Below are 54,179 nucleotides of genomic sequence, written 5' to 3'. Positions count from 1 at the left end.
GGCTGGCCGCGGCGATCTCGGCGGCGATGGCGATGTCCTTGGCCCGCTCGCGCTTGCCGTTGCTCTTGTAGGTCGAGGTGAAGTCGTCGAGGGTCTTGGCCGCCTGGCTGAACTTGCCGTCTTTGAACTCGTCCACGCCGCAGGAGTAGACCCCGGTCTCGACCGCGCTCGCCGCGTCGTCGGAGAGGCCGTCGCCCGCGTTGCCCGGGAGGGTCTTGGCGGTGGATCCGATGCCGCGGAGTTCCTCGGTGGCCTTGCAGGGGTCGGAGCCCTTCAGGTCCGACGAGCGGGCCTCGATGGCGTCGCGGATGGCGGGTTCGACCTTGTCGGCCTGGCCTGAGTCGGGGAACGTCCGCAGCAGCTCGCCGAGCTCGCGGCCGCCGGCCGTGGTCCCGAGGCCCTGGCTCCCGCACTCGTAGAGGGAGGTGGCGAGGCGGTCGTCGGGCCAGGTGGCGAGGGTGCCGACGCGGTCCTTGCCGAGGGCACCGGGGAGGGTGCGGAGGTATCTCAGGGGTTCGAGGGCGTCGCAGTACTTGCGCTCGTCGTACGGGGCGGCGACGGACTTGTAGTACGCGGCGAGGCTGTCCGGGACGCGCCGGGCGGCCTTCGAGCCCGGGTGGTCGTCGCCCAGGTCGCGGTAGATGGCGAGGGCGGAGCGGTAGTCGTCCTTCGCGGCGTCGAAGGTGCGGCCGTCGGCGGCCGTGACGATCTTGTCCGCCTTGTCGAGCTGGTCGAGCAGCATCTCCTCGACGGCTTCGTCGCGCGCGGCGTCGTACGCGATGACGCCGCCGGCGGGGACGGCCAGCAGGACGAGCCCGAGTCCGACGGCGAGCGGCGCGCGGAGCGGCCAGGTCCGGTGGGTGCGGAGGGCGCGGCGGGCGCCGTCGGCGGCCGCGAGGAGGAGGAAGGCCACGAACCCGACGAGTACGCCGCCGGGGACGCCGTCGACCTCGGCGGGGAACGCCACGAAGAGCAGCGCGGCGGTCGCGGCCCAGCAGAGGGCGGCCAGGAGCCAGTGCTTGAGCAGGACGTAGCCGAGGCCGAGGCCGGTGAGGTTGAGGAGGGCGGCGGAGAGGGCGCGGAGGGGGGCGGGCGTGGGGGTGGGCGCGGGGGGGCTTGGGGGTGGGCCGTAGGTGGGTGGGATGGAGGGGGGTGGGGGAGGCAGGGGGGTGGTGGCGTTGGCGTGGGGTTGTGGTTGTGGGGGGATGGGCGGGGCGGGTGGTGCTAGTGGTGCGGCCATGGTGGGGGGTGGGCCGAATTGGGCTGTGTGGGGGGTCTGTGGGGGTGGGGTGGGGGCTGGTTGGGCGGGGGTGGGCGGAGAGCTGGGGGCTGGCCCTGCGGGGCCGGGTGCGGTGGATGGGGCGGGTGCGGGCGCTGCGGGGGCCGGCGCGGTGGTCGGGGTGGGGGCCTGTGGTGGCGTGGTGGGCGTCGGGCCGGGGGCCGGATGCTGTTCCGCGCCCGGGGTCGCGCGATGGGCTTCGCCTCCCCCGCCGGGGGTCGCGTCACTGGGCTCCTGCGCCTGCCCGGAGGGCCCGTACGCGGACGCTTCGGTAGGTCCGGACGCGGACGCTCCGGTAGGCCCGTACGCGGACGCTCCAGCGGGCCTGGCCTCGCCGGAGGACGCCTCGGGCAGCCCGGACGCCCCGGGTACGGCGTCTCTGGGCTCCCCGCGGCCGGGGATCGCGTCTCGGGGCTCCCCGCGGTCGTAGGCGGCGTCTCTGGGCTCTTCGCGGCCGGAGGCGGTGTCGCCTCCGGGCGCCCCGCGGTCGTAGGCCGCGTCTCTGGGCTCCCCGCGGTCGGCGGCCGTGTCGTCGGGCCCCTGCCCAGGCACGTGCTCATCACCAGGTCGCATGTTCGGCTCCCCCCAGCCGTCACCACGCACACGGCGCCTTGATTTGCGCCCAATTCCCCAACGATCGGGGAATGTTGGACACCCGTCAACCGCACACGCAGCCTTCGGCCACGCAGTCTTCGGCGAACCCGGGCCCACTTCCTCAGTCGCGGCGACTCCTCAGTCGCGGCGACCGAGGGCCTTCGCCCGGGAGTGGGACCAGCCGGTCAGGAGAACGCCCCCGGCGACCACGACGACGTAAGCGGCGAGAAGGACCGCGAAGCCGCCGGGAAGCCAGCCGAGGAGGCCGGTGTGGCCGTGGTCGAGGAGCAGCCGGATGAGGCCTTGCGCGGAGAAACACAGCAGGACCGCGCCGAGGATCTGCAGGAAGTCGTATTTCACGGTACGAACGTATCAACGGAATTCGCGTCAATCAGCTGCCACGGGCGCAAGAAAGATTGTTACGTCACACTTTCCAGGTTCTATAGTGAGAGCTGTGCGTGATGAAAAGAAGCCCCGCTGCACGGTCTGCCGTGCCGGAATCAGCACCGCGGGCAAGCGGGGCCGCCCCGCCCTCTACTGCTCCCGCAGCTGCCAGGCGAGGGCCTACCGGCAGCGGAAGCGCCCGCCCGTCCCGGCACCCGAGAGCCCCGCGCCCCCGTCCGGCGCCCGGTCCCGCAGGCGCCGCCAGATCGCCGAGGCGGTGTGGCGCATCGCCGCCGAGCGGGGCCTCGACGCGGCGAGCATGCGGGAGATCGCGGCCGAGGCGGGGGTGTCGCTGAGGGTGGTGCAGTACCACTTCGGCAGCAAGCACCAACTCCTGGTGGCCGCCCTGCACATGCTCCACCGGGAGAACGAACGCCTGGCCAGGACCCGCATCCACTACGACCCCGCGAACCTGCGCGGCGTACTGAGCGCGATGCTGGACGAGTTCCTGCCGCTGGACGCCCAACGGGCCATGGCGTTGCGGGTGTTCTCGGCGTACTACGCGCGCAGCCTCACCGATCACGCGGTGGCGGCGGTCTTCCTGAGCGACGACCATCCCTTGGAGGACCTGGTCGCCGGTTTCATCGCCACGGCTCGGGACAGCGGGCAGACGTCCCCCGGCCTGGACGCGCGACGCGAGGCGGATCTGCTGGTGGCGGCCGCGGTGGGCCTGGGCGGGGACGTACTGCACGGCCGCCGCACCCTGGACGACGTACGCGCCACGCTGGACTATCACCTGTCCAAGATCTTCACCCCGGCCGGCGGCCACCCCCTTCGAGACGGGAGTACCAGTGCGGCCCGCACGACGTGAACGCGAAGAGACCGAAGAATCCCCTTCCGGCGCCATGACCGCCGAGCAGATCGAGGCGGCCCATGTGACCGCGCCGCCCAAGCTCAACGGCCGGGTCACGCTGCGGGAGTACGACTCGCGGTGGCCCACGGTCTTCGCGCGCGAGGCCGCCCGCATCCGTGAGCGCCTCGGCCACGTCGAGCACCGGATCGAGCACGTGGGCTCCACGTCCGTCCCGGACCTGCCGGCCAAGCCGGTCGTCGACCTGCTCCTGACCGTCCCCGACCCGGGCGACGAGGCACGCTACGTACCGGCGTTGGAGAGCCTCGGCTTCACGCTCGTCATCCGGGAGCCCGAGTGGTACGAGCATCGCGTACTGCGCCGGCACGACCTCGACCCGAGCGTCGATTCGGCCAACCTGCACGTGCTGCCCGAGGGCTGCGAGGAAGCCACCCGCATGCTGCGCTTCCGCGACCACCTCCGCACGACCCCCGCCGACCGCAACCTGTACGCGAACACGAAGCGCGCCCTGTCCCGACGGACCTGGGAGTACATGCAGAACTACGCGGACGCCAAGACGGAGGTCGTCACGGCGATCCTGACGAGGGCGATGGCGGAGGGCGGTGGCTCTGCGTCCTAACCGCCCTCGGGCACCTCGGCGTTCGCTTCGGGTGCGGGCAGCGGATTCTCGAAGCTGACGTTCTCGGCGATCTGCTGGACGAGGCTCCGGTACTCCGCACGCCGGTCGACGGCGGTCGTGCCCAGCGTGAGGACCACCAGGCGTTTTCCGTCCGGGTGGGGGAGGTGCGCGAAGACCTGGAGGAGGGGGTCCGGGGGGAGGCCGGATGCGGGGTCCGGGGTGCGGACGAGCTCGCTGAACGATGCCGGACCACAGGGCAGTTCGACGTACTCGACATGGGTGTGCCCCTCGGCCCCGGCGACGGCCCGGGCGGCGGTGAGGGCGGGGGAGGCGGTGGCGATGTCCCGCCAGGAAATGGTGAAGAGGGACAGCAGGTGGCCGTTGCCGTCACCGGAGACGTCGTCGCGGTGCAGGCCGATGGAACAGTGATGCGTACCGGTCTCCGCGATCGCGGCCAGCAATTGCTGGCCCCGTGCGAGCTGGACCAGGAAGTGCTGGCGTGCGAGGTCGTCCCCGATGGAGTCCAGGACCGGAGCGAGGGCACTGTGCAACGCTTCCGCTCCGGAAGAGCCGGGGGCGTTCAGCAGCGCGTGGACCGGAATCGTGGTGAAGCCTGCGGGCTCGGCGAACCACATGTCCGCCGCGGGGTTGCGGGCCGACGCATCAAGAAGGAACGCGGGCGTGGTCACAGGGATTTCACCTTCGGATCACGCGGGGCGACGTGAGGGGTGAATCCGGCGCTCCGGCCTCGCTCCACGTCCTCGGCCGTGGCACCCCATTGAGTGGTGAGTGCCTGGTCGGCCCCCGCCAGACGCTGCCTGAGGATCTTGAAGTGGCCAGGCGTCCGGCCGCTCGGGGAAGGGGCGGCCAGGAGGCCGATCATCCGCGGGTCGCCGGCGAACCAGATCGTCTCGATACGGGCTTTCAACTGTGGCTTGGCGCGAGGTGCCATCCTGCGGTGCCACCAGGTCACACGGAGGTGGTTGGAGATGACGAGGGGGAGCAGCTGCTGCCGGTCGGCGGGGTTGGGGAGCTCGAACCATCCGTGCTGTGAACCCTGGACATCGGGGTGGTCGGTCAGGCCGTGCGGAACCCCTTGAAGCACCTGCCACGGGTAGGCACGCAGAATGCGGAGCTTTCGTACGGCGATCGGGAAGTATCCGAATACCTGGACGAACAGTCGCCAACTCCCGTAGATGGAGCAGGGGATCAGGATCCACACCACCCATTCCGCGTCGAGGGAGAGGCGGAGGAGCGCGATCCAGACGCCGACCCATCCGATGAGACCGGCGATGTTCTTGACCATGAGCAGGTACCACGCGCGTCGCGTCGGCGGATGCTGCCATGCCGTGGGGTGGTCGGCGGCGTTCATGGGGCGGCTTCTTCCTGTAGCGGAGTGGTCAAGAGAAGGCGAAACGCGCGAGGGACGGGATTCCCGGCAGATCGAGCAGAAGACGCCCGCCGTCGACCTTGGTCGTCGCCTCGGCCCTGCCGTCGTCATCGTCGAAGAGCCCGTAGCCAGCAGTCGCGAGGCCCAAGGCGCCCGAGGTGACGGCCACGTTCTCGGCCGCCGTCTCACCGGTGACCATCGCGCTGATCAACGGGTTTCCCAGGCGGGCGACGCCCTTGCCGGCCTCGAAGGTCTCCACGCCGTAGGCGGCGACCTTCTGTGTGAGGCTCATGACCCCGGCGCCCGCCCGTACCGATCGAGAGGCGACCTGGCCGCCCTTGACCACGGCGCTGAGCCCGGGCACCACCCCTACGGCGTCGGCTCCGACCGAGACCAGACTGCCGAAGAAGTCGGCGTCGAACTCGCCCTTGGTGAAGCCGTCCGCCAGCGATGCCCTTGTGGTCGGGTCCGACAGCCGGGTCCCGAGCGCCGCCGCGCTCGTGGCGGATGCCGCCAGCATCAGCGCGGCCGCCACCCCGATGCCCAGCGGCCCGGTGGCCAGAATCGCCGCCAGCGCAAGCACCCCCGCGATCGCGCTGAGGATGTCCGGGAGGTTTTCCTTGACCCACTCCCAGGACTTTTCGAGCCAGCCCGGTTCGTGCGGTGCCAGTTTGTCCGTCGCCTCGCGGATCTTCGTCGCCCGGTACTCGGACCGCTTCCCGTGCTCCTCCTGGAGGCTCCGCGCCCGCGCCAGGATCCGGTCCAGTTCCGCCTGGGCGTCCTCCACCTTGCCGTTGGCGAGCTCCAGGGACTTCTTCGCGTCGTCCCGCTTGTCGCCCTTCTTCTCCAGGGCGGGATCGTCCCCCGCCGTGTCGGCGTGGCCCTGGGCCGTCTTCAGCGCCTCCCGGGCGTCCTTGGCCTTGCCGTCCAGCGCCTTCGCCCGGCGCTGGTAGTCGTCCAGGTCGCCCTCCCAGCGCTCCAGCTGCGCGGCGGCCTTCTCGATGGAGCGTGCGGCGTTCTTGAGGTTGAGGGACAGCGGCCCCTCCTTGACGGCCTCGCGGAAGGCCACCGCCGCGTCGCCCTCCCAGTAGCTGCCGTCCATCAGCTTGGTGACGACCTTGCGGGTGTCGCGGAGGACGGTGACGCACGTGTTCAGCTTCCTGCGCAGCTCTTTTACGGTGTCGCAGTCCCCGGGAGCCGGATCGAAACCGAGATCCGGATACGTCGAGGCGTCCGTCACTTCGGCACCTCGACGATGTCGTCGTTCGTCTTCCCCGGCTTGTGCAAGGCCTTCACGAGCGCGTCCTCGACCTCGAGGAAGGCGTCTTTGCTCTGTTCGATGATCTTGCTCAGGTCCTCGGCCTGCTCGCCGATCTGTTCCGCGCCGTACTTCCAGTCCTCCTGGAAGTCCTCGCAGGCCTTGTCCAGCTCGCCCGTGCCGAGGCCGCCGACCGTCGCACCGGACAGCGCGCTGCGCAGGCCCTTCAAGGACTCGACGGAGCCGTCGAGCAGTTTCATGAATCCTTCGAGTTCGACGGCGTCGAGTCTCAGCCTTTCGGCCATTCCTGCCCCCGTGGCGGTTGTGTGGAGTCAGGTGACGCTATCTGCGAGGGGCTTGATTTCGCTAGTGCGAAGTTTGCTTCATTGGGGGTCGAAGCGGGAGGTACCGGGCTCGGGCCTCGGGTGTACGTCGATGGGGGCAGGGGTGGCGGGACTTCCGGCGGATCTTTTTTCGGGGGGTGGTGCCTAGCGTCGGTCCCATGCGAATCGGACTGCTGGGAACCGGAAATGTCGCCCGTGCGCTGGCCAGTGGCTGGCGAGGCGCCGGGCATGACGTCGTACTGGGGTCGCGCTCCCCGCAGGAGCGTGGAGGTGCGCAGGAGCTGCGGGAGTTCACCGTCGTGGGGCTCGGTGAGGCCGCCGGGCACGGGGACGTGGTGGTCAATGCCACGCCCGGTACCGCCTCCATGGGGGTGCTGGGGGACATCGGTGCGGCTGCTCTGCGGGGGAAAGTCATGGTCGATGTCGGGGTGGGGTTCACCGGCGACATGGAGCTCTCCCATCCCAACTACAGCCTCGGCGAGGAGATTCAGGCCGCCTTTCCCGAGACCGCCGTCGTCAAGACGCTCGCCACCGTCGACTCCGCCGTCATGAAGGACCCGGGCAGTCTGGAGGAGCCGGGGACGATCTTCCTCTCCGGTGATGACGCCGACGCCAAGCGGACCACCCGGCGGTTGCTGGGGGACCTGGGATGGGCCGATGCCTCCCAGCTGGACCTGGGAGGCATCGTGACCGCGCGGGGGCAGGAGCACGCCGCGTATCTGTTCCTGGGCGTGGCCGAGTCGATCGGCGCGTACGGCTTCAGCTTCAAGGTCGTACGTCCGCGGGCCGCTTGAGCAGGTGATGGCGGCGTGAGCTTCAGCCCGCCGGCGAGCCGCTGACCTTGCCGACCGGGCTGATCTCCAGCTTGACCGCGCTCTCGCCGTCCGACACCGGGAGCGTGCCCGCGGGCCAGTCGAGCGTGACGTGCTTGGTCTCGTTCGGGGGTGTGACGACGAGGCTGGTGATGCGGACGCCGGAGCCGCCGGAGTTGTTGTACGGGAACGTGATGTTGAAGGCGGCGGACTCGCCGTCCTTCAGGACGCCGGACGGGGGCGCCTCGCCGTTGCGGCTCACGGAGAGGGTGTCGCCCGTGGACGCCGTCAGGTCGACCCCGGCGAAGCCCTTGATGGTGCAGTCGCGGCCGCCGCCGTTCTTGAAGACGACGGTGACGACACCCTCCGTCTTGTCCGTGGTGTTGTCGGTGGCGTCCACTTCGAGCTCGTCCGTACGGCAGATGCCGACCTTGCCGTTGCTGTTGTCGCCGGTGCCCGCTGCCGTGCCCTGGGCGGAGCCTTCGGACGCCTTGCCGCCGCCGGTCGCCTTGCCCCCGTCGGAGGCCTCGCCGCCGCCCGAGCCGCCCGAGCCGCCGGTGTCGGAGCCGGTGCCGGTGTCCGCGCCGTCGCCGCCCTTGTCCGCCGACGCCGTGGGTGACGAGGTCGTCTCCGCCGACGCGTTGTCGTCGCCGTTGCAGGCGGTGAGCGACAGGGCGGCGACGAGGCCGATGACGGCTGCGACGGCCTTGCGGGTGTGCTTCATGGGGTCCCCCGATGCGGTGCTGATGGGCTGTGGTGACCACAGCTAAGGGGGTGGCTCCGACCGGGGCAAGGAGTGGCCGGCCATCTGGGACGCTGGGATGCTTCCACCTATCTGACCTGCGGAAACGCCCCGCGCCTGGAATGGCGGTGCGGGACGCACACGGCCTCGTTTGATCATGGACATGCGGTTGTTCTAGGGTCCCGGCGTCCATACTCGACGGGGGAACGGCGGTACCAGTGGAGGCCCCGGAGTCCGGCGGAAGTGGATGCTGGAGAACCTGTCCCGGGCCGGCACCGTCATGGCCGCGGGCGGGTACCTCCAGCGCTTCACCACGTGCGAGCGGTACAGCATCGATCCGTCCGACGAGCGGTACCACCCCATGGACGAGCAGTTCGCCGCGACCTGGGGCGTGCAGTTCCGGGGCACGTGCGACGACGGCGGACACGGCTGGATCCGGGTCTTCAAGACCAGCGACGGGCTCCTCATCCTGAACTGCAACCCGAACTTCCGGCCGCAGGGAGATGCGGTCGCCCTGCCTGCGTCGGTCGACGGCTGCGTGCTGACGGACGAGTTCGTACGGAACTGACGGCTCGTGCGGCACCGGCGGTTCGTGCGGAACTGACCGTTCTTGCAGCACCGGGGACTTCGTGCGGCACCGGCGAGTTCGTGCGGCCCCCAGCGCCGGCGACTTCGTTCGGCACCGGCGAGTTCGTGCGGAACGAGAGCCGTCGCCCGGTGATCCCCCGCAGGTGTGGTCACCGCCTCTACACTGAGGCGCGGTGGACTCCCGCGCAGTGAGGGGTGGTTGACGGTGCGTAAGACGTGGCTGGTCGCGGGCGTCGGCATCGGTGGGGCGATGAGCTTCATCGCGCTGCTCGTCGTGGGGACGTACATGGCGGCCGGAAGCATGGCCGGCGGCGGCAGTCAGGGCAGCGTGGGCCTCGCGAAGGGCGCCGTGCCCGCCACCTACCAACCGCTCGTCCAGAAGTGGGGCAACCTGTGCAAGGCGATCAACCCCGCCCTGCTCGCCGCGCAGCTCTACCAGGAGAGCGGCTTCAACCCGAAGGCGCAGAGCCCCGCCGCCGCCCAGGGGATAGCGCAATTCATCCCGGGGACCTGGGCCACGCACGGGCTCGACGGTGACGGTGACGGCGACCGTGACGTGTGGGACCCGAAGGACGCCATCCCGTCCGCCGCCTCGTACGACTGCAAACTCGCCAGTTATGTGAAGGACGCTCCCGGAAACCCGACCAAGAACATGCTCGCCGCGTACAACGCGGGGGCGTACGCCGTCATCAAATACGGTGGCGTACCCCCTTACCGCGAGACCCAGAATTACGTGAAGATCATCACGGATCTGGAGAAGAGCTTCGCCCGGCCCACCAGCAGGGTGCAGCCTTCGCAGCAGGCGGCAGGCGCCATCTACTACGCGCAGAAGAAGCTCGGCACGCTCTATTTGTGGGGCGGAAACGGAACCGCCGACCAGAACGGCCGCTTCGACTGCTCCGGTCTTACGCTCGCCGCCTATCGCAGCGTCGGCATCGATCTCCCGCGCGTCGCGAACGACCAGTACAACGCGGGTCCCCATCCGAAGCGGGACGAACTGCTCCCGGGCGACCTGGTGTTCTTCTCGGACGACCTCACCAATTCACGTGCCATCCGGCACGTCGGGATCTATGTGGGCGGGGGCTACATGATCAACGCGCCGCGACCCGGCGCGGTGATCCGTTTCGACCCGATCGACACCCCTGACTACTTCGGCGCGACCCGCGTCACCGAGGACGGCGCGAACGCCGTCCCCGACAAGCTGTCAGCCGCCTGAAAGGCCCCGGACCGGGGCCATGCGGAAGCCCTGGACCGGGCCGTGCGGAAGCCCCCGACCGGGGCCATGGGGAAGGTGTGACCGGAGCGTGATGTGGCTTGAACTCTCCGTCAGTACACTTCTCTGAGCTGCGGCGATGAGTCTCTCTTCGGTAACGTCTGCGTGATCATTCGGTGGAGAGCGGAACGTGGGGAAGGGGACCATGCGTTCCCTTGACTGGAAGTGCCGCAGTGCACGACCGACCCGGTGGCGAGCGGCATTGACCACGCAGCAAGCAGCACTGAACACGGGGGTTGATGGAAGGGCGCACGGCAAGGTGCGTCCGAGGCGAGGAGACAAGGGGCCGCAGCACCATGGCTGGACTCGACACCACAGGGTCGAACCCCGACGTCAGCCTGCTCTACGACATCAACGGCCTGGCCGAGGATTCACCGGACTGGCTGGCGAAATCGATCGCGTTCGTCGGTGAGTACGGACTTCTGCTCGCACTTGTTCTGCTGGTCGTCTGGTGCTGGTGGGGGCAGCGGAAGCGGGGCGCGCTCGATGACGCCGCCTCTTCCGTCGCCGCCGTCGTCTGGGCGCCCTTGGCGGCCTCGATCGCCGTCCTGGTGAATGTGCCGATCCGGGGATTCGTCGAACGCCGCAGACCATTCAAGGATCACGACGGACTTGAGCTGCTCGTGCACGGAAAGACCGACTTCTCCTTCGTGAGCGATCACGCGACGCTCGCCATGGCTCTCGGCGTCGGCCTTTTCGTGGCCAACCGGAAGTTCGGTCTCTTCGGTATCGCTCTCGCCTTGCTCGAAGGCTTCTGCCGGGTCTTTATGGGCGTGCACTATCCGACGGACGTCGTGGGCGGATTCGCGCTCGGAACGGCCGTCGCGCTGCTGCTGTCCCCGCTGGCGATGGCCGTGCTCACCCCTGTGGCGAAGGCTGTGGGGCGGACGCGGCGGGCCGGGTGGCTGGTGTGGTCGAAGCCCGCGGAGGCCGTTGCGGAGCTTCCTCAGCCCTCCGCGTCGGCGTCCGGTCCTGACGAGCGGGGTCTCGCGGCGTAGCGTCCGCTTCCCGGCGGCGCTTAAGGAGCCACCAGCCCGCGCCGCCCGCGGCCACGGTGACGCCCGCCGAGGCGGCGGTCAGGGGGCCCGACGCCGGGTGCTCATCCTCCGTCGCCGCGTGGGCGGCCGGGGCCGCGAGGGCCAGGAGGGCGGCGGTGGCCGCCGCGGTCTTGCCGGTTCTCTTGCCTATTCGCGGGGTCATGTCCCCAGAGCAGCCGGGTCCCGCGCAGTGGGCCACCCGAGGGCGTGTCGCGTGAGCTGTTCGGGTTGCGAAGACCGCCGTCCGGGGTAAGGCGGTGCCTTGGCGGCCAGGGCCACGGCGCCCCGAGCCGCCGGGCCACCGGACCCGGGCCAGGGCCACAGGGACCCGGACGAAGCTCACCGCGCCCCGGCCACGCTGACAGCTCTGCGTCCCAGCTCACAGCGCCTGGGCGAAGTCGAAGACGCGCTTCGGGTCGTACTGCTGCTTGACCTTCTTCAGGCGGCCCGCCGCCGAACCGTAGTAAGCCTCGCGCCAGTTGGTCAGCGTCGGGTCCGCGTAGTTCTGGTAGGCCGCCCCGGAGGCATGGCGGGCCATCGCCCCATGAGCCGTTTTCAGCCATGCCTGGGCCGGCTTCCCGGAGGTGCCCGGGCGCCAGGACGCGATGTACTGCGCCAGCATCCGGCTGCGGCGGTGGACGAAGGCCGTGGCCGTCGGGTCGACCCGGTTGATCGCGCCGCCCAGCGCGGTCAGCGCGATGCTGCCCGCGCTCGCGCCCGTCACGTTCTCCACCTGGCTCAGCAGGGTGCGGACACCGGCCGCCGACAGGGAGCGGTCGAAGAAGTCCGAACTCGCCGCGTACGTCTCACGGTTCAGGGCGCCCTGCGGGCTGCGCCCCGGAGTGGCGCCGGGCAGATGGCACTGGGCGTCCGACGCGAACGACGAGCAGCCCGCGTACACCTCCAGCGACTCCTCGTACGAGCGGCGCTTCAAGGACACGCTGCGCGCCGGGGAGCCGATCTTGTCGGCCAGGCGGTCCACCGCGTTCTGGAGCTCGCCGTACGTCCCCAGGGAGAAGCACGCGACCGAGACCGTGGGCGTGCCGCCCGGCGTGTTCGCCAGGTGCGCCGACGACCAGATCTCGTCGGGCTGGTCGGGGCCCCACTCCTGCCAGGCCCTGATGACCGCGGCGGCCTTCGACCAGGGCCAGCTCATGTAGGCCGAGACGCCCTGCGGGGCCGCGTGCGTCCGGAACCGCAGCTCCGTCACCACGCCGAAGTTTCCGTTGCCCGCGCCGCGCAGCGCCCAGAAGAGTTCCTTGTTCTCGGACTTGCTCGCCGTCAGCTGCTTGCCGTCCGCCGTGACCAGCGTCGCCGACGTGAGGCTGTCGCAGGTCAGGCCGTACGCCCGCGAGACCACTCCGTGGCCGCCGCCGAGCGTCAGGCCGGAGATGCCGACCGTCGGGCAGGAGCCCGCCGGGATCGTGACGCCCTTGGCGGCCAGCGTGCGGTAGACGTCGATCAGCTTCGCGCCCGCGCCGACCGTGGCCGTCGCACCGGACGCCCGCGTCTTGTTCAGCTTCGACACGTCGACGATCAGACGGCCCGTGCCGGACGACCAACCCCCGTAGGAGTGGCCGCCGTTGCGTATGGAGACCGGGACGCGGTGTGCGCGGGCGTACGCCAGGGTGGTGCGGATGTCGTCGGGGCTCGCCACGTAGGCCACCGCCGTCGGCTTCAGGCTGTCGTAGCGCGTGTTGTAGAGCTGACGGGCCGCCGCCCACTTCGCCTCGCCCGGCTTGACCAGGGTGCCGTCCAGGTCCCTGGCGAGGGCCGTGAGGTTCGCGGGGGTGGACGCCGCGGCGCTCGACGTGCGGATGGGGGTGCCGGAGCGCGAGGCACCCGCGCCGCGCGACGCCGTGCCCCCGCCGCCACCGGTGCCGCCGCTCCCGCCGGAGCCGGTGCAGCCCGCCGTCGCGAGGGCCGCCGTGGCGACCGCCGCCGTGCCGATGAACGTACGTCGTTCCATGACGCCCCTCCCGTTGCTTCCCGGAGTACGAGACGGCATACGGGACCCGTGGGTTCCGGTGAGCGGAAAGGGGAGTTGAGCGCGGCGCCGCGCGCTCTAGCGGGGCGCCGTGTGGGACTCCGCGTCCGAGCGGGCCTTGCTGCGCGCTCTGCGGGCCGGTCCGCGCCAGCCGCAGGTGCACCTGGCGGCGCAGAAGCGGCCCTGCTCGACCGTCGTCGTGCGGTGGGGTTCGTCCTGTTGCTGCTCGGCCACGGCTCCACCGTACCCACGCCGGGTGAACGCTCTTCCGCGTGACGGGTCAACGTACCGGTCGTTACACGGAACGACAGGGGGCTACAGCACCTCGCGGGAAGGCTTGGGGGTAGTCGGCGATGGGTCAGCAGCACAGGCGCACGGGCGGTGCGGTCGTCACGGCCGCGGCGGTGGGCCTCATGGCCGTCGCCACGGGCTGTTCGGGCGACGGAGCCGCGGCCGACGACGCGCGCGCCTCCCAGGACGCCGTGGACGCGGTGCGGGCCTCCGCCGACGTCCTGGTCCGCGCGAAGAGCTCCAAGGCCCGTACGTCCATGGAGATGGCCAGCGGCGGGACCCGTGTGACCATCCGCGGGCACGGCTCGTACGACTTCCGGCGGCAGGTCGGGCGGTTCGTGGTGGTGCTGCCGAAGGATCCCGCCGGGGCCGAGGAGCACCGTCCGATCACCGAGCTGATGGCGAGCGGCGCGCTCTACATGAAGAACCGGGGGGCCGGGGTGCCCGCCGACAAGTGGGTGCGGATCGACACGGCGTCGCTCTCGGACGGCAATCTCGTCACGGGCGGGGCCACGGATCCGCTCGCCGCGGCGGAGCTGCTGCGGGGGGCGCGCACGGCGTCGTATGTGGGGGAGACGGCGGTGGCGGGGGTGACGGTGCGGCACTACCGGGGCACCGCGGACCTGCCGCGCGCGGCGAAGGCGGCTTCCGCGGGGCAGCGGCAGGCCCTGGGGGCGGCGGCGAAAGGGTTCAGCAAGGGGCGCGTGCCGTTCGACGCGTACCTCGACGAGGAGGGGCGGCTGCGGAAGGTGCGCCAGCACTTCAGCGTCGCGAACGCCGAGGTGGCGTCGACCACGCTGCTGTTCGACTTCGGTGCGCCGGTGGACGTGCGGCTGCCGGCGAGCGAGGACATCTTCGCGGGGAAGATCGCCGAGAAGTAGGAGTGCGCGGGGGCGCGGCTAGTCGCGCCCGGGGGTGTGGAAATGGTCCGTCCGTGCCATGCGCGGTGTGTAGGCCGCTCCCTACTCTAGGAAGTCGGTACCGGCAGGAAGCAAGGTCAGGAAGAGGTGAGTGATGAACGTGGCTCTGGTGCGCGGTACGACTGTTCAGGACCACGTTGCCCTTGCCGAGATCGAGCTGTGCGGTGAACTCATCATTGCGGCGAGTGCCGCCGGGGAGGAGCGGATGAGTTCCGACCGCATCGACGAGGTCCTGAACGTCTCCACCGAGGTGGAGCGGCTGGGCAACCTCCGGGACTAGCCCGTCCCGGCCCCCCCGAAGTCGGGGGAAAGGGCGCGGCCCGGGCCCTGCGGCGCCCCCCACAAGCCACAAGCCCGCCGTTTCGCGGCGGATGTCTCCCACCCGCCCGTTCGCCCTGCGGGGTCATCGGGTGGGTGGGGAAGCCCGGCGCTATGTGCGGAGCATGCGGGCGATCGCCTTGGTCGCTTCCTCGACCTTCGCGTCGATCTCGTCGCCGCCCTTGACCGCGGCGTCGGCCACGCAGTGCCGCAGGTGCTCCTCCAGGAGCTGGAGGGCGAAGGACTGGAGGGCCTTCGTGCCCGCGGAGACCTGGGTGAGTATGTCGATGCAGTAGACGTCTTCCTCGACCATCCGCTGGAGGCCCCGGATCTGGCCCTCGATGCGCCGCAGCCGCTTGAGGTGCTCGTCCTTCTGCTTGTGGTAGCCGTGGACGCCCTGGTCGTGACCGCCGGCGGTCTCGGAGGGCGCTTCGGTGTTCATGGCCACACCGGCCGGCTCGATGGTCGTCATCGCGTCCTCCTGCTTGGACAGTCACTCTGCTGGGCAGTGATAGGGAAAGCCACGGCCTCACTGGCTTCCTATACCCCTAGAGGGTATAGGATACTCGATTGTTCGGGGGGTGTGCGGATCACTGTGCCTGATGGGCGACACTGGGGTCTGGCCGGTTAGCCGTGGCCGGATGATGCGCCTAGCATCAGCCTGACCGAATCCAAAGCACCCCGAGGACCCCACGTGCGCTTTCGTCTGACCCCCAGGGAGACGAGCTTCTACGACATGTTCGCCGCATCCGCGGACAACATTGTCACGGGCTCGAAGCTCCTGATGGAACTGCTCGGGGCTGACGCCTCCGCCCGAGCCGAGATCGCAGAGCGTATGCGGGCCGCGGAGCACGCTGGAGATGACGCTACCCACGCGATCTTCCACCAGCTGAACTCCTCCTTCATCACGCCTTTCGACCGCGAGGACATCTACAACCTGGCCTCGTGCCTCGACGACATCATGGACTTCATGGAGGAGGCCGTCGACCTGGTCGTCCTTTACCAGGTCGAGGAACTCCCCAAGGGAGTCGAGCAGCAGATCGAGGTCCTGTCGCGAGCCGCCGAGCTCACGGCCGAGGCCATGCCGAACCTGCGGACGATGGACAACCTCACCGAGTACTGGATCGAGGTCAACCGTCTGGAGAACCAGGCCGACCAGATCCACCGCAAGCTTCTCGCCCAGCTCTTCAACGGCAAGTACGACGCCATAGAGGTGCTGAAGCTGAAGCAGATCGTCGACGTGCTCGAAGAGGCGGCCGACGCGTTCGAGCACGTCGCGAACACGGTGGAGACCATCGCGGTCAAGGAGTCCTGAGGCCTCTCCATGGACACCTTTGCTTTGATCGTGACCATTGGCGTCGCGCTCGGATTTACGTATACGAATGGCTTTCACGACTCTGCGAATGCCATCGCCACTTCCGTCTCCACCCGTGCGCTGACGCCTCGCGCGGCACTCGCCATGGCCGCCGTCATGAACCTCGCCGGTGCCTTCATGGGCAGCGGTGTCGCCAAGACGGTCAGCAAGGGCCTGATCGAGACGCCCGAAGGCAACAAGGGAATGTGGATCCTCTTTGCCGCCCTCGTGGGCGCCATCGTGTGGAACCTCATCACCTGGTATTTCGGGCTTCCTTCGTCCTCCTCCCACGCGCTTTTCGGTGGAATGGTCGGAGCCGCGCTCGCCGGCGGGATCGGGGTGATCTGGTCCGGAGTGCTCGACAAGGTCGTCATTCCGATGTTCATCTCGCCCCTCGTCGGACTCGTCGCCGGTTATCTGGTGATGTGCGCGATCATGTGGATGTTCCGGAAGTCCAACCCGCACAAGGCAAAGCGCGGATTCCGTATCGCGCAAACGGTGTCCGCGGCCGGCATGGCCCTCGGACACGGCCTTCAGGACGCGCAGAAGACCATGGGCATCGTGGTGATGGCCCTGGTCATCTCCGATGTCCAGGACGCCGACGCGCCCATTCCGATCTGGGTCAAGATCGCCTGTGCGCTGATGCTCTCCGCCGGTACGTACGCAGGTGGCTGGCGCATCATGCGGACGCTCGGCCGCAAGATCATCGAGCTGGACCCGCCGCAGGGATTCGCCGCCGAGACCACCGGCGCGGGCATCATGTTCACCACCGCTTTCATGTTCCACGCGCCGATCTCGACCACGCACGTGATCACTTCCGCGATCATGGGTGTGGGTGCCACGAAGCGTGTGAACGCGGTGCGCTGGGGTGTCGCCAAGAACATCATTCTCGGCTGGTTCATCACGATGCCCGCGGCCGCCATCGTCGCCGCGGTGAGTTTCTGGATCGTGAATCTGGCGTTCCTCTAGCGAGACGGAGAAGCAAAGGGAAAGGCCCGCCCCCCGGGAGCCAGGGGGCGGGCCTTTCTTGTTGCCCCTGCGGTGGCACCGCCATGCAGCACCGCGGGGAGTCAGGGGGACACCAGGGTCTATCCGAAGCGGCCCGAGATGTAGTCCTCGGTCGCCTGCACGGACGGGTTGGAGAAGATCCGCTCCGTCTCGTCGATCTCGACGAGCTTGCCGGGCTGGCCGACCGCCGCGAGGTTGAAGAAGGCCGTACGGTCCGAGACGCGCGCCGCCTGCTGCATGTTGTGCGTCACGATGACGATCGTGAAGCGCTCCTTGAGCTCGCCGATCAGGTCCTCGATGGCGAGCGTCGAGATCGGGTCCAGGGCCGAGCAGGGCTCGTCCATGAGCAGGACCTGCGGCTCGACCGCGATCGCCCGCGCGATGCACAGACGCTGCTGCTGGCCGCCGGAGAGGCCGGAGCCGGGCTTGTTCAGGCGGTCCTTGACCTCGTTCCAGAGGTTGGCGCCCTTGAGGGACTTCTCGACGATGGCGTTCAGCTCGCTCTTCTTGTACGAGCCGTTGAGCCGCAGGCCCGCCGCCACGTTGTCGAAGATCGACATCGTCGGGAACGGGTTGGGGCGCTGGAAGACCATGCCGATCGTGCGGCGCACGGCGACCGGGTCGACACCGGGACCGTAGAGGTCCTCGTCGTCCAGGAGCACCTTGCCCTCGACGCGGCCACCGGTGGTGACCTCGTGCATGCGGTTGAGGGTGCGCAGGAAGGTGGACTTGCCGCAGCCGGAGGGGCCGATGAAGGCCGTCACGGAGCGGGGCTCCACGGTCATCGAGATGTCCTCGATGGCCTTGTGGGAGCTGTAGTACGCGGTCAGGCCCGATACGTCGATTCGCTTGGCCATGGGGATCACTGCTTTCGAGGGGGTACGAGAGGGTCGCTGATGGCCGCGGTCAGCGGCCCGTCTTGGGGGCCTTCCAGCGGGCTACGCCGCGGGCCGCCAGGTTGAGGATCATGATGAAGCCGATGAGGGCCAGGGCCGCCGCCCAGGCGCGGTCGTAACCGGCCTGGTTGCCCGCCGCGTACTGCTGGTAGATGTACAGCGGCAGCGAGGCCTGCGAGCCTTCGAAGGGGTTCGTGTTGATCATGGGGTTGACCCAGACCAGGAGCAGGACCGGCGCGGTCTCGCCCGCGATACGGGCGACCGCGAGCATGACGCCGGTCGTGATGCCGCCGATCGCGGTGGGCAGGACCACCTTCAGGATGGTCCGCCACTTCGGGATGCCGAGGGCGAGTGACGCCTCCCGCAGCTCGTTCGGGACGAGCTTGAGCATCTCCTCGGTGGAGCGCACGACCACCGGCATCATCAGGATGGCGAGCGCCATGGCGCCGGCCCAGCCGGAGAAGTCGAAGCCCAGGATCAGGATCCAGAAGCTGAGCACGAACAGACCCGCGACGATCGACGGGATGCCGGTCATGACGTCCACGAAGAACGTGACGACCTTGGCGAGCTTCCCGCGCCCGTACTCGACGAGGTAGATCGCGGTGAGCAGGCCGATCGGCACGGCGATCAGGGAGGCAAGGAGCACCTGCTCCAGGGTGCCGATGATCGCGTGGTAGATGCCGCCGCCGGGCTCGTCGTCCGCGACCACGCCCATGGAGTGGGTGAGGAAGTAGCCGTTGAAGACGTTCGTGCCGCGCTCGACGGTCTCGTAGACCAGGGAGGCCAGCGGGACGACGGCGAGCAGGAACATCACCCACACCATCGAGGTGGCGAGGCGGTCCTTGGCCTGGCGTCCGCCCTCGACGGTGACCGCGAGGGCGTACGAGGCGCCGACGTAGAGGATGGCCGCGATCAGGCCCCACTGGATGCGGCTGTCGAGGCCGGCGCCCACGCCGATGCCGATGGCGACGGCGGCGGAGCCGAGCGCGACGACGGCCGGGGTCCAGCGCGGGAGGCGGGCGCCCCGCAGGCTCGTGGGCTTGACGATGGTGGCGCTCATGCGTTGGCCCCCGAGTACTCCTTGCGGCGCGCGATGATCAAGCGGGCCGCGCCGTTGACCAGCAGCGTGATGATGAAGAGGACCAGACCGGAGGCGATGAGCGCGTCACGGCCGTACTCGGTCGCCTCGTTGAACTTGCTGGCGATGTTCTGCGCGAACGTGCCGCCGCCGTAGTCGAGCACGGACACGTTGATGAGGAAGTTCGGGGAGAGCACGGTGGCGACGGCGATGGTCTCGCCGAGCGCGCGGCCCAGGCCCAGCATCGAGGCGGAGATGACTCCGGAGCGGGCGAAGGGGAGCACCGACATGCGGATGGTCTCCCAGCGCGTGGCGCCGAGCGCGAGCGCGGCCTCCTCGTGCATCTTCGGGACCTGGAGGAAGACCTCGCGGCTGACGTTCGTGATGATCGGCAGGATCATGATGGCGAGCAGGATGCCCACCGTCATCAGGGAGCGCGGGGCGCCGCCCTGGTACTCGAAGACGCCGGTCCAGCCGAAGTAGTCGTCGAGCCAGCTGTAGAGGCCGGTCAGGTTGGGCGCGACCACGAGGGCGCCCCAGAGGCCGTAGACGATCGACGGCACGGCGGCCAGGAGGTCGATCACGAAGGCGATCGGAGTGGCCAGCTTGCGCGGCGCGTAGTGCGAGATGAACAGCGCGATGCCGATGGCCACGGGCACGGCGATCACCAGGGCGATGATCGAGCTCACCACCGTGCCGAAGACCAGGACCGCGATGCCGAAGTACGGTTTGCCGCCGGTGGTCGCACCGGCCGGGTCCCACTCGAAGGTGGTGAGGAAGTTGCCCGTGTTGTCCGCGAGCGCGAGGGCCGCGCGGTAGGTCAGGAAGGCCGCGATGGCGGCCATGATCGCCAGCAGCGCGATGCCGGAGCCGCGCGAGAGACCGAGGAAGATCCGGTCACCGGGGCGGGTGGCGCTGCGGCGGGGGCTCTTGGGGGTGATGCCCGAGGGCTTCACGTCGTCGAGGGGTGGGGGTGCGGTCGTACTGCTTGGTATATCCATGGGATTCTCCGGTCTGCGGAGCAGACGGGCCGCTCGGTCGGCGGCCGTTGCTCCTGGCGGCGGTGCACCGGACGGTGCGGCCGGCCCTGGGTCGCCGGGCCGGCCGCACTCGGTTCAGCTAGCTCAGGCCCGCGACGGTCGTGCGGACCTTGGCGATGATCTCGGCCGGGATCGGCGCGTAGTCGTTCTCCTTGAGGACGTTCTGGCCGTCCTCGCTGGCGATGTAGGTCAGGAAGGACTTGGTCGCGGCCAGGGTCTCGGCCTTGTTGCCCTTCTCGCAGAGGACCTCGTACGTCACCAGGGTGATCGGGTAGGCGCCCTCGGCGGTGGGCTTGTAGTTCAGCTCCAGGGCGAGGTCGTTGCCCTTGCCGACGACCTTGGCCTCGGAGATGGCCTTGGAGGCGTTGTCGACGGTGGCCTTCACCGGCTCCTTGGCGTCGGTCTTCAGGTCGACCGTGCTGATGCCGTCGGAGGCGTACGAGAGCTCGAAGTACGAGATGGCGCCGGCGGTCTGCTTGACCTGGCCCGCGACACCGGAGGAGCCGTTGGCGGACTGGCCGCCCTTGGCCTCCCAGGACTTGCCGGGCTCGTGCGCCCAGGCGGAGGGGGCCGCGCCCTTGAGGTACTTGGTGAAGTTGTCCGTGGTGCCGGACTCGTCCGAGCGGTGGAACGCCTGGATCTTGGTGCCGGGCAGCTTGGCGTCGGGGTTCAGCTTCTTGATCGCCTTGTCGTCCCAGGTCTTGATCTTGTCGTCGAAGATCTTGGCGAGGGTCTCGGCGTCCAGGACGAGGTTGTCCACGCCGGGGACGTTGTAACCGACGGCGATCGGGCCGCCGACCATCGGCAGGTCGATGGCCTGGCTGTTCTTGCAGACCTTCTTCGACGCCTCGATCTCCTCGGGCTTCAGCGCCGAGTCGGAGCCCGCGAAGGCGGTCTGGCCCTGCATGAACGCGGTGATGCCGGCGCCCGAACCCGTCGGGTTGTAGTTCAGCTGAACGTCCTTGCAGGTGGTCGAGTAGACCTTGCGCCAGGCGTCGATCGCGTTCTTCTGGGCCGACGAACCGGAGGCCGCGAGCTGGCCCTTGGCGTCGTCGCACTTGATGTTGGCATTGGCGTTGGTCTCCTTGCCGGTGCCACCGTCGCCGCCGCTCGTGTCGTCGGAGCCGCACGCCGTGAGGGCCAGGGCGCCGGAGACGGCGATGGCGCCGAGGGAGAGGGCGCGGAGCCGGTTCTTGCGCTGAAGCTTCACTTTCGGGTTTTCCTTCCGGGAGCCGCCGGCCCGTTGCTGGCGGCGTGCGAGGTCTGCGTCGTTGCGGTACTGCGGTCGTTCTGTCCTGCGGTCTTACGGTGTGTTGTAAGGCTGAAATTAGGCAGGGCAAGTGAAGCGACCGATGGGCACGAGTGAACGGCGGGTGAACCTCGGCGGTCGGCCTGGTTAGGCCTCGCACCACGGAAAGTAGTGGATCGCTCACGCGTGGTTGAGCACGCCGAGCAGAGCGTCGACGAGCTGCTGGTCACGGGCTTGCGTGAGCCGGTTGCGGGCGGCGGCGGGCGGCAGCCAGACGATGCGGTCCACCTCGTCGTTGGGCGTGAAGTGGCCGCCGGCCGCCTCCGCGGCCCAGTAGCTGACCTCTTTGGGGCGGCCCTGGGCCAGATAGCGGACCGTGGGGAGCGGGGCGCCGGGCGTGCAGCGGTGGCCGGTTTCCTCCTCCACCTCGCGCAGGGCGCCTTCGAGGGGGGTCTCGGCCCGCTTCAGCTTGCCCTTGGGGTGCGACCAGTCGTCGTACTTGGGCCGGTGGACCAGGCAGATCTCCAGGCCGCCGTCGAACGGCGAGCGGCGCCACAGGACGCAGCCCGCCGCCAGGACGACGCCGCCCTCGGGCCGCTTCACCGGGTGCTCACCGCCTCCGCCTCCCGGAGCCAGGCCTGGTGGAACGCGAAACGGGCCGCTTCCACCTCGTGGCGCTGGTCGGCGTGCAGGACGCCGAGGGCGTACGCGGTCGCCGGGGCGATGCGGGGGGTGCGGGCGGCCGACGTGGCGGCCGACGCGGCGTCCGCGGCCTCGCGGTGGCGGTCCAGGGCGCGGCCCGCCTCCGCCAGGCGCAGGTCGCCGCCGGGGCCCGCCGTGAGGACCTCCTGGGCGTATCGGTGCAGGCGCAGCAGGGCACGGGTCTTCAGCCAGGGGGCGTCCTGCGCCTCGGGCGCGGGGTCGGCGGCGAGGCCGTGCGTCAGCGCTTCCGCGTTGTACGGGTGGCCCGCCTGGCCCAGGGGGAGGGCGGCCACGGCTTCGGCGAGGTCCTCCTCGGCCCTCGCGGCCAGCGGTTTCAGGTCCTCCGCCGCCTGGATCAGGGGGACCTCGCTGGCCAGTACGGCGACGTTGTCCGCCACCGCGTGGAAGCGGGAGGAGCCGAAGGCCTGGAGGGCGGCGGAGTGGGCCCGCGTCCGGGCGAGGGTCAGCTGACGCTCCAGAAGGGCCGCGGCCTTGGCCGCGCCCACGGTCAGGCCCCGTGGAGCACCCCCGGGCTCACCGGAGCCCTGTGGCGCGGGTGGCGCCGCGGGCCGCTCCCATCCGTTCCGCCCGGCAGGACGCCTGCCCGCGGCGGCGGCTGCCGCGTGCCCCGCCGGCTGCGGCACCCCGGGCGGCCCCGACAGGCGGTGCAGGGCGTCGAGGAGGCGCTCCAGGCGGGCCCCGTACGCGTGCTCGCGGGCCAGGGTGCCGGAGAGCCAGGCCAGCTCGGGGCGGAGGTTCGCCGCCCACTCGTGGTCCAGGAGCGGGCGGAACGTGTGCAGGGTGCCCCCGATGCGGCGGGCCGCGCGGCGCAGGGCCCGGGCCGCCTCCAGGGCCGCCTCGGCGCCCTGCGCGTCCGAGGACGACTCGCGGTGCAGCCGCAGCGAGCGCAGGAACTCCGTGGCCTGGCCCTGAAGATAGGCCGACAGGACGTCGCCCGTCGTCGTCTCATGGTTTAGCTGTGCCACGCCGGCGCCTCCGGGCGTCTATGAGCATCTCCTGTACGTTCCGCAGGGGCTGGCCCTCCGGATCCAGCGCGTGCCGGGTCCAGTTGCCGTCAGCGCCCAGGTGCCAGGAGGCGGTGGTGTCCGACATACCGGTCTCCAGGAGCCGGCTCAGGGCGGCCCGGTGCGCCGGGTCGGTGACCCTGACCAGCGCCTCGATACGGCGGTCGAGGTTGCGGTGCATCATGTCGGCGCTGCCGATCCACACCTCGGGCTCGCCCGCGTTGCCGAAGGCGAAGACGCGGGAGTGTTCGAGGAAGCGGCCCAGCACGGACCGCACCCGTATCGTCTCCGAGAGCCCCGCCACCCCGGGCCGCACGGCACAGATCCCGCGCACCCATACGTCCACCGGCACGCCCGCCTGCGAGGCGCGGTAGAGGGAGTCCACGATGGCCTCGTCGACCATCGAGTTGCACTTGATGCGCACATAGGCCGGACGACCCGCACGGTGGTGCTGGATCTCCTTCTCGATGCGCGAGATGAGCCCGTCGCGCAGGGACTTGGGGGCGACCAGGAGACGGCGGTAGGTCTCGCGGCGCGAGTAGCCCGAGAGCCGGTTGAAGAGGTCGGACAGGTCCGCGCCGACCTCCTGCTTGGCGGTGAGCAGTCCCAGGTCCTCGTACAGCCGGGCCGTCTTAGGGTGGTAGTTGCCCGTGCCCACGTGGGAGTAGCGGACCAGGGTGTCGCCCTCCTGGCGGACGACGAGGGAGAGCTTGCAGTGCGTCTTGAGGCCGACCAGGCCGTAGACGACGTGGCAGCCCGCCTCCTCCAGCTTCCGCGCCCACTTGATGTTCGCCTGCTCGTCGAAGCGCGCCTTGATCTCGACCAGGACGAGCACCTGCTTGCCCGACTCGGCGGCGTCGATCAGCGCGTCGACTATGGGGGAGTCGCCCGAGGTCCGGTACAGCGTCTGCTTGATGGCGAGCACGTCAGGGTCGGCGGCGGCCTGCTCCAGGAAGGCCTGCACGGACGTGGAGAACGAGTCGTACGGGTGGTGCAGCAGGACGTCGCGCTCGCGCAGGGCGGCGAAGATGTCCGGCGCGGACGCCGACTCCACCTCGGCGAGGTCGCGGTGCGTGCCCGCGATGAACTTCGGGTACTTCAGCTCGGGCCGGTCGAGGGACGCGATGCCGAAGAGCCCGGTCAGGTCGAGCGGGCCCGGCAGCGGATAGACCTCCGCCTCGCTGATCTTCAGCTCGCGCACGAGGAGGTCGAGGACGTTCCGGTCGATGGACTCCTCCACCTCCAGGCGCACCGGCGGCCCGAAGCGGCGCCGCATGAGCTCCTTCTCCAGGGCCTGGAGGAGGTTCTCGGCGTCGTCCTCCTCGACCTCCAGGTCCTCGTTCCGGGTGAGCCGAAACATGTGGTGCTCCTGGATCTCCATGCCCGGGAAGAGCTCCGCGAGGTGCGCGGGGGCGGCGATGACGTCCTCGATGGGCACGTACCGCTGGGGGGAGGCCTCCAGGAAGCGGGAGAGCAGCGGCGGCACTTTCACGCGGGCGAAGTGCGTGTGCCCCGAGACGGGGTTGCGCACGACCACGGCGAGGTTGAGCGAGAGCCCCGAGATGTACGGGAAGGGGTGCGCCGGGTCGACCGCGAGGGGCGTCAGGACGGGGAAGATCTGCTGCCGGAAGAGCGTGAAGAGGCGGGACTGCTCCTTCTCGGTCAGCTCGTTCCAGCGGACCAGGTGGATGCCCTCGTCGGCGAGGCCGGGGGCGACGTCCTCCTGGTAGCAGGCGGCGTGCCGGGCCATGAGCTCGCGGGAGCGGTTCCAGATCAGTTCCAGGACCTCGCGGGGCTGGAGGCCCGAGGCCGAACGGGTGGCGACGCCGGTCGCGATGCGGCGCTTCAGGCCGGCCACCCGGACCATGAAGAACTCGTCCAGGTTCGAGGCGAAGATCGCCAGGAAATTAGCCCGTTCGAGTAGGGGGGTGTTCGGGTCCTCGGCGAGTTCGAGGACCCGTTCGTTGAAGGCGAGCCAGCTGCGCTCCCGGTCCAGGAAGCGGCCTTGCGGCAGCTCCTGGCCGTCGTGTCCCACCTGGCCGTCCTCGTCGTACGCGTCGAGATCCGCGTCGATGTCGGGGTCGAGGTCGGAGACCGCCGCCGACAGGGTGTGGGGCCTGTGCGCGGCGATGGAGCCGACGGAGGGCTGGGGGTGCTGGACCGTACCTTGCGCGCTGGGCTGGCTCATGGCCCCATTGTTCCGCGCGGGGACCCCGATGGGCGCGTCGGAGAGTGCCGGGGCGAGGACGAGCTTCCCGTTCATGGGGGGAGGGTCGGGCACGGCAGGCTGCATTGAGCGAGGGTCGCAAGCCAGTCTGAATCACTGGTTACGGCGACATGACGTGCGGGACATGTGCGGGAGACCCCCGGACGTCTACACGGCCGGGGGTCTGTTCTGCCGCTCAGGCGGTACGGCGCTTCAGGACGCGGAAGGCGGCGTAGGCGGCGGCCGCGGTGAGGGCGAGGACGAGGGCGGTCTCGATCAACTGGACGTACCAGAAGTGGGAGTAGGGGTGGATCTCGGCGTACCAGCCGGTGACCTTGGTGTCGGAGGGGCAGGGGAAGTGCGCGCCCGGCTCCGACGAGCACTGTCTTTCCACGAACCGTTCACCGGCGGCGTTGTGGACCCCCATGTCCACGATGAGGGAGTCCACGGGGACGTGGTGCATCGTGTAGCCGGTGCTCGTGCCCGAGGCGGGCCCCGAGAGCGTGGTCACCGGGTACAGGTCCCAGCGCACGCTGCCGGAGGTGAACAGCACGAGGCCGGTGATGAGGCCGCCGGCGGCGAGGGCCACCAGCGTGCGGCGCACGAGAAGGCCGATGAGGGCGCCGACCACGACGGCGAAGAGGCAGTACGCGACGAAGACGGGGCCGATGGACTCGTAGACGCCCCGGTCGGCCCAGATCAGGTCCGACACGGGCCCGACACCGGACCGGCCGAGCCAGAAGACCGCCATCAGAGCGAGGCCACCGGCCACGCTCACCACGGCGAACACCGTCAGCTTCGACGTCAGCCAGCGCGCGGGCGAGACCGATTGGGTCCAGGCGAGCTGGTGGGTGCCCGACTCCATTTCGCGGGCCACGACCGGGCCGGCGACGAAGGCGCCGATCAGGACGGGGATCAGGAGCATCCCCATGGAGTAGTCCGTCACGAACGTGTACAGCAGTACCCGGGCGCTGGTGAAGCCGAGGAACGTGTCGCAGGTGCCGGTGGAGGTGCAGGCGCCGGTGGGCTCGGGGTAGGCGTGGTTCGCCCACCGCAGATAGCCCGTCACCACGGCCGCGAGCACGACGATGCCGAGGCCCGTCCACAGTGCGCCGCGGTGCAGCCGGACGTCCGTCCAGCGGGGGCCGCGCAGGAGAGGCGTGCTCATGCCGTCACCTCGCGCTCGGCGGGCGCCGTGCCCGGCGTCAGGAGTGCCGGTGCTTCCGGGGAGCGGAGATGGGCCAGCAACAGTTCCTCCAGGGAAGGTTCTTCCACGTCCCAGCCGGCCCAGCCGTCGCCGACCGGGCGGCCCTCCGGGCGGATCAGCGCGGTCAGGCCGCGCCCCGTGGCGCGGGATTCGACGACGGTGTGCGGGGCGAGCTCCTCGACGGGGCGGCGCCCGGTGACCAGGGCGTGCGCCGAGACGAGGTCGTCGATGCCGCCGCCGAGCCGCACCCGGCCACCGGACACGAGCAGCAAGTGGTCGCAGGACTCGGCCAGTTCACCGACGATGTGCGAGGACATCACCACGGTGGTCCCGTGCTCGGCCGCCTCGGCCATCAGCGTCCCCATCAGCTGGTGCCGGGCCAGCGGGTCCAGGTCGGCCATCGGCTCGTCCAGGAGCAGGAGTTCGGCCCGCTTGCCGAGGGCGAGCGCGAGCGCCACCCGGGTGCGCTGCCCGCCGGAGAGCGTGCGCACGCGGGCCTTCGGGTCCAGGCCCCCTTCCCGTACGACACGTGCGGCGAGCGCGGCATCCCAGCGCCCGGCGTTCAGCTCGGCGCCCATCCGCAGGGTGTCCCCGATGCTGAGCTGCGGATAGAGCGGCTTGTCCTGGGCGACGTACGCGAGGCGTCCGCGCGCGGCGGCCGGGTCGGTGCCGAGCACCCTGAGCGCGCCCCCGCTCGGCCTGAGCAGCCCCGCGGCGAGGGCGAGCAGCGTCGACTTGCCCGCGCCGTTGGGCCCGACGACCGCGCAGATCCGCCCGGCGGGCAGCCGGAAGGAACAGTCGCTCAGGGCGTGGCCCCGTCGCCCGTACCTCTTGGCGAGCGAGGCCGCCTCGATGGCGGTGTCGGTCATGCGTGGTCCCCCTTGGTTGCCTGCTCTGACTGCGTGAACTGCTCTTCGAGTACGGCGCTGAACAGCGCCGCGACGTCGTCCCTCTCCAGACCGGACGCACGGGCCCGGGCCGCCCACTGGCTCAGCTCACCGCGCAGCGGGGAGTCCGCGGGCGTGGCGCCCAGCGTCCTGCGCACGAAGGTGCCGAGCCCGCGGCGGGCTTCCACCAGGCCCTCGCGTTCCAGTTCGCGGTAGGCCTTCAGGACCGTGTTCGGGTTGATGGCCGTGGCCTCGACGACCTCACGGGCCGTGGGCAGCTTGTCGCCCGGCTCCAGCAGTCCCAGGCGCAGGGCCTGTTGGGTCTGCTGGACGATCTGGAGATAGGTGGCGACGCCACTGCGCCGGTCGATACGGAACTCGACCATGCCCTTGCACCACCCTTTCACTAATTGAGTAGTGAAAGGGTGGTGCAAGAAAGGGGCGGCGTCAAGTGACGCCGCCCCTCGGGGAGTTCGCTCGCGGGTGTGCCTACGACTCCGTGCGGTACATCAGGTCCGTCTCGTGGGTGGTGAAACCGAGGCGTTCGTAGACGCTCACGGCCGCCTTGTTGTCCGCGTCCACGTACAGCATCGCGGTCGGCAGGCCCGCTGCCGCCAGGTGGTTCAGGCCGATCGTCGTGAGCGCCTTGCCGAGGCCGCCGCCCTGGGCGCCCGAGCGGACCCCGAGGACGTACACCTCGCCGAGGCCCTCGTCCGCGTGGACCTTCGTCCAGTGGAAGCCGACCAGTTCGCCGTCCTTCTCCGCGAGGAAGAAGCCCGCCGGGTCGAACCACGGCTCGGCCTTGCGGTCGTCCAGGTCGCGCTGGGTGAGGGAGCCCTGCTCGGGGTGGTGGGCGAAGGCGTCGGCGTTCACCGCGAGCCAGGCCGCGTCGTCCTGGCCGGGGACGAAGGCGCGTACGGTGACGCCCTGGGGCAGGACGGGCTCGGGCAGGTCGATGTCGCCCAACGAGCGCCGCATCTGCCGCAGTTCACGGAAGAGGGTCAGCCCGAGCACCTGGGCCAGGTGCCGCGCGGCCGAGTGCCCGCCGTGCGCCCACACCCGCAGCCGCCGCCCCGACTCGGCGAGCAGCGCGGTGCCCAGCGCCCGGCCGTGCCCGCGCCCCCGGTGCGCGGGGTGCACGACGAGCTCGGCCGCGGGCGCCTCGATGGGGTCGGTGTCCTCCAGCTGTGCGTACCCGACGAGTTCGTCGCCGAGGCCGAGCAGCAGATGCCGTACGCCCGACCTGGCCCCGCCCCGCAGCTGGAGCCGCCCCTGCTCGGACACGGCCTGCTGGCCGTCCGTGCGGGCCGCTTCGGCGATGAGCCCGAGCACGGCGTCGGCCTGGTCGGAGGTGAGGGCGGCGACCGTGTCGATCTGCCGCAGGGTGGCGGGAGGCTGCTGCTCGTCAGTCATGGAGTCGAGGGTACGGCGGCGGCCGTCCGAGCAGCAGATCACGTACGTACGCGGGCACCGCGGGGTGGCGCACGACGGCGTACGCGCCCTCGGTACCGCACCCGGCCGCCCGCACTTCCGTACGCCGCCGCCCCCGCATCTCCGCACCCGGCCGCCCGCACCTCCGTACGCCGCCGCCCCCACATCTCCGCACCCGGCCGCCCGCACTTCCATACGCCGCTGCCCGGACCACACAGAGGCCGCCGCCCGGATCTCACAGACGCTGGCGCCCGGACCACACAGACGCCGGCGCCCGGACCTCGCAGGCACCGGCGTCCGCACCTCCACGCGCCGTCAGTCTTGTCCGAAGTGTCCGCAACGCCCCCGGTGAGCCCCTGACGGCAACCACCTCGTAACCCGCAACCCCCTGTCGCTCTACGCGCGTTGACTTTAGGCTGCGCGGTGTCTCACACCCTCAGTCGTTCCACACCTCTCTTAGGGGGACACGTGCCAGTCACTCCTCAGCCGCGCAGGCCCAGACGCCGCGCCACCCGTGTGCTCGCCGCCGCGGCCGGCCTCGCCACGATCGGTGCGCTGGCGGCCGCGCTGCCCGCGAGCGCCGGGCAGGACCACGCGGGCGCTGCGGGCACGTCGGGCAAGAAGCGCACGGTCGACGTGCAGCTGCTGTCCTTCAACGACTTCCACGGCAACCTCCAGCCGCCCGCGGGATCCTCGGGCCAGGTCACGGAGAAGCAGCCCGACGGGACCGAGAAGAAGATCGACGCGGGCGGTGCCGAGTACCTCGCCACCTCGCTGCGCACGGCCCGCAAGGGCCATCCGTACAGCGTCACGGCGGCGGCCGGCGACCTCATCGGCGCCAGCCCGCTCCTGTCGGGGCTTTTCCACGACGAGCCGACGGTCGAGGCGATGAACAAGCTCGATCTGGACGTGACCAGCGTCGGCAACCACGAGTTCGACGAGGGCGCCAAGGAACTGGCCCGCATGCAGAACGGCGGCTGTCACCCCAAGGACGGCTGCTTCGAGAAGGGCAAGAAGTTCCAGGGGGCCGACTACCCCTACCTCGCGGCCAACGTGACCGACGAGAAGACCGGCAAGCCCCTCCTCAAGCCCTACTGGGTGTGGAAGAACAAGGGCGTCAAGGTCGGCTTCATCGGCGTGACGCTGGAGGGGACCCCGGACATCGTCTCGGCCGACGGCGTCAAGGGCCTGAAGTTCCACGACGAGATCGAGACGGTCAACAAGTACGCGAAGATCCTCGACAAGCAGGGCGTGAAGTCGATCGTCACGCTCATCCACGAGGGCGGCGCCCCCGCGAGCCAGGCGTACAACTACGACTGCGACTCCCCGGGCGCGGGCGACGGCATCTCCGGTCCGATCACCACCATCGCCAAGGGCATCACGCCCAAGGTCGACGCCCTGGTCACCGGCCACACCCACGCCGCGTACGTGTGCACCGTCCCGGACCCCTCGGGCAAGCCCCGCATGGTCACCTCGGCGTCCTCGTACGGCAAGCTCTACACCGACACGACGCTCACGTACGACCGCAAGACCAACGACATCGTCCGTACGTCGGTGAAGTCGGCGAACCACGTCGTCAGCCGCGAGCAGGCCAAGGCCAAGGACATGACCTCGCTCATCGGGCGCTGGAACAAGCTGGCCGAGCCGGTCGCCAACAAGCCCGTCGGGTTCATCTCCGGTGACATCCCGGGCCGCGGCGCCACCACTCCCGAGGCACCGCTCGGCGACCTGATCGCCGACGCGCAGCTCGCCCACGGCACGTCGCTCGACCCGGAGACGGATCTGGCCCTGATGAACCCCGGCGGCATCCGCTCCGACCTCGTCCACAAGGCGAGCGGCAGCGAGGGCGACGGGGTCGTGACGTACGGCGAGGGCTTCACGGTCCAGCCGTTCAGCAACACGGTCAATCTGGTCGACCTGACCGGCGCGCAGCTCGTCACCGGACTCAAGCAGCAGGTGAGCGGGCCGAACCAGGCATCCCCGAAGATCCTTCAGATCTCGGACGGCCTCACGTACACGCTCGACATGACGAAGTCCGGTGCCGACCGTGTCGTGACAGACTCGATCAAGCTGGGCGGCAAGGCGATCGATCCCGCCGCCACCTATCGTGTGGCGATGAACTCCTTCCTCGCGGGCGGCGGCGACGGCTTCACCGAGCTCGGCAAGGGCACGAAGCCGCTGGTCGGCGGCGATGACCTGAAGGCGCTCAACGACTACCTGACCGCCAACTCCTCGGCGGACAAGCCGATCGCGCCGCCCAAGGCGGACCGGATCACCGTCGTGAAGTGAATGACGCGTTAACTCGCGTGCTCAGAAGGCGGTCGAAAACGGCCGTTACTGGGCGTAAGGCTTGGGGTGGGGTGTGAACGTATGGTGAAATCAGCTGATGCGTTCCCCCCACCGCATAGCCACGCTTCCGCCCGATCACAACCAGGCCTCTCCGTCTGATGGTTGGCACGCCGCATCGGTTCCCCCAGAAGCACCCGCAGCAGCCTCCGCCTCCGCCTTCGCCCCTGCCCCCGCCTCCGCCTCCGCCTCCGCCTCCGCTGAATCATCCGCGGCAGCACGCGCAGAGGCGCCTCCGGAAGCGGTGGAGACCACCGCGCCCCTGAACCCGTACGACGAGCTCGGCGCCCTCGCGTCGCCGAACCCGCTGGAGGACTTCCTCCACGAGACGGACGACGACGAGGACGCCAAGTCCGAGGCCCCCTGGCAGCCCCCGAACCACCGCCGCGGCAGCCGCCGCCGCAACCGCTTCGCCGGACTCCCGCTCGCCGCCAAGGCCGTCGTGGCCGTCGTGGTCCTCGCCGCCTTCCTCGCGCTCGGTGACCGCTGGGCCCTGCTCTACGCCGAGCACGAGGCCGCGGCCAAGCTCAAGGACTCCCTGCACCTCAGCGCCGCGCCCGAGGTCGACATCGAGGGCTTCCCCTTCCTGACCCAGGTCCTCGACAAGCGCGTGGACAAGGTCAGGGTCACCGTCCCGGACGTCGCAGCCGACCGGATCTCGCTCGCCCAGGTCTCCGCCACCGCCACGGACGTGAAGATCACCGGCGACGGCCCCACCGACATCAAGGGCGCCCTCATCCGCGAGATGGAGGGCGAGGTCCTGCTCTCCTTCGACGACCTGAACCGTGAACTGGGCGCCTCCCAGGTGACGTTCACCGGCCGCGGCGGCGACCAGGTCCTCGCGCGCGGGACGCTGCCCGTCGCGGGCCACGACCTGAAGCTGCGCGCCGACGCCCGCATCCAGCGCAACGGCGACCGCGGCATCTCCACCGACATCGGCAGGATGAGCCTCCAGATCGGCGACCTGGCGACCTACCGGCCCGGCACCCGCGACTCCGAGGGCCTGCACCTCAGCAAGGAGACCGCGGACCGGCTCGCCCGGGAGACCGCCAAGGCCAAGGCCCTGCTCTCCGTGCCGTCGATCGTCGAGCGGCTCGACGTCCCGGACCCGGTGATCAGCGGCGCCCTCAAGAGCGACGCCAAGCTGCACGACCTCGTCGGCACCCCGCGCTTCATCAACGACGTGATGGGCCTGAACCTCATCGACGTCGCGATGGGCCACCCCGAGCTCCTGAAGAAGCTGGGCCTTGACCCGGCGCTGCTCAAGGGCCTCTCCCAGCTCACCCGCCCCGTCCTCGCCGACCGCCTCACGCTCGCCTTCCAGCTGCCGAAGCTGCCGGGCAAGGGGAACGTCTGGCTCCAGGACGTGAGCGTGCAGCAGGACGGGATCCGGGTGCGGCTGAGCGGCACGGGGCTGGGGATCGGCAAGTAGCCGACAGCCGTCCGCGCTGCTTACGCGGCCGGGGGCGGGGTCGGTGCTCCCGGCAGGCGGATCGTCGCCACCGTCCCGCCGCCGTCGGCGGGCCGGAGCGCCACCTCGCCGCCCGCCTGGTGCACCGTGCGGGCCACGATGGACAGCCCCAGGCCCGACCCGGGGAGACTGCGGGCCGACGGGGAACGCCAGAAGCGGTCGAAGACGTGCGGGAGTTCGTCGGCGGGGATGCCGGGGCCGTGATCGCGGACGGTCAGCGCGCCCTCCTTGAGGGCCACCTCGACGGCGGAGCCGGCCGGACCGAACTTCACCGCGTTGTCCAGGACGTTCACGATGGCCCGCTCCAGCGCGGGCGGGTCGGCGCGGACGAACCAGGGGGCGAGGTCCGCGGTGAACGTCAGCTCGGGCCCGCGCAGACGTGCGCGCTCCAGGGCGGTTTCCACGATGTCGTGCAGGGCGATGACCTGCACTTTTCCGCTGCCGGGTCCGGAATCCGTACGGGACAGCTCCTGGAGGTCGCCGATCAGCGAGGCCAGCTCGGTCATCTGCGCGGTGACGGACGCGAGCAGGGCCTTGCGGTCGTCGGGCGGGATGGCGCGTCCGGTCTCCTCGCTGCGGGCCAGCAGCTCGATGTTCGTGCGCAGCGAGGTGAGCGGGGTGCGCAGCTCGTGCCCCGCGTCGGCGATGAGCTGCTGCTGGAGGTCGCGGGAGGAGGCGAGGGAGGCGGTCATGGAGTTGAAGGAGCGGGAGAGCCGGGCGATCTCGTCGTCGCCCTCGGCGGGGATGCGGAGGTTCAGGTCCTCGGTACGGGCCACGTGCTCGACGGCCGCGGTCAGCTCGTCGACCGGACGGAGCCCGGTCCTGGCCACCCAGAGCCCGGCGGCGCCGGCGCCGATGACGCCGATCCCCGCCGCTGCCGCAAGCAGCAGGGCCAGCTTGTTCAGGGGGGTGTCGATCTCGGAGAGCGGGCGGGACAGGGACACCGTGAAGCCGCTGGCCCGGTCCACCTGGGTCAGCACGCGCACCGACTGGCCGTCGTCGGTCCGGCCGTCGTGCAGGGCTTGTTCCCGCGTGCCCTGGGCCACCCGTAGGTCGGCTTCCTCCGTTACGACGGACGGGGATCCGCGGCCCACGCAACGCGTGCCGTCCGGCTGGACGACCTGCACGAAGACCGTGGTGGTGCCGGGCGCCGTCTCGGAGTTGGGGGCACTGCTCGTGTCGCGGCAGCGGGATACCGTGTCCGCGAGGTAGGGCCCCCCGACGTTCAGGCTGCGCAGCGAGTCGTCCATCTGGTCCCGCAGCTGCGCGCGGGTCAGGAGCCAGCAGGACACGGCGACGGCCGCCACCGCCAGCGCCACCGTGCACGTCACCAGAAGTGCGAGCCGCGAGCGCAGGGGCATGGCACGGTACCGCAGGAAGAAGCCCCTCACTCGCCGCTCCCGGACCCCGGCCGCAGCACATAGCCGACCCCTCGCACCGTGTGCACGAGGCGCGGCTCGCCGCCCGCTTCCGTCTTGCGGCGCAGGTACATCACGTACACGTCCAGGGAGTTGGAGGACGGCTCGAAGTCGAAGCCCCAGACCGCCTTCAGGATCTGCTCGCGCGTCAGCACCTGGCGCGGGTGCGCGAGGAACATCTCCAGGAGGGTGAACTCCGTGCGGGTCAGCTCCACCGTCCTCGCCCCCCGCGTCACCTCCCGCGTCGCCAGGTCCATCCGCAGGTCGCCGAAGGAGAGCGTGTCGCCCTCCTCGGCCTGCCCCGCGGCGGCCGCGTACGAACTGCGGCGCAGCAGGGCCCGGATGCGGGCGAAGAGCTCGTCCAGCTCGAACGGCTTGACCAGGTAGTCGTCGGCGCCCGCGTCCAGACCCGTGACGCGATCGCCCACGGTGTCCCGCGCGGTGAGCATCAGGATCGGCGTCAGGGAGCCCGTCGAGCGGAGCCGCCGCGCGGCGGTCAGGCCGTCCATGCGGGGCATCTGGATGTCGAGGACGACCAGGTCGGGGCGGTAGGCGGCGGCCTTCTCCAGCGCGTCGGCGCCGTCGACGGCGACCTCCGTGCCGTAGCCCTCGAAGGCGAGACTGCGCTGGAGCGCCTCCCGCACCGCGGGCTCGTCGTCCACGATCAGGATGCGCTGCTGCTGCTCGCCTTCGGCGGGGCTCATCGGCGTGTGACTTCCTTGCGTACGGGTCCGATCGGGGGTCGGACGGGGGCCGGTATCAGCCTCGCACGCGCGCGCGGGGCGTGCGGCGTGCGGCGGGCCGGGACGGTGCCGTGGCCGTGGCGATTTCCGGGGCGCGGGCCGCGGCGGCTCCGTGCAGCTCCCGGGCGACGGAGAGGGGGAGGCCGAGCCCCGCCGGATCGGTGTCCGGGAGGCCGTCCGGGAGGCCGTCCCGGCCGACGGTGGCGGCCGGCGTGTGCCGGGCGCGGTTGACGGTGATCAGGGGTCCGGGCATGGCGGCCTCCAAGGGCTCCGGGGGAGTGGTCGGGATCAGTCGGTCGAGCCGGCCCGCAGGGTGTCGAGGTCGGCCTTGACCGTGTTGACGGGGATGGCGAAGCCGAGGCCGACGCTGCCGGAGCCCGACTGCTCACCGCTCTGCGACGACGAACTGGGCGAGTACATCGCGGAGTTGATGCCGATGATGTTGCCGTTCATGTCGATCAGGGCGCCGCCGGAATTGCCCGGGTTGAGCGAGGCGTCGGTCTGGAGCGCCTTGTACGTGGTCTTCGAGGAGCCGGTGTCGCCGTTGAACTGCTCGCCGCCGTACTCGAAGGGCCAGTTGCCGCCGCCCTGCTGCTGTTGCTGCCGGCCCTGGTCCTCGTCCGTGGAGACGGTGACGTCCCGGTCGAGGGCGGAGATGATGCCGCTGGTGACGGTGCCGGTCAGGCCCTCGGGGGAGCCGATCGCCACGACGTCGTCGCCGATCTTCACGTTGTCGGAGTCGCCGAGGGTCGCGGCCTTCAGGCCGGACGCGTTCTCCAGCTTGATCAGCGCGAGGTCCTTCTTGCTGTCGGTGCCGACGACCTTCGCGGTGTACGTCTTGCCGTCGTTCGTCTTCACCTTGACGGAGGAGGCACCGGAGATCACGTGGTTGTTGGTGACGATCTCGCCGTCGTCCGTGATGATCACGCCGGAACCGGTGGCCTCACCGGAGCTCGACTGCGCGCTGATCTCCACGATGCTGGGGCTGACCGCCTCGGCGACGCCGGAGACGGTGCCCTTCTGGCTGGTGGGCACGACGTTCGTGTTCGTGGCGCTGCTCGACGAGCCGTCCTTGCCGGTCAGCTCCTGGAAGGCGTAGGCGGTGCCGCCGCCCACCGCTGCGGCCGCGATGGCGACGGCGGCGAGGAGGGCCAGGGGGCCCTTGGCGCGGCGCCGGTGCTGGGGCTGGGGCTGGTGCGGCTCTTCCGGTCCGGCCGGTCCTGCCGGTCCAGCCGGTCCGGCCTGTCCTGCCGGGGCTTCCGGTGCGAAAGCGGGCGGGGGCGGGTACGCGCCCTGCGTACCGCCGTGGTGAACAGGCGCTGACGACTGCTGCTGGGGGTACTCGCCGCTCTGGCGGAAGATGTCGGTCATGGGTTCAAGGCTGCGGGGCGTTCATGAGAGGCGGCTGAGTACGCCCTGAGAACACCGGTAGAACCTCGTATGCCCCATATAAAGCCGCCCGGGGGCGTGGGTCAGTTGCAGCCGCAGGACTGCCGGACCACCAGCCGGGACGGGAAGAGCTTGAGGCGCTCGCGGCGCGAACCGGCGACCCTGAGCCCGTCGTCCAGGACGAGGTCCACCGCCGCGCGCGCCATCGCGGGCCGGTCCGACGCCACCGTCGTCAGCGGCGGATCCGTGAGGCCCGCTTCCTTGACGTCGTCGAAGCCGGCCACGGCCAGCTGCTCCGGCACGTCGATCCGCAGCTCCCGCGCCGCCCGCAGGATGCCGATCGCCTGGTCGTCCGTGGAGCAGAAGATCGCCGTCGGCCGGTCCGGCCGGGCCAGCAGCTCCAGCGCCATCTGATACGCGTCGTAGCGGTTGTACGGGGCTTCGAAGAGCCGCCCCTCCACCGACCGCCCGGCCTCCCGCATGGCCCGGCGCCAGCCCTCGACGTGGTCCGATACGGGGTCGCCCACGGTCGGCGTCTCGGCGGTGCCGCCGACGCACGCCACGTACTCGTGGCCGTGTTCCAGGAGGTGCCGGGTGGCCAGCTGCGCGCCGCCGAGGTCGTCCGTGACGACGGCGACGTCGTCGATCGCCTCGGGCCGCTCGTGCAGCAGCACGACCCGCGCGTCCCACGCGTCGATCTCGGCGGCGGCCTGGTCCGTCAGACCGTGGCTGACGAGGATGAGCCCGGAGACCCGCATGCCGAGGAAGGCCCGCAGATAGTGGGCCTCGCGCTCGTCCACGTAGTCCGTGTTGCCGACGAGCACCATTTTTCCGCGCTCGGAAGCCGCCTGCTCCACGGCGTGCGTCATCTCCGCGAAGAACGGCTGCCGGGCGTCCGGCACGATCATGCCTATGAGGTCGGTCCGCCGCGACGCCATGGCCTGGGCGACCCGGTCGGGCCGGTACCCCAGCTCTTTGATCGCGGCGAGTACACGCTCGCGCGTGGCCGGGGCAACCGGCCGGGGTCCGTTGTTGATGACATAGCTGACGACGGCGGTGGAAGTACCCGCAAGTCGCGCCACGTCATCCCGAGTCACCTTGGCCACGCGCGGAGTCTACGCGGATGGAACTACCGCTGGGCAGGGCGTACGGCAGCTTCCTTCGGCGCGGACGCGACGGGTGCCGCCTCCCGCTGAGGGATCTCCCGGTGCTCGCCCTCGGCCGGCGGGGTCGCCGCCTTTGCCTTCTCTCCGTCGGCCGCACGTTCGATCTTCTCCGGCGTGACGAAGCGATAGCCGACATTGCGGACGGTGCCGATCAGCGACTCGTGCTCGACGCCGAGCTTCGCGCGCAGGCGCCGTACGTGGACGTCGACCGTCCGCGTGCCGCCGAAGTAGTCGTAGCCCCACACCTCCTGGAGCAGCTGGGCCCGCGTGAAGACGCGCCCAGGGTGCTGCGCCAGGTATTTGAGCAGCTCGAACTCCTTGAAGGTCAGGTCGAGGACCCGGCCCTTGAGCTTGGCGCTGTACGTCGCCTCGTCCACGGAGAGATCGCCGTTGCGGATCTCCATGGGGGAGTCGTCGGCGGTGATCGACTGGCGGCCCATCGCGAGCCGCAGCCGGGCCTCGACCTCGGCCGGACCGGCCGTGTCGAGGAGTACGTCGTCGATGCCCCAGTCGGCGGTGACGGCCGCGAGGCCGCCCTCCGTGACGACGAGGACGAGTGGACAGCCGGGTCCCGTGGAGCGGAGGAGCTGGCAGAGGCTGCGGACCTGAGGCAGGTCACGGCGGCCGTCGATCAGAATGACGTCGGCACCAGGGGTGTCGACGAGGGCCGGGCCTTCGGCGGGAGCGACCCGCACGTTGTGCAGCAGCAGGCCGAGGGCGGGAAGCACCTCCGTCGACGGCTGAAGGGCATTGGTAAGGAGCAGCAGAGAACTCATCGCCGCTCACCTGCCTGGGTCGTCCTACGGTCGTGCACGTTTCGCTCGCCCATAACGTCGGTTCCTCCTCGGTCCCTGCGAGGACGTTTACGGCACTGCTTCGTACTGGTTCCTGCTCGTTCCTGCGGCGGAGAGTCCGCGCCCTGGGCTCTCCACGTGCGGTTTCCGCCGCCTCGCGGCGATCGGTCGCCCGGTCGCCGCGGAGCCTTCAGAAAGCACGAAAGGACCCGGGGGCTTCGCTGCCCGGATCCTCTGCCAAGGAGAATAGCCCACATGACTTCCGGTCCGGCAGGCCAAGAGGCGGGATCTTCTGTGCCCCCGATCACTCGCACTCCGCCCCGCGTTCAACGGCGCGTAACGCTCCGTACGCGCGACGGGGTCGCCATCGAGGCCGCGTACGACCCCGGACCCGACCCCGCGGGCGAGCTCGTGGTCGTGCTCGCGCACGGCTTCACGGGCTGCGTCGACCGGCCGCACGTGCGCCGCGCGGCGGGTGTCTTCGCGCAGCGTGCGGCCGTGATCACGTTCTCCTTCCGGGGGCACGGGGCGTCCGGCGGACTCTCCACCGTCGGCGACCGCGAGGTGCTCGATCTGGCCGCCGCCGTGGAGTGGGCACGGTCACTCGGCCATGCACGCGTGGTGACCGTCGGCTTCTCGATGGGCGGTTCCGTGGTGCTCCGGCACGCGGCGCTCGCCGGTACCGCGCACGAGGGGCGCACTGAAGCGCGTATTGACGCGGTGGTCGCGGTGAGCGCTCCGGCCCGCTGGTTCTACCGGGGGACGGCGCCGATGCGCAGGCTGCACTGGCTGGTGACGCGGCCCATGGGGCGCGTGGTGGGCCGGGTGGGCCTGCGCACCCGAATCCACCCGCACGAGTGGGACCCCGTGCCCCTCTCGCCGGTGGAATCGGTCCCGCTGATCGCCCCCACGCCCCTGCTGATCGTCCACGGCGACCGCGACCCGTACTTTCCCGTCGACCACCCCCGGATGCTCGCCGCCGCCGCGCGGGGCGGGGCCGAGCTGTGGCTGGAGGAAGGCATGGGGCACGCGGAGAACGCGGCGGACGACGCCCTGCTCGGTCGGATCGCCGGGTGGGCCACGGCATCATGGACGTCGGCAACCGCCGAGAGAGAGGAGCTGCCATGGTGAACGGCACCATTCGGTACTGGGCCGCGGCCAAAGCAGCCGCAGGCGTCGCGGAGGAGCCGTACGCCGCCACGACGCTGGCCGAGGCGTTGGACGCGGCACGCGAGCGACACCCCGGGGAGCTGGTCCGTGTCCTGCGGCGATGCTCGTTCCTCATCGACGGCGACCCCGTGGGTACCCGCGGGCATGAGACGGTACGGCTGGCCGAGGGCGGCACGGTCGAGGTGCTCCCGCCGTTCGCAGGAGGGTGAGCAGCGCTATGAGCGATCCGCGGTACGAGGGTCATGACGGGTACGGGGACCACGATCCCTACCGTCAGGAACAACCGCCGGGACAGCAGGCCCGTCCGCAGGGGCAGCAGCAGGGCTACCCGCCGGAGCAGGCGCAGCAGCCGTACGCCCCGGGACAGGCGCAGCAGCCGTACGCCTCCGAGCAGCCGTACACCCCTGCCCCAGGGCAGCCGTACGCCTCGGAGCAGTCCTACGCGCCCGAGCAGCCCTACGCGTCCGGGCAGTCCTACGCCTCCGAGCAGCCCTACGCCTCCGACCAGCAGTACCAGTACCAGTCGCAGCAGCAGGCTTATCAGCAGCCGCAGTCGCACCAGGGCTACCCGGCTCAGCAGCAGGCCTATCCGCAGCAGCCGTACGCCCAGGACTCCTCGTACACCCAGCAGTGGCAGGGGCAGACCTGGGACACCCAGATCCAGCCCTCGCCCGCGGTGGACGTGACGGAGACCGCTTATCTGCCCCCGCAGTCCTACGCGCAGCCGGCCCCCGCCGCGGCGTCCGTGTCCATGGCCGCGGCGGCCCCGGAGCCCGAGCCGCGGCCCGCGGCGGACTCCGCCACCTACGGCCCCGCCACCACCACCGGCAACCCCCGGGTCACCGATGCCCAGCGGGCGCGGGCCGAAGGGCGGTCGCCGATCATAGAGCCGGGCATCCAGCCCGCCGCCCTGACCGCCGTCCTGGGGCTGCTGCTCGCCGGTACGGCCGCCGTCGGGCAGTACGCGCTCCTCGTGCCGCTCGTCCTGCTCCAGGCCGTCACCGCCGCCGGCTGGTTCCGGCTCAACGGCATGTGGCCCGCCCGGCAGGGCATCGCGCTCGCCTTCCTGGGCGGTGTCGTCGCCGACATCGCGCTGCTCGTCACCGGCAAGGCGAACGGGCCCGCCGCCATCCTCGGCACCCTCGGCGTCTGGGTGCTCCTCGTCCTGGTGCTCCAGCTGCGCAGCCGCGCCTCCGCCGACGAGCGGATGTACGGCCTGACGGCGACCGTCGTGTCCGCCGCGCTCGCGATCATCGCGGCCGGGCATCTCGCGGCGGCGGCCGACGCCGTGACGGTGGGCGGGGTCGCCGTCGCGGTTGCCGTGATCGCCCGCGCGCTGCCCCTGCCGACGCCCGCCTCGGTCGTCGTCGCGCTGCTCGCCGCCGCCGGAGCCGGGGTCGCCGTCGGCGGCGCCACGGACTTCGGCAGCAAGGGCGCGCTGCTCGGCCTCGGGGCCGGCGTCTGCGCGCTGATCGGCCACCGGGTCGCCAGTTACGACTACCCGTCCCGCTTCGTGCACATGACGGCGGGTGTCGCTCTGCCGCTCGCGGCGGCGGCCCCGGCCGTCTACGTCCTCGGGCGGGCCATCGGCTGACCGGCGCGAGCGACGGTCACCTCTGATCGTCACAGCTGATCGACAGGTCCCCGGCCGGGCTCTCCCGCCGGGGACCTGTCCTTTAGGCTCGCGGCAACGACAGTCAGGCGGGGGAACAAGGTGGGGGAACACCGGACATGAAGCGCTCCGTACGAATACTTCTGATCGTCCTCGTGATCCTGGGGGGTCTCTTCGTGGGCGCCGACCGCCTGGCGGTGGGCTTCGCCGAGGACGAGGCGGCTCAGAAGCTGCGGACCAGTGAAGGGCTCGGCGAGACGCCCGACGTCTCCATCAAGGGCTTCCCCTTCCTGACCCAGGTCGCGGGCGGCACGCTCGACGACGTCGAGATCGGGATCAAGGACTACGACGCCACCTCCGGCTCCGACAAGATCCGCATCGCCGATCTGAACGCCCGGATGCAGGGCGTCGAGTTCTCCGGCGACTACAGCTCCGCCACGGCCCAGAAGGCCACCGGCACGGCTCTGATCTCGTACGACGAGCTGCTGAAGCAGGCGCAGGGCGAGCCCGTCCAGCTGCCGCTCGGCGCCACCGGCAAGGTGGTCGGCCTCTCGGACGGCGGCGGCGACAAGATCAAGGTCGAGGTCGAGGTGAGCAAGGGCGGCGCGAAGCTGCCCAAGCCGGTGCACGTGCTGAGCTCGGTGAAGGCCGAGAACGACACGATCAAGGTGAACGCCGACGAGATCCCGAAGAAGTTCGAGGTCCTGGGCGTATCGATTCCGCTTCCCGAGGGCATGGTCCGTGACGTGACGGACTTCGAGGAGAAGGTCACCGGGCTGCCGGGCGGCATCAAGATCGACGAGGTGACACCGGCGGCGGACGGCGTGGAGATCACCGTCAAGGGCACGAACGTGAAGCTCGCGGGCTGAGGGCTGAGGGCTGAGGGCTGGGTCCGCGGGCTCCGGTCTGCGGGCTGAGGGGTGCGGCTGAGGGGCGCTGAGAGCGGCCCGGTCCGCAGTACGAGACGAAGCCGTCCGCGCGGTGGATGGGAGAGGGCCCGAAGGTGCCCCCCGCCCCCGCACGGGCGGCTTCGTCGTCCGGCCGACCCGACACCGATCCCACATCGTGGATGATCGCGTCTCACCATTCGACACCCCGGTGACACGGCCGCCCTTGCGTCCTTACGATCGGACGCATGCAGCGACAGGCGGACCTCACGAAGCGGCGGGCAGTAGACCTGTGCCGCGTCGCCGCCATGCTCTGTCGCACCTTCTGAGCGGAAGCTCCGACTTTCGCGTCCCCCGGCCCGTTGACACCGTCAGGGCCACCCCGTGCCGCGTACGCCGCGCCATCGCGCAGTCACCTTCCGTACCCGGCACCCCCTCGCACAGCACCGCAGCCCCGCCGCAACTGCCCCGGAGGAGAAGAAGTATGAGCCGCAGCGACGTCCTGGTAGACGCCGACTGGGTCGAGGCCCACATCGACGACCCGAAGGTCGCCATCGTCGAGGTCGACGAAGACACCTCCGCGTACGACAAGAACCACATCAAGAACGCGATCCGCATCGACTGGACCGACGACCTCCAGGACCCGGTCCGCCGCGACTTCGTCGACCAGGAGGGCTTCGAGAAGCTCCTGTCGGCCAAGGGCATCGCGAACGACACGACCGTCGTGCTCTACGGCGGCAACAACAACTGGTTCGCGTCCTACGCCTTCTGGTACTTCAAGCTCTACGGCCACCAGGACGTGAAGCTCCTCGACGGCGGCCGCAAGAAGTGGGAGCTCGACTCCCGCGACCTCGTGGACGGCGACCAGGTGCCGCAGCGCCCGGCCACCTCGTACAAGGCCAAGCCCCAGGACACCTCGATCCGCGCCTTCCGCGACGACGTCGTCGCCGCGATCGGCGCGCAGAACCTGGTCGACGTGCGCTCGCCCGACGAGTTCAGCGGCAAGCTGCTCGCCCCGGCGCACCTGCCGCAGGAGCAGTCGCAGCGTCCGGGCCACGTCCCGTCCGCGCGCAACATCCCGTGGTCGAAGAACGCCAACGACGACGGCACCTTCAAGTCGGACGACGAGCTCAAGGCCCTCTACGAGGACGAGCAGGTCGACCTGGCCAAGGACACCATCGCCTACTGCCGCATCGGTGAGCGTTCGGCCCTGACCTGGTTCGTCCTGCACGAGCTGCTCGGCCAGACCAACGTCAAGAACTACGACGGCTCCTGGACCGAGTACGGCTCGCTCGTCGGCGTCCCGATCGAGCTCGGCGCCAACAAGTAACCCTCCCCGAAACCCCGCAGTGACCAGGTAAGGACGAACGCATATGTGTGGAGCGAAGGCCGGCGGACCCGACGCCTCGACGATCAAGCCCGGCGAGACCACCATCCAGGGCCAGGTGACCCGCGACGGCGAGCCCGTCAGCGGCTACGTGCGCCTCCTGGACTCGACCGGCGAGTTCACCGCCGAGGTCCCCACCTCGGCGACCGGCCAGTTCCGCTTCTACGCGGCCGAGGGCACCTGGACGCTGCGCGCCCTGATCCCGGGCGGCACGGCCGACCGCACGGTGGTGGCCCAGACGGGCGGCCTGGCGGAGGTCGCGATCGCGGTCTGACGACCGCGGTCCGCGACGACGGATCACTGACGGCTGAAGGGCCGCACCCCTGGGGTTGGACGCCACTGGATCGGGGTGCGGTCCTTCGGCTTACGCTGGACGTATGTATGCGCGAAGGCGGCACGCCTACTTCGCCATGATGGGGACGTGCATCGCACTTTTCGTCCTGGCGTGGGGCGTCGTGCGGCTCTGGTCGATTCCCGCGGCCGTCGCGATGTGTGTCGTGGCGATGGTGATCCCGCCGGTCGCCGCGATGGTGGCCAACCGGCGTGGACCCGAGGACCGCTGGTGGGACGACCCCTCGGGGGACTCGAAGTCCGACGAGTGGTGGGACGAGCTGGACGGGAAGCGGCGGCCTCGTCAGTAGCGGTCCGCGTGCGCGGTGGGTCTTGCCCGGTGGGTCCGTCAGTAGACCGGTCAGTACACCAGGGCCTGGGTGCCGTCCGTCATGGCTTCCTGGACGAAGACCTGGGCGCCCGCGATCCGTACCCCTTCGAGCACATCCTTCTCGGTGATCTCGCGACGCGCCGCGCACTGCGTGCAGAGCGTGATCCGGCCCGCGGCCAGGATCGAGTCGATCAGGTCGGGCAGCGGCGCCGCGTGCGGCAGCTCGAACTCCGCCGCGCGCCCCGGCAGCGCGAACCACGCGGACTCGCCGGTCAGCCACAGGGAGACCTCCACCCCGCTGGCCACGGCCACGGCCGCCACCGTGAACGCCTGCGAGCAGCGCTCGGGGGCGTCGGTCCCTGCGGTCACCTTGATCACGAGCTTCTTCGCCATGGCCGCATCGTAAGGCTCAGGACCGCGCCCCGGTGCCGCCACCCGGCGACCACCCGGCGACCACCCATAAGGCCACCTCGCAGAGAGGGGCGGGCCGCGCACGACTACAGTGGGAGCGGCTCTGATACCTGCCTGCCTAGCTCACCCCATAGCTCACCGAGGAGCACCCCGTGCTTGAGGCCTTCTTCTCCGCCCTGCTGGTTCTGGTCTGCGTCGGCGTTCTCGCGTTCGCCGGTCTGACCGTGAAGAAGCTGTACCAGGGTCAGCGCTGAGCCCCGTAGGTCCCGTACGCCACCTAGAGATCGTCTGAGCATCCCATGATCGAGATTCCGTCCGACCTGCACCCCGACCTCGTGCCCCTCGTCTGGCTCCTCGGCAACTGGGCCGGCGCGGGCGTCACCGACTTCCCCGGCGCCGAGAAGGCGAATTTCGGCCAGGAGGTGTCCTTCTCGCACGACGGGCGGGACTTCATCGAGTACCACTCGCACACCTGGGTGCTCGACGCCGAGGGCAACAAGGTCAAGCCGCTGGAGTCCGAGTCGGGCTTCTGGCGCATCGACAAGGACCGCAAGGTCGAGACCGTGATGGTGCGCGACGACGGCGTCGTCGAGGTCTGGTACGGCGAGCTCGCCGACCAGAAGCCGCAGATCGACCTGGTCACGGACGCGGTCGCCCGTACGGCGGCCTCCGGCCCGTACACCGGCGGCAAGCGTCTGTACGGGTACGTGAAGGGCGACCTCATGTGGGTCGGCGAGAAGCAGACCCCCGAGGTGCCGCTGCGGCCGTACATGTCGGCGCAGCTGAAGAAGGTCGTCTCGCCCGAGGACGTCGCCGAGATGGCCAGGGGCCTGGGCGACCTGCCGGACGACGGCATCGCCTTCTTCAAGTAGGCCCTTGCCGCCTTCTTCACGGAGGCCCTTGCCGCTTCTGGCCTAGACTGCCTGTGTGGCGAGCACCGACTTCGACTGGAAGAGCGACCTGCGACAGCGCGGCTACCGGCTGACGCCGCAGCGCCAGCTTGTCCTCGAAGCCGTCGACGCCCTTGAGCACGCGACCCCCGACGACATCCTCTGCGAAGTGCGGAAGACGGCGTCGGGGGTCAACATTTCCACGGTCTACCGCACCCTGGAGCTCCTGGAGGAGCTGGGTCTGGTCAGCCACGCGCACCTGGGGCACGGCGCGCCGACGTACCACCTCGCGGACCGCCACCACCACCTTCACCTGGTGTGCCGGGACTGCACGAACGTCATCGAGGCGGATGTCTCGGTGGCCGCGGAGTTCACCGCGAAGCTGCGGGACACCTTCGGCTTCGACACGGACCTGAAGCACTTCGCGATCTTCGGGCGCTGCGAGGACTGCTCCCGCAAGGCCGCGAAGGCGGCCAAGGCCGCGAAGGCCGCGAAGGCCGTCGAGGCCGCCAAGGCCGACGAGGAATAAGAACGGCCGCCGCCGGGTCGTAGTGTGGGTGAACATGAAGAGCCCCCTCCTGTCCCTGCCCGGCGCCGTCCCCGCCGAGGGCGTGGACGAAGGCGTCGCCGCCCACTACGGCGACCTGTTCCGTGAGCAGCGCGCCCTCGCCGACGGCTCCGGTCTCGTCGACCTCTCGCACCGCGGTGTCGTCACCGTCTCCGGCCCCGACCGGCTGAGCTGGCTGCACCTGCTGCTCACGCAGCACGTGACCGAGCTGCCCGTAGGACGGGCCACCGAGGCGCTGATCCTCTCCGCGAACGGCCACATCGAGCACGCCCTCTATCTCGTCGACGACGGCGAGACGGTGTGGGCGCACGTCGAGCCCGGTACGCAGGACGCCCTCGTCGCGTACCTGGAGAGCATGAAGTTCTTCAACCGGGTCGAAGTCGCCGACCGTACGGACGAGTTCGCGGTCGTGTACCTGCCGGCCGGTTCGATCGCCGCGGTCCCCGAAGGCGTCGTCGTACGCGAGACGCCGCACGGACGTGATCTGTTCCTGCCGCGGACGTCCCTGGAGTCGTACGCCGAGGAGAACGGCCCGGCGGTCGGCATCCTCGCCTACGAGGCGCTGCGCGTGGAGGCGCACCGGCCGCGGCTCGGCTTCGAGACGGACCACCGCACGATCCCGCACGAGCTGGGCTGGATCGGTACGGCGGTGCACCTCCAGAAGGGCTGCTACCGCGGCCAGGAGACGGTCGCCCGGGTCCAGAACCTGGGGAAGCCGCCGCGCCGCCTGGTCTTCCTGCACCTGGACGGGAGCGAGGTGCACCTGCCGGTGGCGGGCACGGAGCTGCGCCTGGCCTCGGAGGGCGAGGAGGGCCGGAAGCTGGGCTTCATCACGACGGCGGTACGCCACCACGAGCTGGGCCCGATCGCGCTCGCCCTGGTGAAGCGGAACGTGCCGCTGGACGCGGGGCTGCTCGCGGGGGCGGTGGCGGCTTCGCAGGAGGTCGTGGTCGAGCCGTAGTCCGACGGCCGGTCTCCGGAGGTTCGGGGGCCGGCCCGTCACATCTCCAGCAGCACCGTGAACGGGCCGTCGTTCGTCAGCGACACCCGCATCTGCGCCCCGAAGCGCCCCGTCGCCACCGTCGCGCCCAGCGAGCGCAGTTGGGCGACGACCTCGTCCACCAGGGGCTCGGCGACATCGCCGGGCGCGGCGGCGTTCCAGGTGGGCCTGCGGCCCTTCCTCGCGTCGCCGTACAGCGTGAACTGGCTGATGACCAGCAGGGGCGCGTCGATGTCCGAGCAGGACTTCTCGTCGGCGAGCATCCGAACGGACCAGAGTTTGCGGGCCAGTTGAGCCGCCTTCTCCTTGGTGTCCTCGTGGGTCACTCCCACCAGGACGCACAGCCCCTCACCGGTGATCTCGCCGACCGTCTCGGGTCCGTCCTCGCCCTGGACGACGACGCTCGCCCCGTCCACTCTCTGCACCACAGCACGCATACGGTCCATCATGCCGTGCACCGCGGCGTGCGCCGCGCCGTGCTCCGTACGGCCGAGTCGCCGCCGGATGCGCCGCCCGTGAGGTTGGCCTGAACCCCCCATCTGGGGCCGATTGGGGGCACTCGCTCACATAGCGGCCACCGAGGGTGGCACCATGCTCACACGCGGTGTACCGCGCCGGTCGAGGGGACGGTAGAGCCACATGAGCACACCAAGTACGGGTCAGCCGCCGGGAGCTGTGTCGCTGACCCGCGCGAGCGCCACGCGGCGTACGAACGTGCCGCGCCCGCCCACGCAGCGCACGACGGGCAGCGCGGTGCTGTCCGAGCAGCCCGCGCCGGACCTCGCCGCGCTGCTCCTGCGGGAGCTGCGCGAGCTGCGCAGGAACGCGCAGCAGAACGAGGCGGACCTGAGCTACGTCCGGCGCCTGCTCCAGGGGCGGATCGACATCCTGCGGGCCGAGGTCACCCGCCGCAGGGACCCGGCGGCGCCGGCCCCGGTGGGGCCGCTCGTGGACCGGCTCTCGGAGATCCTCACGGACGGGCCCGCCCGGCACCGGTCGTCGGCCCGCCATGTGACGCTGGGCACGCCGCACAGCGCGGAGTACGGCCTGCTGGCGACGGAGATGCTCGCGGAGGTCGAGCTCTCCGACCTGGACGCCCGTACGGACGAAGAGCTGCACACGGCCATGGGGCGGCTCGTCCGCTACGAGCAGCAGGTTTCCCGGCGCCGCCAGCAGCTCCAGCGCACGGCGGACGATTGCAGCGCGGAGATCGCCCGCAGGTACCGTGAAGGCGAAGCACAAGTAGACGATCTGCTCGCGTGACCCGGTGATCCCGGCTTCCGCGGGCGGCCGTCACGCCACCCCCGCCCCGGAAGGCCGAAGATGACCTCCACGTCCGCCGAGTCCGCAGCCACCCCTGTCATAGCCCCGGTCCTCGCCGAGGTCGTCCGTTCAGGCTTCGTCGAGGGCCGTCACAGGGGGAGCCTGGTGCTGCTCGCGGCGGACGGCACCGTGGAGCTGGCGATGGGGGACGTGACGGCCCCCGTCTTCCCGCGTTCGGCCAACAAGCCGATGCAGGCCGCCGGTGTGCTGCGGGCGGGCCTCGACCTGGCCGGGGAGCGCCTGGCGCTCGCCGCGGCCAGTCACTCGGGGGAGGGGTTCCACCGGGACCTCGTCCAGAAGATGCTGGCCGAGCACGGCCGGACGGCCGCGGACCTCCAGTGCCCGCCGGACCTGCCGCTCGACGCGGTCGAGGCCGAGACATATCTGGCAGCGGGTGCCGTTCGTGACCGGGTAACGATGAACTGCTCCGGCAAGCACGCGGCGATGCTCGCGGTCTGCGACCTGAACGGCTGGCCCGCGGAGTCCTACCTGGACCCGGCCCACCCCCTCCAGCAGCTGATCCTCCAGGTCGTCGAGGAAGCCGCGGGGGAGAAGGTGGCGGCCGTCGGCACGGACGGCTGCGGAGCCCCCCTGATGGCGATCTCCCTGACCGGCCTCGCCCGCGCCTTCCGGCACTTCGTCCTCGCCCCCGAGGGGACGCCGGAGCGCCGGGTCGCGGACGCGATGCGGGCCCACCCGGAGTACGTGGCCGGCACGCGCCGCCCCGACACCTGGCTCATGCGGGAGGTCCCGGGTGCCCTGTCGAAGATGGGCGCCGAGGCGGTCCAGGCCTTCGCGCTCCCGGACGGCCGCGCGCTCGCCTTCAAGATCGACGACGGCGGGATACGGGCCCTTGGCCCCGTCCTGGCCCGTGCGCTGGCCCTGGCGGGCCTGGAGGGCGACGTACTGACCCGCGTCGGCCGGGCGCCGCTGCTGGGCGGTGCGGTCGAGGTGGGCGAGATCAGGGCGGCGTTTTAGGGGGCTGGGGGCTGGGGGCTGCGCGCGGCGGGAGCTGCGGGCTGCGGGCCGGGAGCTGCGGGCTGCGGGCCGGCCTGGTGTTTTTCCTGGCCGGGGTGTCCGGCGCGGCTTCACGTACCGACCGCGGACCCGGCCGGGCTGTCCCGTGGCGTGGGTGAGGGGGACGCTGTTGCCCGGCGGCGGGTCCGCGGTGCGGCTCGTGCGGCGGCGGGACGGTGGACGGACAAAGGAGCGGGCGCCGACGCTGTGGCCGGCGCCCTGTTCCGTACGTCGTCGTTCCGGCGCCCGGAGTGCCGGGGGCGGTCACTGAACCGCCGGTCCGGCACCCGCGGGGTACGGGGTGCGGGTCCGTGGTGGCCCGCACGTACCCGGATCAATGGCTGACCGGACTCCCGGCTCCCCTCCGGATGGGGGCCCGGTCAGCCAGCTCTGTCAGCCCGACTGGGCGAGCAGCAGGACGAGGAGCGCAGCCCCGACACCGCTGATTTTGGTGTTCTTGGCCTTGATGCCGACGGTCAGCAGGACGAAGGCGACGATGCCCATCGGCCCGTACTTCCACTGGATGAGCTGCTCGAATCCGATGGCGAGGGCGGCGATGGCGATGGCGATGAGCGGCATGACGTTCCCCCTTTCGGGACGGGGCGCCGAGCCCCGTCCCCTCCGGTCGACAGCCATCCGATGAGCAACCAGTGGGGCCAACCCCTTGGAGTTCCTGCCAGGTTGCTTAAGTTGGCTACCAACTTCACCTGAGTTATCTCCGCGATGGCTCGATTGATAACCACCTTCCGAGCAACTCCCCAAAGATGGCGCGAAGTTGTACGGTTTGGTTGTGAGCCCGGAACATGCCCCCGTCAACGGGATGAAGAGGCCGCCGCGGTCGCATCACGAGGTGGCCGACGAGCTGCGCGACCGGATCAGGTCCGGGACGCTGCGGCCGGGCCAGCGCATGCCGACCCAGGCCGAGCTCGCCGACGAGTTCGGCGTCGAACGCGGCGCGATACGCGAGGCGCTGCGCACCCTGCGGGGCGAGAACCTGCTGGCGAACGTGTCCAAGGGGAGCCCGGCCACGGTCGCCGTCACCTCGAAGCAGACGCTGTCCGGGCCCGGCGGCGTGAAGCCGCAGCCCACCATGGTCGGTCTCGCACCGCGGATCGCGGCGGCCTTCGAGGCCCCGCACGTGGAGATCGACGCGCTCTGCCTGACCTCCATCTCGCTCACGATGGCGATCGGCGAACCCCTCCGCCAGATCCACGCCGGGCAGCGGAATCCGGCCAAGGTCGACGTCCGCGTGCTGCTGCCGAGCCGCAACATCGACCTCGCCTTTCCGGCGCCGGTGGACAGCGGTGACGACGAGGAGGGCCAGGTGCACAAGCACTGGCTCGACCAGCGGAACGCGCAGGGCCAGGTGCTGCGCCACAACCTTCTCGCGCTGCGGTCCTCGCACGGAATCGACGTGAACGTGTCGTTCCGCGCGCTGCCGTTCACCCCGCCGGTGAAGCTGTATCTCCTCAACGGCTCCGAGGCGCTGTTCGCGTACTACACGCTGACCAAGCAGAGCGAAGAGATCGACCACGAGTACCTGGAGATGTACGACGCCCAGGGCGCGCAGTCGATGCTCTTCCCCTTCCACCAGGGCGACGGCCTGCGGGACACGACCTTCGTGGAGCAGTCGCATCTTTGGTTCAACGCGCTCTGGGGAACGATCAGTCAGGACCTGGAGCTGGCGCGCCGCTAGCTGCGGGCCGGCCGGACTCCCGTCGCCGACGCTAGAGGGCGGGGCCGGTCATCATCAGCGCGAGGACGACGGCGCCGATGGAGCTGCAGGTGGGGCTCTTCGCCTTGATTCCGATGGTCAGGAGCAGGAGCCCGACGATGCCGGTGGTCCCGTACTGCCACTGCACGAACTGCTCGACGGTGATGGCGCATGTTGCTGCGAGGAGGGCGAGGACGGCCATGATGGTTCCCCCTTCTGCCATCTCGGGTGAGTTGGCAACCAACTTCATTTAAGTTGTCCCCACTTGGTCCCACTACATAAACAACTTTAAGACAACTGCCCTGAGATGGCGGGTAGTTGTATCGTCTGGTCGTGACCCAGGAGAACGTGGCAGTGAACGGCAGCAGAAAACTCACTCCCCAGGACATCGCAGACACCCTCCGCGACCGCATCCGCACCGGTGACCTCAAGCCGGGTGACCGCCTCCCCACACAGGCGGTGCTCGCGGAGGAGTTCGGCGTGGAACGGGGCACGGTGCGCCAGGCGCTGAAGACACTCCAGGGCGACGGACTGCTGGCCAACGTGAGCAAGGGCAGCCCACCCCGGATCGCGGCGGAACCACCGGGTTCGACCTACGCCGGCGTGGAACCCCAGGCGTCGATGGTGGGCCTGGCCCCGCGCCTGGCGGACGCGTTCTCGGAGTCACGGGTGCGGATCGACGTGGTGTCGTACACGGCCGAGACGCTGATCCTGGCGCTGGGCGATCCGCTGCGCCGCATCCATGAAGGGCTCATCCGCCCCGAGTCGATCGAGGTCCGCATCCTGCTGCCCAGCAGCGACATCGACCTGGCCTTTCCCCGGCCGGTCAACGGCAAGGGTGACGCGGACGGCAGGGTCCACCAGCGCTGGCTGGCCCTGCGCAACACCCAGGGCCAGGTCCTGCGCCACAACCTGCGCGCGCTGCGGTCCTCGCACGGCATCGACGTGGACGTCTCGTTCCGCGCCCTGCCGTTCACGCCCCCGGTCAAGCTGTACCTGCTGAACCAGCGGGAGGCGCTCCTGGCGTACTACACGATCGAACGGAGCATGCTCGACTTCGGCAGCGCGGAGATGGAGGCGTACGACGTCTCCGGACTGAAGTCGCCCCTGTTCTCCTTCGACAAGGGTGCGGCCCCCCGGGACGCGGCGTTCGTGGACGAGTCCCAGAAATGGTTCGACGCGCTCTGGGAAACGATCGCGACGGAGCTGACACTCTCTTAGTGACTCCTGATGCGAAGCAGACCGAACAGATGGCAGAAGAGATCGAAAACCTGCGTGATCTGATCGTTTCCCCACGTTTCGTGCTTTTCGACTTCGACGGGCCGATCTGCCGGCTCTTCGCCCGGCACCCGTCCGAGCGGATCGCCGCGGGCATGGTGCGCGGGTTCGCGGAACGCGGCCCGCGGGGACCGCTGCCGCAGGAGGTGCTGGAGACGGCGGATCCGCAGGTCGTCATGCGTGCCGTCGCCGCCCGGCACCCCGGCAGCGATCTGATCACCGAGATCGAGGAGCAGCTCACCCAGGAGGAACTGAAGGCGACGGACACCGCCTTTCCCACGCCGTACGCCGATCTGGTGATCCAGACCTGGGTCAATGTCGACGCCAAGCTCGCCATCACCACCAACAACTCCCCGAGGGCGGTGGCGAAGTACCTGGAGTCGCGCGACCTCACCCGGTGCTTCGCCCCGCACATCTACGGCCGCACCCAGAACCTCGATCTGCTCAAGCCGAACCCGTACTGCATCAAGCGCGCCTTGAGCGCCATGGGGGCCGCCCCGTCCGCCGCACTGATGATCGGCGACGCCGCGACGGACTACGAGGCGGCGGTCCAGGCAGGAGTGACGTTTCTCGGCTACGCGCGCAACGAGCGCAAGCATGGGCTGCTGCGGGACGCGGGGGTCAAGCGCGAGCACATCGTGAGCTCGCTCGCACCCGTGCTGGCAATCCTCCGTACGAAGGGGCAGGGCGAAGGCTGATCAAGGGGCCTGCACCATGGAGAGCAGCAGGCCGACCGCGCCCAGTGCGATCCAGTTCCCGTTGCGCGCCCGGGTGCCCGCGAACAGCAGCGCGAGACAGATGAGCCCCACCGCTCCGTACCGCCACTGTATGAACTGCTCCAGGCCGACGACCATGAGGGCCGACAGTAGGTGGGCGATGGCCATGATTCCTTCTCCCCCGCGATCAATTCCTCGCGATCATTCCAATTGGGCTGAATACTTGGGGGAGTTGTCCCCGGCCGACAACATCGACTAACCAAAGGGCATATGTCGAGGCATAGTTGACTGGAAATGGCCCGGTTGGCGGCCGTGAGCGGTACGGTCACCGTGTGAGCGACGAGCGACTCGGTCCGGGAGGCAAGGAGTTCCAGCGTGTCCTGGACCAGCTGCGCGCATGGCTGTCGGACGGCACGTACGCGGTCGGCTCCCGGCTGGCCACCCAGCGGGCTCTCGCCGAGCAGTTCGGCGTTTCGCGCGACACCATCCAGCGGGTGCTGCGCGTCCTCATCGGCGAAGGCTGGATCGAGGCCAGACAAGGCAGCGGCGCACGCGTCGTCAAGGTGTCCAGGGTGCACTCGGCGAGCCCGGCGGCAGACCGTGTCCACCTGGGAAAACTCATCGACCGGGCCTTCGAGCACCCCGAGGTCACCCTCGACGTGGCGCTGCTGACCTCCGAATCGCTCGACGCCCACGTCCGGCTACAGGCGGACCGCATCCAGGCCGGAGAGATCCACCCGCAGCGGATCACGGTCCGGATGCTGCTCCCCTCGGAGTCGCTGCACCTGCCCTACCCGCGGGCGAAGCAGAATCCGGACGATCCACGCCCACAGGAGCGGCTGCGCTCCATCACCCGGGCCCACACCCAGTCGCTGCGCCGCGTGCTGCGGGAACTGCAGAGCGAAGGTCTGGTGCCCTCCGCGACGGTGGAGATACGGCGGGTCCCGCTGGTGCCGACGTTCAAGCTCTATGTCCTGAACGGCGTCACGGCGCTCTTCGGTCCCTACGAGGTGGTGGAGCGCCGCATCGTCATGGACGACGGCGAAGACGTCGAAGTCGTGGACGTCCTCGGCCTGGGTTCGGACCTGAGCCACTACGTGAAGGAAGAGACTCCTGGGGCGGAGTCCCAGGGTTCCCTGTTCGTCCGTTCCATGGAGTCCTGGTTCATCTCCTGCTGGGAACTGCTCGCCGAGTAACGCCGGGCGCACAGGAGCGTTACCTCCATGGCAACTCTCGCCCATGTGCTGCCCTCGCGTCGCGCGGATCAGTGCGTGTCATTAGGCTGTGCGGCAATTTCGGGTACGCGCGCGAGCATCAGGAGCAGCACGTGGCGATCAGCGCCTGGACGAACGAATTTCTGGTCTTCCGTGCCGTCCGCCCCGTACTGCCCGAGCTACCGGATCACCTGGTCACGCCGGACGACCTGGC

62 protein-coding genes (2 of these 62 cut by a window edge) are annotated in these 54,179 nt (G+C 70.3%); 30 read left to right on the top strand and 32 right to left on the bottom strand.

Features of this window, described 5'->3' with window-relative positions:
* Both QBL25_RS20505 and QBL25_RS20500 read right to left on the bottom strand, forming a co-directional pair.
* Nucleotides 1-1,240 carry the 5' portion of a hypothetical protein gene (locus tag QBL25_RS20505; RefSeq protein ID WP_409058491.1) on the bottom strand. Its footprint begins 443 nt before the window's first position, so 1,240 of the gene's 1,683 nt are visible here — the first part of the coding sequence; the start codon lies at nt 1,238-1,240; the stop codon falls past the left edge of the window.
* A 771-nt stretch (nt 1,241-2,011) separates the two neighbouring features.
* The gene (locus QBL25_RS20500) at nt 2,012-2,233 is read right to left on the bottom strand and encodes a hypothetical protein (protein WP_409058490.1); all 222 of its coding nucleotides are present in this window, start codon (nt 2,231-2,233) and stop codon (nt 2,012-2,014) included.
* A gap of 94 nt (nt 2,234-2,327) precedes the next feature.
* On the opposite strand from QBL25_RS20500, the gene QBL25_RS20495 reads away from it, so the two are divergent.
* Together QBL25_RS20495 and QBL25_RS20490 are read left to right on the top strand one after the other, a co-directional pair.
* Entirely contained in the window at nt 2,328-3,128 is an 801-nt protein-coding gene (locus QBL25_RS20495) for a TetR/AcrR family transcriptional regulator (RefSeq protein WP_409058489.1), read from the top strand.
* A gap of 34 nt (nt 3,129-3,162) precedes the next feature.
* A complete protein-coding gene (locus QBL25_RS20490; protein WP_409058488.1) occupies nt 3,163-3,747 on the top strand; it encodes a GrpB family protein in 585 nt (194 codons plus the stop codon).
* Here the strand turns inward: QBL25_RS20490 and QBL25_RS20485 are convergent.
* From QBL25_RS20485 to QBL25_RS20470, 4 genes are read right to left on the bottom strand one after another with little or no spacing between them, the layout of a single operon-like run.
* Complete coding sequence (locus QBL25_RS20485) at nt 3,744-4,436, bottom strand: hypothetical protein (protein ID WP_409058487.1); 693 nt, start codon at nt 4,434-4,436, stop codon at nt 3,744-3,746. The genes QBL25_RS20490 and QBL25_RS20485 overlap by 4 nt on opposite strands.
* The gene (locus QBL25_RS20480) at nt 4,433-5,119 is read right to left on the bottom strand and encodes a hypothetical protein (RefSeq protein WP_409058486.1); all 687 of its coding nucleotides are present in this window, start codon (nt 5,117-5,119) and stop codon (nt 4,433-4,435) included. Before QBL25_RS20480 ends, QBL25_RS20485 begins: the two co-directional genes overlap by 4 nt.
* Nucleotides 5,120-5,147: 28 nt before the next feature.
* Nucleotides 5,148-6,377 carry a putative T7SS-secreted protein gene (locus QBL25_RS20475; protein WP_409058485.1) on the bottom strand — a complete coding sequence of 410 codons (1,230 nt, stop codon included), beginning with the start codon at nt 6,375-6,377 and terminating at the stop codon, nt 5,148-5,150.
* On the bottom strand, nt 6,374-6,700 hold the full coding sequence (locus tag QBL25_RS20470) for a hypothetical protein (RefSeq protein ID WP_409058484.1): 327 nt from the start codon (nt 6,698-6,700) through the stop codon (nt 6,374-6,376). Before QBL25_RS20470 ends, QBL25_RS20475 begins: the two co-directional genes overlap by 4 nt.
* A 197-nt stretch (nt 6,701-6,897) precedes the next feature.
* Here QBL25_RS20470 and QBL25_RS20465 point away from each other — a divergent pair, with 197 nt between their 5' ends.
* Complete coding sequence (locus QBL25_RS20465) at nt 6,898-7,533, top strand: NADPH-dependent F420 reductase (protein ID WP_409058483.1); 636 nt, start codon at nt 6,898-6,900, stop codon at nt 7,531-7,533.
* A gap of 22 nt (nt 7,534-7,555) precedes the next feature.
* On the opposite strand, the gene QBL25_RS20460 is transcribed toward QBL25_RS20465, so the two are convergent.
* Nucleotides 7,556-8,275, bottom strand: coding sequence for a DUF4232 domain-containing protein (locus tag QBL25_RS20460; RefSeq protein ID WP_409058482.1), 720 nt, complete (start codon nt 8,273-8,275; stop codon nt 7,556-7,558).
* 265 nt (nt 8,276-8,540) lie between these two features.
* On the opposite strand from QBL25_RS20460, the gene QBL25_RS20455 reads away from it, so the two are divergent.
* The 3 genes from QBL25_RS20455 (at nt 8,541) to QBL25_RS20445 (ending at nt 11,152) form a co-directional block, all read left to right on the top strand.
* Complete coding sequence (locus tag QBL25_RS20455; protein ID WP_409058481.1) at nt 8,541-8,861, top strand: hypothetical protein; 321 nt, start codon at nt 8,541-8,543, stop codon at nt 8,859-8,861.
* A 225-nt stretch (nt 8,862-9,086) separates the two neighbouring features.
* A complete protein-coding gene (locus QBL25_RS20450) occupies nt 9,087-10,097 on the top strand; it encodes an NlpC/P60 family protein (RefSeq protein WP_409058480.1) in 1,011 nt (336 codons plus the stop codon).
* A gap of 353 nt (nt 10,098-10,450) precedes the next feature.
* Nucleotides 10,451-11,152 (top strand): phosphatase PAP2 family protein, encoded by a 702-nt coding sequence (locus QBL25_RS20445; RefSeq protein WP_409058479.1) that lies wholly within the window; start codon nt 10,451-10,453, stop codon nt 11,150-11,152.
* Nucleotides 11,153-11,570: 418 nt separating this feature from the next.
* Here QBL25_RS20445 and QBL25_RS20440 read toward each other — a convergent pair whose 3' ends face one another.
* Nucleotides 11,571-13,160, bottom strand: coding sequence for an FAD-binding oxidoreductase (locus tag QBL25_RS20440; protein WP_409058478.1), 1,590 nt, complete (start codon nt 13,158-13,160; stop codon nt 11,571-11,573).
* Between the two features lie 96 nt (nt 13,161-13,256).
* Entirely contained in the window at nt 13,257-13,412 is a 156-nt protein-coding gene (locus tag QBL25_RS20435) for a hypothetical protein (RefSeq protein ID WP_409058477.1), read from the bottom strand.
* Between the two features lie 119 nt (nt 13,413-13,531).
* On the opposite strand from QBL25_RS20435, the gene QBL25_RS20430 reads away from it, so the two are divergent.
* A complete protein-coding gene (locus QBL25_RS20430; protein ID WP_409058476.1) occupies nt 13,532-14,350 on the top strand; it encodes a hypothetical protein in 819 nt (272 codons plus the stop codon).
* Nucleotides 14,351-14,483: 133 nt separating this feature from the next.
* A complete protein-coding gene (locus QBL25_RS20425; RefSeq protein WP_409058475.1) occupies nt 14,484-14,669 on the top strand; it encodes a hypothetical protein in 186 nt (61 codons plus the stop codon).
* 150 nt (nt 14,670-14,819) lie between these two features.
* Here QBL25_RS20425 and QBL25_RS20420 read toward each other — a convergent pair whose 3' ends face one another.
* Nucleotides 14,820-15,179, bottom strand: a complete 360-nt coding sequence (locus tag QBL25_RS20420; protein WP_409058474.1) for a metal-sensitive transcriptional regulator — start codon at nt 15,177-15,179, stop codon at nt 14,820-14,822.
* 222 nt (nt 15,180-15,401) lie between these two features.
* Here QBL25_RS20420 and QBL25_RS20415 point away from each other — a divergent pair, with 222 nt between their 5' ends.
* Together QBL25_RS20415 and QBL25_RS20410 are read left to right on the top strand one after the other, a co-directional pair.
* Nucleotides 15,402-16,022, top strand: coding sequence for a DUF47 domain-containing protein (locus QBL25_RS20415; protein WP_249589094.1), 621 nt, complete (start codon nt 15,402-15,404; stop codon nt 16,020-16,022).
* A gap of 9 nt (nt 16,023-16,031) precedes the next feature.
* On the top strand, nt 16,032-17,030 hold the full coding sequence (locus QBL25_RS20410; RefSeq protein ID WP_351168350.1) for an inorganic phosphate transporter: 999 nt from the start codon (nt 16,032-16,034) through the stop codon (nt 17,028-17,030).
* Between the two features lie 119 nt (nt 17,031-17,149).
* Here QBL25_RS20410 and pstB read toward each other — a convergent pair whose 3' ends face one another.
* The 11 genes from pstB to mshD form a co-directional block, all read right to left on the bottom strand.
* Nucleotides 17,150-17,926: a phosphate ABC transporter ATP-binding protein PstB gene (pstB, locus tag QBL25_RS20405; RefSeq protein ID WP_367043469.1), complete on the bottom strand. Its 777-nt coding sequence runs from the start codon at nt 17,924-17,926 to the stop codon at nt 17,150-17,152.
* Between the two features lie 49 nt (nt 17,927-17,975).
* Complete coding sequence (gene pstA / locus QBL25_RS20400) at nt 17,976-19,025, bottom strand: phosphate ABC transporter permease PstA (RefSeq protein WP_409058473.1); 1,050 nt, start codon at nt 19,023-19,025, stop codon at nt 17,976-17,978.
* A complete protein-coding gene (gene pstC, locus QBL25_RS20395) occupies nt 19,022-20,044 on the bottom strand; it encodes a phosphate ABC transporter permease subunit PstC (protein WP_409058472.1) in 1,023 nt (340 codons plus the stop codon). The genes pstA and pstC overlap by 4 nt, the downstream gene beginning before the upstream one ends.
* Nucleotides 20,045-20,162: 118 nt before the next feature.
* Nucleotides 20,163-21,293, bottom strand: a complete 1,131-nt coding sequence (gene pstS, locus QBL25_RS20390; RefSeq protein ID WP_409058471.1) for a phosphate ABC transporter substrate-binding protein PstS — start codon at nt 21,291-21,293, stop codon at nt 20,163-20,165.
* Nucleotides 21,294-21,512: 219 nt separating this feature from the next.
* The gene (locus QBL25_RS20385) at nt 21,513-21,935 is read right to left on the bottom strand and encodes an NUDIX hydrolase (RefSeq protein ID WP_409058470.1); all 423 of its coding nucleotides are present in this window, start codon (nt 21,933-21,935) and stop codon (nt 21,513-21,515) included.
* Nucleotides 21,932-23,020 (bottom strand): CHAD domain-containing protein, encoded by a 1,089-nt coding sequence (locus tag QBL25_RS20380; RefSeq protein ID WP_409058469.1) that lies wholly within the window; start codon nt 23,018-23,020, stop codon nt 21,932-21,934. Before QBL25_RS20380 ends, QBL25_RS20385 begins: the two co-directional genes overlap by 4 nt.
* Nucleotides 23,001-25,352, bottom strand: a complete 2,352-nt coding sequence (locus QBL25_RS20375; RefSeq protein WP_409058468.1) for an RNA degradosome polyphosphate kinase — start codon at nt 25,350-25,352, stop codon at nt 23,001-23,003. Before QBL25_RS20375 ends, QBL25_RS20380 begins: the two co-directional genes overlap by 20 nt.
* Nucleotides 25,353-25,461: 109 nt before the next feature.
* Complete coding sequence (locus QBL25_RS20370) at nt 25,462-26,433, bottom strand: ABC transporter permease (protein ID WP_409058467.1); 972 nt, start codon at nt 26,431-26,433, stop codon at nt 25,462-25,464.
* Nucleotides 26,430-27,341, bottom strand: coding sequence for an ABC transporter ATP-binding protein (locus tag QBL25_RS20365; RefSeq protein WP_409058466.1), 912 nt, complete (start codon nt 27,339-27,341; stop codon nt 26,430-26,432). The genes QBL25_RS20370 and QBL25_RS20365 overlap by 4 nt, the downstream gene beginning before the upstream one ends.
* Nucleotides 27,338-27,745 (bottom strand): GntR family transcriptional regulator, encoded by a 408-nt coding sequence (locus QBL25_RS20360; RefSeq protein ID WP_409058465.1) that lies wholly within the window; start codon nt 27,743-27,745, stop codon nt 27,338-27,340. The genes QBL25_RS20365 and QBL25_RS20360 overlap by 4 nt, the downstream gene beginning before the upstream one ends.
* A 103-nt stretch (nt 27,746-27,848) precedes the next feature.
* Nucleotides 27,849-28,772: a mycothiol synthase gene (gene mshD, locus QBL25_RS20355; RefSeq protein WP_409058464.1), complete on the bottom strand. Its 924-nt coding sequence runs from the start codon at nt 28,770-28,772 to the stop codon at nt 27,849-27,851.
* Between the two features lie 486 nt (nt 28,773-29,258).
* Between mshD and QBL25_RS20350 the strand changes: the two genes are divergently transcribed.
* Nucleotides 29,259-31,079 carry a bifunctional metallophosphatase/5'-nucleotidase gene (locus tag QBL25_RS20350; RefSeq protein ID WP_409058463.1) on the top strand — a complete coding sequence of 607 codons (1,821 nt, stop codon included), beginning with the start codon at nt 29,259-29,261 and terminating at the stop codon, nt 31,077-31,079.
* 97 nt (nt 31,080-31,176) lie between these two features.
* Nucleotides 31,177-32,568: a DUF2993 domain-containing protein gene (locus tag QBL25_RS20345; protein ID WP_409058462.1), complete on the top strand. Its 1,392-nt coding sequence runs from the start codon at nt 31,177-31,179 to the stop codon at nt 32,566-32,568.
* Nucleotides 32,569-32,588: 20 nt separating this feature from the next.
* Here QBL25_RS20345 and QBL25_RS20340 read toward each other — a convergent pair whose 3' ends face one another.
* The 6 genes from QBL25_RS20340 to QBL25_RS20315 form a co-directional block, all read right to left on the bottom strand.
* Nucleotides 32,589-33,998 (bottom strand): ATP-binding protein, encoded by a 1,410-nt coding sequence (locus tag QBL25_RS20340; RefSeq protein WP_409058461.1) that lies wholly within the window; start codon nt 33,996-33,998, stop codon nt 32,589-32,591.
* Nucleotides 33,995-34,729, bottom strand: coding sequence for a response regulator transcription factor (locus tag QBL25_RS20335; RefSeq protein WP_409058460.1), 735 nt, complete (start codon nt 34,727-34,729; stop codon nt 33,995-33,997). Before QBL25_RS20335 ends, QBL25_RS20340 begins: the two co-directional genes overlap by 4 nt.
* Nucleotides 34,730-34,784: 55 nt before the next feature.
* Complete coding sequence (locus QBL25_RS20330; protein ID WP_409058459.1) at nt 34,785-35,021, bottom strand: hypothetical protein; 237 nt, start codon at nt 35,019-35,021, stop codon at nt 34,785-34,787.
* Between the two features lie 35 nt (nt 35,022-35,056).
* Entirely contained in the window at nt 35,057-36,139 is a 1,083-nt protein-coding gene (locus QBL25_RS20325; RefSeq protein WP_409058458.1) for a S1C family serine protease, read from the bottom strand.
* Between the two features lie 101 nt (nt 36,140-36,240).
* Nucleotides 36,241-37,263 (bottom strand): LacI family DNA-binding transcriptional regulator, encoded by a 1,023-nt coding sequence (locus tag QBL25_RS20320; RefSeq protein WP_409058457.1) that lies wholly within the window; start codon nt 37,261-37,263, stop codon nt 36,241-36,243.
* A 23-nt stretch (nt 37,264-37,286) separates the two neighbouring features.
* A complete protein-coding gene (locus QBL25_RS20315) occupies nt 37,287-38,099 on the bottom strand; it encodes a winged-helix domain-containing protein (protein ID WP_409058456.1) in 813 nt (270 codons plus the stop codon).
* A gap of 273 nt (nt 38,100-38,372) precedes the next feature.
* Here QBL25_RS20315 and QBL25_RS20310 point away from each other — a divergent pair, with 273 nt between their 5' ends.
* The 8 genes from QBL25_RS20310 to QBL25_RS20275 all read left to right on the top strand — a co-directional run bounded on the left by QBL25_RS20310 (nt 38,373) and on the right by QBL25_RS20275 (nt 43,814).
* Nucleotides 38,373-39,248 (top strand): alpha/beta hydrolase, encoded by an 876-nt coding sequence (locus QBL25_RS20310; protein ID WP_409058455.1) that lies wholly within the window; start codon nt 38,373-38,375, stop codon nt 39,246-39,248.
* The gene (locus QBL25_RS20305; protein WP_160505846.1) at nt 39,242-39,496 is read left to right on the top strand and encodes a MoaD/ThiS family protein; all 255 of its coding nucleotides are present in this window, start codon (nt 39,242-39,244) and stop codon (nt 39,494-39,496) included. The genes QBL25_RS20310 and QBL25_RS20305 overlap by 7 nt, the downstream gene beginning before the upstream one ends.
* A gap of 8 nt (nt 39,497-39,504) precedes the next feature.
* Nucleotides 39,505-40,881: a hypothetical protein gene (locus tag QBL25_RS20300; protein WP_409058454.1), complete on the top strand. Its 1,377-nt coding sequence runs from the start codon at nt 39,505-39,507 to the stop codon at nt 40,879-40,881.
* Between the two features lie 137 nt (nt 40,882-41,018).
* Nucleotides 41,019-41,768 (top strand): DUF2993 domain-containing protein, encoded by a 750-nt coding sequence (locus tag QBL25_RS20295; protein ID WP_409058453.1) that lies wholly within the window; start codon nt 41,019-41,021, stop codon nt 41,766-41,768.
* A 266-nt stretch (nt 41,769-42,034) separates the two neighbouring features.
* Nucleotides 42,035-42,115, top strand: a complete 81-nt coding sequence (locus QBL25_RS20290; RefSeq protein ID WP_351007875.1) for a putative leader peptide — start codon at nt 42,035-42,037, stop codon at nt 42,113-42,115.
* A gap of 155 nt (nt 42,116-42,270) precedes the next feature.
* Nucleotides 42,271-43,116, top strand: a complete 846-nt coding sequence (locus tag QBL25_RS20285) for a sulfurtransferase (RefSeq protein ID WP_409058452.1) — start codon at nt 42,271-42,273, stop codon at nt 43,114-43,116.
* 43 nt (nt 43,117-43,159) lie between these two features.
* Nucleotides 43,160-43,447, top strand: a complete 288-nt coding sequence (locus QBL25_RS20280; RefSeq protein ID WP_160505842.1) for a DUF1416 domain-containing protein — start codon at nt 43,160-43,162, stop codon at nt 43,445-43,447.
* A 103-nt stretch (nt 43,448-43,550) separates the two neighbouring features.
* On the top strand, nt 43,551-43,814 hold the full coding sequence (locus QBL25_RS20275; RefSeq protein WP_409058451.1) for a DUF3099 domain-containing protein: 264 nt from the start codon (nt 43,551-43,553) through the stop codon (nt 43,812-43,814).
* Nucleotides 43,815-43,864: 50 nt separating this feature from the next.
* Here the strand turns inward: QBL25_RS20275 and QBL25_RS20270 are convergent, their stop codons facing one another.
* Nucleotides 43,865-44,227 carry a DsrE family protein gene (locus QBL25_RS20270; RefSeq protein WP_409058450.1) on the bottom strand — a complete coding sequence of 121 codons (363 nt, stop codon included), beginning with the start codon at nt 44,225-44,227 and terminating at the stop codon, nt 43,865-43,867.
* 317 nt (nt 44,228-44,544) lie between these two features.
* On the opposite strand from QBL25_RS20270, the gene QBL25_RS20265 reads away from it, so the two are divergent.
* Genes QBL25_RS20265 through QBL25_RS20255 form a run of 3 tightly spaced genes read left to right on the top strand, consistent with a single transcriptional unit; the run spans nt 44,545 to nt 46,664 of the window.
* On the top strand, nt 44,545-45,117 hold the full coding sequence (locus QBL25_RS20265; protein ID WP_249589121.1) for an FABP family protein: 573 nt from the start codon (nt 44,545-44,547) through the stop codon (nt 45,115-45,117).
* Between the two features lie 55 nt (nt 45,118-45,172).
* Nucleotides 45,173-45,664 (top strand): Fur family transcriptional regulator, encoded by a 492-nt coding sequence (locus QBL25_RS20260; protein WP_409058449.1) that lies wholly within the window; start codon nt 45,173-45,175, stop codon nt 45,662-45,664.
* Between the two features lie 34 nt (nt 45,665-45,698).
* Nucleotides 45,699-46,664, top strand: a complete 966-nt coding sequence (locus tag QBL25_RS20255; protein ID WP_409058448.1) for a YgfZ/GcvT domain-containing protein — start codon at nt 45,699-45,701, stop codon at nt 46,662-46,664.
* A gap of 38 nt (nt 46,665-46,702) precedes the next feature.
* On the opposite strand, the gene dtd is transcribed toward QBL25_RS20255, so the two are convergent.
* Nucleotides 46,703-47,140 carry a D-aminoacyl-tRNA deacylase gene (gene dtd / locus QBL25_RS20250; RefSeq protein ID WP_365860237.1) on the bottom strand — a complete coding sequence of 146 codons (438 nt, stop codon included), beginning with the start codon at nt 47,138-47,140 and terminating at the stop codon, nt 46,703-46,705.
* A 202-nt stretch (nt 47,141-47,342) separates the two neighbouring features.
* Between dtd and QBL25_RS20245 the strand changes: the two genes are divergently transcribed.
* Both QBL25_RS20245 and QBL25_RS20240 read left to right on the top strand, forming a co-directional pair.
* Complete coding sequence (locus tag QBL25_RS20245) at nt 47,343-47,966, top strand: ABC transporter substrate-binding protein (RefSeq protein ID WP_409058447.1); 624 nt, start codon at nt 47,343-47,345, stop codon at nt 47,964-47,966.
* 60 nt (nt 47,967-48,026) lie between these two features.
* A complete protein-coding gene (locus QBL25_RS20240; RefSeq protein WP_409058446.1) occupies nt 48,027-49,004 on the top strand; it encodes an asparaginase in 978 nt (325 codons plus the stop codon).
* Between the two features lie 432 nt (nt 49,005-49,436).
* On the opposite strand, the gene QBL25_RS20235 is transcribed toward QBL25_RS20240, so the two are convergent.
* Nucleotides 49,437-49,622 carry a hypothetical protein gene (locus QBL25_RS20235; protein ID WP_409058445.1) on the bottom strand — a complete coding sequence of 62 codons (186 nt, stop codon included), beginning with the start codon at nt 49,620-49,622 and terminating at the stop codon, nt 49,437-49,439.
* 205 nt (nt 49,623-49,827) lie between these two features.
* On the opposite strand from QBL25_RS20235, the gene QBL25_RS20230 reads away from it, so the two are divergent.
* Nucleotides 49,828-50,739 carry a FadR/GntR family transcriptional regulator gene (locus QBL25_RS20230; RefSeq protein ID WP_409058444.1) on the top strand — a complete coding sequence of 304 codons (912 nt, stop codon included), beginning with the start codon at nt 49,828-49,830 and terminating at the stop codon, nt 50,737-50,739.
* A 31-nt stretch (nt 50,740-50,770) separates the two neighbouring features.
* Here QBL25_RS20230 and QBL25_RS20225 read toward each other — a convergent pair whose 3' ends face one another.
* A complete protein-coding gene (locus tag QBL25_RS20225) occupies nt 50,771-50,959 on the bottom strand; it encodes a hypothetical protein (RefSeq protein WP_409058443.1) in 189 nt (62 codons plus the stop codon).
* 125 nt (nt 50,960-51,084) lie between these two features.
* Here QBL25_RS20225 and QBL25_RS20220 point away from each other — a divergent pair, with 125 nt between their 5' ends.
* Both QBL25_RS20220 and QBL25_RS20215 read left to right on the top strand, forming a co-directional pair.
* Entirely contained in the window at nt 51,085-51,978 is an 894-nt protein-coding gene (locus tag QBL25_RS20220) for a GntR family transcriptional regulator (RefSeq protein WP_409062722.1), read from the top strand.
* 29 nt (nt 51,979-52,007) lie between these two features.
* The gene (locus QBL25_RS20215) at nt 52,008-52,733 is read left to right on the top strand and encodes an HAD family hydrolase (protein ID WP_409058442.1); all 726 of its coding nucleotides are present in this window, start codon (nt 52,008-52,010) and stop codon (nt 52,731-52,733) included.
* Here QBL25_RS20215 and QBL25_RS20210 read toward each other — a convergent pair whose 3' ends face one another.
* Nucleotides 52,734-52,919 carry a hypothetical protein gene (locus QBL25_RS20210; RefSeq protein WP_409058441.1) on the bottom strand — a complete coding sequence of 62 codons (186 nt, stop codon included), beginning with the start codon at nt 52,917-52,919 and terminating at the stop codon, nt 52,734-52,736.
* Between the two features lie 164 nt (nt 52,920-53,083).
* Between QBL25_RS20210 and QBL25_RS20205 the strand changes: the two genes are divergently transcribed.
* Nucleotides 53,084-53,947, top strand: a complete 864-nt coding sequence (locus QBL25_RS20205) for a winged helix-turn-helix domain-containing protein (protein ID WP_409058440.1) — start codon at nt 53,084-53,086, stop codon at nt 53,945-53,947.
* 131 nt (nt 53,948-54,078) lie between these two features.
* A protein-coding gene (locus QBL25_RS20200) for a phosphotransferase (RefSeq protein WP_409058439.1) crosses the window boundary here: on the top strand, nt 54,079-54,179 show its start. Its footprint extends 1,867 nt past the window's final position; only the first 101 of its 1,968 coding nucleotides appear in the window; the start codon lies at nt 54,079-54,081; the stop codon falls past the right edge of the window.

Origin of the sequence: Streptomyces sp. SYP-A7185 (genome assembly GCF_046103685.1) — a bacterium.
In the GTDB taxonomy this organism is placed as follows: Bacteria; Actinomycetota; Actinomycetes; order Streptomycetales; family Streptomycetaceae; genus Streptomyces.
Note: the sequence above shows the minus strand (reverse complement) of the source record. Positions and strands in the feature narration are given on the sequence as shown.

Bases quoted from the DNA above. Each gene is read 5' to 3' on its own strand.
- QBL25_RS20325 (WP_409058458.1), bottom strand. From the start codon at position 36,139: ATGACCGACATCTTCCGCCAGAGCGGCGAGTACCCCCAGCAGCAGTCG.
- QBL25_RS20420 (WP_409058474.1), bottom strand. From the start codon at position 15,179: ATGACGACCATCGAGCCGGCCGGTGTGGCCATGAACACCGAAGCGCCC.
- QBL25_RS20265 (WP_249589121.1), top strand. From the start codon at position 44,545: ATGATCGAGATTCCGTCCGACCTGCACCCCGACCTCGTGCCCCTCGTC.
- QBL25_RS20410 (WP_351168350.1), top strand. From the start codon at position 16,032: ATGGACACCTTTGCTTTGATCGTGACCATTGGCGTCGCGCTCGGATTT.
- QBL25_RS20335 (WP_409058460.1), bottom strand. From the start codon at position 34,729: ATGAGCCCCGCCGAAGGCGAGCAGCAGCAGCGCATCCTGATCGTGGAC.
- QBL25_RS20295 (WP_409058453.1), top strand. From the start codon at position 41,019: ATGAAGCGCTCCGTACGAATACTTCTGATCGTCCTCGTGATCCTGGGG.
- mshD (WP_409058464.1), bottom strand. From the start codon at position 28,772: ATGACTGACGAGCAGCAGCCTCCCGCCACCCTGCGGCAGATCGACACG.
- pstC (WP_409058472.1), bottom strand. From the start codon at position 20,044: ATGGATATACCAAGCAGTACGACCGCACCCCCACCCCTCGACGACGTG.
- QBL25_RS20290 (WP_351007875.1), top strand. From the start codon at position 42,035: ATGCAGCGACAGGCGGACCTCACGAAGCGGCGGGCAGTAGACCTGTGC.
- pstB (WP_367043469.1), bottom strand. From the start codon at position 17,926: ATGGCCAAGCGAATCGACGTATCGGGCCTGACCGCGTACTACAGCTCC.
- QBL25_RS20430 (WP_409058476.1), top strand. From the start codon at position 13,532: ATGGGTCAGCAGCACAGGCGCACGGGCGGTGCGGTCGTCACGGCCGCG.
- QBL25_RS20460 (WP_409058482.1), bottom strand. From the start codon at position 8,275: ATGAAGCACACCCGCAAGGCCGTCGCAGCCGTCATCGGCCTCGTCGCC.
- QBL25_RS20490 (WP_409058488.1), top strand. From the start codon at position 3,163: ATGACCGCCGAGCAGATCGAGGCGGCCCATGTGACCGCGCCGCCCAAG.
- QBL25_RS20245 (WP_409058447.1), top strand. From the start codon at position 47,343: ATGAGCACACCAAGTACGGGTCAGCCGCCGGGAGCTGTGTCGCTGACC.
- pstA (WP_409058473.1), bottom strand. From the start codon at position 19,025: ATGAGCGCCACCATCGTCAAGCCCACGAGCCTGCGGGGCGCCCGCCTC.
- QBL25_RS20365 (WP_409058466.1), bottom strand. From the start codon at position 27,341: ATGACCGACACCGCCATCGAGGCGGCCTCGCTCGCCAAGAGGTACGGG.
- QBL25_RS20280 (WP_160505842.1), top strand. From the start codon at position 43,160: ATGTGTGGAGCGAAGGCCGGCGGACCCGACGCCTCGACGATCAAGCCC.
- QBL25_RS20270 (WP_409058450.1), bottom strand. From the start codon at position 44,227: ATGGCGAAGAAGCTCGTGATCAAGGTGACCGCAGGGACCGACGCCCCC.
- QBL25_RS20210 (WP_409058441.1), bottom strand. From the start codon at position 52,919: ATGGCCATCGCCCACCTACTGTCGGCCCTCATGGTCGTCGGCCTGGAG.
- QBL25_RS20470 (WP_409058484.1), bottom strand. From the start codon at position 6,700: ATGGCCGAAAGGCTGAGACTCGACGCCGTCGAACTCGAAGGATTCATG.
- QBL25_RS20425 (WP_409058475.1), top strand. From the start codon at position 14,484: ATGAACGTGGCTCTGGTGCGCGGTACGACTGTTCAGGACCACGTTGCC.
- QBL25_RS20305 (WP_160505846.1), top strand. From the start codon at position 39,242: ATGGTGAACGGCACCATTCGGTACTGGGCCGCGGCCAAAGCAGCCGCA.
- QBL25_RS20315 (WP_409058456.1), bottom strand. From the start codon at position 38,099: ATGAGTTCTCTGCTGCTCCTTACCAATGCCCTTCAGCCGTCGACGGAG.
- QBL25_RS20215 (WP_409058442.1), top strand. From the start codon at position 52,008: ATGGCAGAAGAGATCGAAAACCTGCGTGATCTGATCGTTTCCCCACGT.
- QBL25_RS20455 (WP_409058481.1), top strand. From the start codon at position 8,541: ATGCTGGAGAACCTGTCCCGGGCCGGCACCGTCATGGCCGCGGGCGGG.
- QBL25_RS20370 (WP_409058467.1), bottom strand. From the start codon at position 26,433: ATGAGCACGCCTCTCCTGCGCGGCCCCCGCTGGACGGACGTCCGGCTG.
- QBL25_RS20255 (WP_409058448.1), top strand. From the start codon at position 45,699: ATGAAGAGCCCCCTCCTGTCCCTGCCCGGCGCCGTCCCCGCCGAGGGC.
- QBL25_RS20300 (WP_409058454.1), top strand. From the start codon at position 39,505: ATGAGCGATCCGCGGTACGAGGGTCATGACGGGTACGGGGACCACGAT.
- QBL25_RS20285 (WP_409058452.1), top strand. From the start codon at position 42,271: ATGAGCCGCAGCGACGTCCTGGTAGACGCCGACTGGGTCGAGGCCCAC.
- QBL25_RS20440 (WP_409058478.1), bottom strand. From the start codon at position 13,160: ATGGAACGACGTACGTTCATCGGCACGGCGGCGGTCGCCACGGCGGCC.
- QBL25_RS20310 (WP_409058455.1), top strand. From the start codon at position 38,373: ATGACTTCCGGTCCGGCAGGCCAAGAGGCGGGATCTTCTGTGCCCCCG.
- QBL25_RS20445 (WP_409058479.1), top strand. From the start codon at position 10,451: ATGGCTGGACTCGACACCACAGGGTCGAACCCCGACGTCAGCCTGCTC.
- QBL25_RS20360 (WP_409058465.1), bottom strand. From the start codon at position 27,745: ATGGTCGAGTTCCGTATCGACCGGCGCAGTGGCGTCGCCACCTATCTC.
- dtd (WP_365860237.1), bottom strand. From the start codon at position 47,140: ATGCGTGCTGTGGTGCAGAGAGTGGACGGGGCGAGCGTCGTCGTCCAG.
- QBL25_RS20480 (WP_409058486.1), bottom strand. From the start codon at position 5,119: ATGAACGCCGCCGACCACCCCACGGCATGGCAGCATCCGCCGACGCGA.
- QBL25_RS20465 (WP_409058483.1), top strand. From the start codon at position 6,898: ATGCGAATCGGACTGCTGGGAACCGGAAATGTCGCCCGTGCGCTGGCC.
- QBL25_RS20275 (WP_409058451.1), top strand. From the start codon at position 43,551: ATGTATGCGCGAAGGCGGCACGCCTACTTCGCCATGATGGGGACGTGC.
- QBL25_RS20235 (WP_409058445.1), bottom strand. From the start codon at position 49,622: ATGCCGCTCATCGCCATCGCCATCGCCGCCCTCGCCATCGGATTCGAG.
- QBL25_RS20375 (WP_409058468.1), bottom strand. From the start codon at position 25,352: ATGCAGCCTGCCGTGCCCGACCCTCCCCCCATGAACGGGAAGCTCGTC.
- QBL25_RS20225 (WP_409058443.1), bottom strand. From the start codon at position 50,959: ATGGCCGTCCTCGCCCTCCTCGCAGCAACATGCGCCATCACCGTCGAG.
- QBL25_RS20345 (WP_409058462.1), top strand. From the start codon at position 31,177: ATGCGTTCCCCCCACCGCATAGCCACGCTTCCGCCCGATCACAACCAG.
- QBL25_RS20240 (WP_409058446.1), top strand. From the start codon at position 48,027: ATGACCTCCACGTCCGCCGAGTCCGCAGCCACCCCTGTCATAGCCCCG.
- QBL25_RS20330 (WP_409058459.1), bottom strand. From the start codon at position 35,021: ATGCCCGGACCCCTGATCACCGTCAACCGCGCCCGGCACACGCCGGCC.